Source organism: Rubrivirga litoralis (assembly GCF_031846415.1).
GTDB lineage: Bacteria > Bacteroidota > Rhodothermia > Rhodothermales > Rubricoccaceae > Rubrivirga > Rubrivirga litoralis.
The window spans coordinates 1-54,699 of record NZ_JAVRHT010000025.1; the positions used below are offsets into that span (position 1 = coordinate 1).

Sequence of the window (54,699 nt, forward strand, 5' to 3'; positions counted from 1 at the left end):
GGGCGGCGCCGGTGCCGTAACGTCCTGTGCGGGGGCGGTCCGCCTGGGCCGCCCCGCTTTGCCTCCCCCACCCCGCCCATGCCCGAGAACGCACCCGACCGCTCCGCCGCCCCGCCCGTCCGCTCCGCCGTGCTCCTCGGAGGCACCGGCCTCGTCGGGGGGCACGTGCTCCGGCTCCTCGCCCGCGACGGGCGGTGGGGCCGCGTCGTCACGCTCGGCCGGCGGCCGATGGAGCCGGCGTCGCACCGCCACGAGGACCACGTGGTCGACTTCGACCGGCTGGCCGATTCCGCCGACCTGTTCCGGTGCGACGACCTGTTCTGCTGCCTCGGCACGACCAAAAAGCAGGCCGGGTCGAAGGAGGCGTTCCGGCGCGTCGACCTGGAGATCCCGGCCGAGGCCGCCCGCCTCGCGCGCGCGGGCGGGGCGGCGCAGGGCCTGCTCGTGAGCGCGCTCGGCGCCGACGCCGACTCCCGGATCTTCTACAACCGCACGAAGGGAGAGGCCGAGGAGGCGTTCCGCGACGCTGGCTTCGAGGCGGTCCAGGTGGTCCGCCCGTCGCTGCTCACGGGCGACCGCGACGAGGTCCGCCCGGGCGAGCGCGCGGCCGAGGCCGTGCTCGGCGCGCTCCGCCCCGCCCTCGTCGGCCCGCTCCGGCGGCTCCGGCCGACGCCGGCCGTCGACGTGGCCCGGGCGCTCGTGGCCATCGCGGCGGCCGCCCCGCCCGGCGACCACGCCTACGGGCCGCGGACGATCGCGTGGTGGGCGCGGCACGTGTAGCGGCGGCCGGTCAGCGGGCGGGGCGGAGGTCGAGCACCCCGCCCGCACGAGCGTTTGCGGCTGGGGGCGGGGTGGTTGGAGTTGGGCGCTGGTGGTCGTTTGCTTACTCGCACCCACCCCGCCCCTCCGACTTCCGCTTGGTACCAGCGGCGAGGTGCACGTACCGGGATCGAAGCGCCAGGCGTTCAGTAGATTGAACGCCCCGACTGAGGATGCTATGACGATCGAGATCGACCGCGAGGACGACGGCCGCTGGCTGGCCGAAATCATGGAGCTGCCTGGTGCGATGGCATATGGCGACTCCCGCGAAGAAGCGGCAGCCCACGCGAAGGCGCTCGCACTTCGAGTCCTCGCTGACCGTCTCGACCACGGCGAGGACGTGCCTGACATTGCACCGCTGTTCGCAGTCGCGGCGTGAGCCAGTTTGGATCGGTCAAAGCGAGGAAGCTGCTACGCGCGCTGCTCAAGCTCGGGTGGAGCGTCAAGCGGGAGACCGGAGGCTCACACAAGGTGCTGGAGCGCGAGGGGTGGCCTGACTTCGTGTTCGCCTTCCACGACGGCGTGGAGGTCGGTCCAAAGATGCTGTCGCGCGTGGCGAAGCGGACCGGGCTGAAGCCGAACGACCTCTGAATCGAGGTGCGTGCACAGAAGACGGCTCGCCTGCGAAGGGCGACGACCGCTCGTGTTGGTTCAGAGCGCAGGACACGCCGCTGGTCGAATCCGCTGCCGACGCCGCGGGCGGGGCGGGCGCCTGCGGGGCGGGCGGGGTGGCGCTCTGGCAGGCGCTCAGCTCCGGCACGGCGCAGTCGCGGCTCGACCCGAGCGTCCAAGACGTCCACGCCGCCTGAAGCTCTACCACCCCGCCCCGCCCGGGCGGGGCGGTCAGAGGCCCGGCAGGCCCTCCGGCTCCACGAGCGTCGTCTCCACCGTCTCGCGCGCGAACGAGCCGAACACGCCCAGCCCGCCCTCCACGTTCGTCGTCACGTTGGGGATCTCGCCCGGCGACAGCGTCGAGCCCCCGCTCTGGACCGACCGCGTCTGCACGAAGTCCTGGAAGGCGGCGTCCAGCGAGACCAGCGTGAGCGACTGCGGGCCGAGGTAGCCGAACGCGAGGAAGGGAATCTGGACTAGGAGCGAGCCGTCGCCCAGCCGCGTGTAGCCGGCCTCGTTGATGACCGGCGACGTGCCGACGCGGACGTTCTCGTCGCCGGGGTCGTCCTCGCACAGCAGCGTCCCGGCCGGCTCCTCGACGCAGTCCAGGAACCGGCGGACGATGGGGACCGGCCGGAAGCGGCCGGGGAGGTTCCGGCTCCGGTACCGCGTCTCGCCGTCGACCGTCACCCGCTCGAACTCGTCCGGCGCGAGCGCCTGCGTCGAGCCCACAAAGGCGGCCTGCCGCTCGGGCGTCGACGACGCCGTGATCTGGACGGCCGGCCCCTGCCCGAGCCCGTACGGCACGACTGGGTCCGGCCCGCGCACGACGTCGAAGTCCGGGGGCACCGTCGTCTGCGCCGTCAGCCGCTCGCCGTCCGGGCCGACCACGTCGAGCCGGTACGTCCGCCGCTCCAGGACGGCCGCGTCGCTCTCGGGCAGGTACACGCCGGCCGGGCCGGGCGCGTAGGCGTAGACCGCCTCGTCCGCCCCGCCCGCGTCCAGGAGCGTGACCGTCACGCGCGCGCCCGCGACCGCCGCCGCCGCCGGGTCGTACGGCTCCAGCAGCGGGACCGTCCGCGACAGGCGGACCGGCGGGAGCGCCTCCTCGGCTCCCAAGAACGCCGAGACGACGAGGTCGGGCCGCTCGCCCTCGGCCGAGTCGCAGCCCCCGACGAGGAGCGCGAGCCCGACCAGGACCGACGCGGAGAGCGCGAGCAGGGCGGGGCGGGGCGGGATGGGCATGGCGGATGACGGGCTACGAGTACCGGGTGACGAGCAAAGACCAAAACGGGCGGGGCGGGGTGGGAAGGCGGCGGACTCGGGGCGTCCGTGCTCATCGCTCATCACCCGTCGCTCAAAAGTCCAGCGACAGCGAGACGTTGGGGAGGATCGGGAGTTGGCGCACCTGGCCGACCTCGACCGGGTTCTCGTCGAAGTCGTACGTCTCGAACCACAGGTTCCGCCGGTTGTACACGTTGACCAGCTGGAGCTGGAGCTCGTAGTCCGCGAACGCGACCGTGCCGCGCTTGGTGAACCCGACGTCGACGCGGTGGTAGGGCGGCAGCCGCGTGTTGTTGAGGGCCGGCGAGTCCAGCGCGTTCACGTCGCGGTCCTCGAACGGGAGCCCCGAGACGATGTAGCGCCGGGCCGGCACGGTGTAGGCCTGGCCCGTCGCGTAGGCCCCGGCGAGCGTGGCCCGCCAGCTCCGCCCGAGGTCGTAGTTGGCGACCAGCGTGACGTCGTGGAGCCGGTCGTACTTGGGCGGGAAAAAGTCGCTGAACGCCGGCTCCGCCGGGTAGCGCCGCCGCGTGACGCCGACCGTGTAGCCTACGAGGCCCGTCAGCCGCCCCAGCCCGCGCTCAAGGAGGACCTCGGCGCCGTAGGCGTAGCCCTTCCCCGACCGGAACAGGTCGGCGTAGTCCAGCCCCGACACGTCCTGGAGCTCGGGCCGCGTGTCGAACAGCTCGCGGAGCGTCCGGCCGTAGACTTCGACGTCGAGCCGCCACGCCGGGCCGAGCCGCGTCTTGAGGCCGAGCACGGCCTGCTCGCTCGCCTGCGGCCCCACGCCGGGGCCGGTCGTGAGCCAGGTGTCGAAGCCCGAGAACGCCTCGTTCGAGACCAGCGACAGGAACTGGTGGTACCGCCCCGCCGCCGCCTGGATCACCACGTTGTCGTCGAACGACCGCTCGACCTGGAGGTGCGGGGCGAAGCGGACGAACGTGGCCGCGACCGGCTCGGCGTCGTCCAGCCGGTCGTCGGCCCGGTTGCGGAAGGCGTCGGTGCGGAGGCCGCCGGTGACGGTCCACCCGTCGCCGAAGCGCGTGCGGCCCTGGACGTAGGCCGAGCCGAAGGTGGCCGGGTTCGAGAAGCTGGTGCCCACGTTCTCGTTGAACTCGCTCTCGAAGTCGAGCCCGAACCGCCCCGCCCGCGCGCCCACGCGGAGCTCGACGCGCTCCGACGGGAGCCACTCGCCGTCGACCTGCGCCGCGTACTCGGTGATCGTGTTGGGCTGGCGGAACGTGGTCTCGGCGACGGTCCCCACGGGGTAGCTGAAGTAGCGCGTGGCCGAGACCTGCGCGCTCGCGAAGGCCGTGCCCGAGAGCACGCGGTTGTAGGTGACCGAGCCCGTCCGGTTGCCGTAGTCCAGGTCGAACCGGGCGTCGTCGCCGAACGGCACCACGACCTGGTCGCGCCCGGCGTAGGCGGCGACCGAGAGCCGGTCGTTCGGGCTGAGGTCGACGCCCACCTTCCCGTTCACGTCGTAGAAGGAGAAACTCTCCGGGATGCCGTCCTCGTCCAGCTGGCTGCGGAGGAGGCCCAGGAGCGGCTCGAGCGTCGAGCGGCGAACGTTGAGCGAGTACGACGCGCGGCCGCCCGCGATCGGCCCCTCGATGCCGGCCCGGCTCGCGAGGAGCCCCAGCGTGAGCGTCCCCTTGCGTTCGTTCCGGTTGCCGTCGCGGTTGTAGATGTCGACCACGCTCCCCAGCCGCCCGCCGTACTGCGACGGGTACGCCCCTTTGTAGAGGCGGACGTCTTTGATGGCGTCGGTGTTGAACGTCGAGAAGAAGCCGAAAAAGTGCGTCGGGTTGTAGACCGTCGTGCCGTCGAGGAGCACGAGCGTCTGGTCCGGCGAGCCGCCGCGGATGTAGAGGGCCGAGGAGAAGTCGTTGGCCGCCTTCACGCCCGGGAGCAGCTGGATCGAGCGGAACAGGTCCGCCTCGAACACGGTCGGCAGTGCCTCGACGAGGTCGATGGACACGGTCTGGACGCCCGGCGGCCGCTCGTTTTCGAGCGTCTCGTCGGCCTCGACGACGACCTCGCCCGACGTCACGCCCTCGGGCGCCAGGTCGAAGTCGAGCCGCCCCGCCCCGCCCGGCTCCAGCGTGAGCGCTCGCCGCTCCGAGACGTAGCCGATGTAGCTGGCGACGACCGTGACCTCGCCCGGGGCCAGCCCGCCGAGCGAGTAGAAGCCCTCGGCGTTCGTGGCCGCCCCGCGCCCGGCCTCGACCACGCGGACCGTCGCCTGGAGCAGCGTCTCGCCCGTCTCGGCGTCGCGCACGAACCCGCTGACCGAGCCGGTCTGCGCCGCGGCGCTCGCCGCCAGGGCGAGCCCGAGCCCGGCGGCGAGGAGGACGGCGAGGGCGGGGCGGCGGACTCCCAGCGGGACCTGCGGCATCGGGCGGGGTGGGGTCGGGGCGCACGGGAACGCCGCCGCCCCGCCGTCGGTGTGTCGCGGGCGGGGCGGTAAGGTCCGCAGACGCGGCGATGCCAGAGGTTACGGCCCGACCCGCTCCAGCACGGCGCCGTCGGGGCACAGCGTCGACTCGCGGCCGACGAGCCGCCCCGGCCCGGCCTCCCGCCCCGCCCGGACGTAGCGCGTCGCCGCCCCGCCCTCGTTCCACCGGAGCACGAGCGCGCCGTCCTCGACGGCCCACGTGTGGACGCGCTCGGCGCGGACCGAGTCGGGCCGCTCGTAGCTCCACGCCACGCCCCCGTCGGCGTCGAGGCGGACGTAGGCGTCGACGATCTCGGGGTCCGCGCACGTCTCGCGCCACGTCGTCCCGACGAGGTCGGCGCGGTCCAGGCGCGCCGCGCCGGCGCACGCGGCGAGACCGAGCAGGAGGGCGAGGGCGGGGCGGGGCATGGCCTAGTCTACGATCCGAATCGTACGATGGCAGCGGGCGCAGAATGCACCACCCCGCCCGCGTCGTGGGCGGGGCGGCAGCGTCCGGGACCGCCTCGCCCTCGTCGTCGGCGTGGGCGGGGCGCTACGCCGCCTCGGCCTCCTCGACCGTCTCCATCGGGATCGCCCGGTCCGGCCGCTCGCCCGTCTCGATGTAGCGCGCAACCTCCAGCACGGCCCTTTCCTTCGTCTTCGCCTCCAGCATCAGGTCGTACGGGTCGTCCGCCCCGCCCACGCCGTCCATAAGACCGAGGAGGCGGTCGACGTCGTCCATGTCGAGAAAGTCGGCGTGGCCGGTCCGCGTGCCCGGCTTGTGCGACGAGAGGTGGAGCTTGGGGACGCGCCGGCCCCACGTGGCCATGGCGCGCTCCATGAGGTCCGGCAGTCCGTCGTTCCACGTCTCGCCTGACGGGTTGGCTGACGCCGTCCCCGTTCCGGGGTTGAGCAGGTGGTGGAACAGGTCCACGATGACCGGCAGCCCGGTCCGCTCGGCGAGCCCGACGGTCTCGGCCAGCGTGTAGGTCGTGTCGTCGTTCTCGATCGCGAGGCGCTCGCGGGCGTCGTCCGTCAGGCGGTCCAGGTTCTGCGCGAAGCGGTCCATCGCCGACTCCTTGTCGCCGTAGGCGCCGCCGACGTGGAGCGTCATGGTCCCCTTCGGGTCCATCCGCTTGAGGACCTGCGCCTGGAAGTCGAGCTCGCCGACCGAGTCGCGGACGACCTTCTCGCGCGGGCTGTTGAGGACCGTGTACTGGCCGGGGTGGCTCGTCACGCGGAGCTTTTCGGCCTTGACGAGCCGGCGGATGTCGCGGAACTGCCAGTCGAACGCCTCGGCCCAGTCGAACGGGAACTCTGGGAGCGGCCCGAACGGGATGAGGTCGGACGAGACGCGGAAGAATCGGATGCCGTGGTCCACGTTCCACCGGAGCGCCGCCAGCACGTCGTCGAGGTTCTGGACGACGACCGGGATGACGGCCTCGGTGCGGAGGTTGGCCAGCCGGACCGTCCGGCTCTTGGTCCCGAGCGTTTGGTTGATGCAGGCGTAGCCGAGGTGGCGGAGGCGCATGGGCGGGGCGGGGTGGCGGAAGACGAGCGGACGGCGCCCGGGGTGTGGAGCCTACGCGGCGCGGGCGGGGCGGTGCCGCTGGCGGAGCCACCGGGGCGGCCGCCGGGATTTACCTGAACCCTCACGGACAGCAAAACCTCCCGCCTGACCTGCCGTTGCCTCTCCCCCGCCCCGCCCGCCGCTACCCGTGATCAGCCTCCTCCTCGTCCTCGTCGCCGAGATCGCCCTGTGGGTCGCGTGGCACCTCGTCGCGCGCCGCCGCCGGAACGGCGGCTCGGGCGAGGGGCCGCCGCCGCCGCCCGCCCCGCGCCCCGAGACGCCGCGGTCGCCGCGGCGCGGCCGCCCCGCCCCGGCGCGCGGGCCGGTGGCCCGGCGCCGCACCGCCCGGCCGCCCGTGCGGACGACCTAAGGCGTGGGGGCCGGTTAGGTTGGGGCGGGGCGCCGACGCGAGCGCGCCCGCACAGACCGCCCGACCGATGCGCCGACGCTCCCCACGCCTCCTCGTCCTGATCGGGCTCGTAGCCCTTGCCACCCCGCCCCGCGCCCAGACCGCCTGGGTCAACGGGACTGTGACGGACGCCGAGACTGGCGCCCCGCTTCCGGGCGCCCACGTGTTCGTCTCCGGCACGTTGCAGGGCGACGCGACCGACGCCGGCGGCCGGTTCGTCTTCCGAGCCGACGCCCCAGGCTCGGTCCAGGTCACGGCCACCATGCTGGGCTACGGGACCGCGAGCACGACGCGCCTGATCCGGCCCGGTGACGTCGTCGGCCTCGCGTTTCGGCTCCCACCCGTGCCGCTCGCGCTCCGCGAGGTCGAGGTGGTCCGGTCGCGGGACGCCGCGTGGGAGCGGGCGCTCGCGCGGTTCCGGCCGGAGTTCCTCGGCGAGACGGCCAACGCCCCGCTCACCGAGATCACGAACCCCGAGGTCCTCGACCTCGACGCCGACGGCGACGACGGGCCGCTCCACGCGGTCGCCCGCGCTCCGCTCGTCGTCGAAAACCGGGCGCTGGGCTATAGGGTCACGTTCTACGACTTCGCCCTCGCCATCGAGGAAAACGGGCGGGCGTGGGACGGGACGCTCGCGTTCCGCGACCTGTGCGCCGAGCGGCTCTGCGGCCCGGCCGTCACGCAGGCGCGCGAGCGGGCCTACCGCGGCTCGCTCCCCCACTTCCTGGACGCCCTCATCGCTGGCATGGCGTCGGACGAGGGGTTCCTGAGCGAGCGCATGGACCGGCCGGGCCAGGCGACGCGAGCCCGGCTCTCGGTCCAGCCCGGCCGCCTGTCCATCCGCTCGGCGCGGGCACCGGGACCCGAGGCGCGCCAGGCCCGGGCGGGGTGGGAGGCAGAAATCGGCGGCGCCCTCCGCGTCCTCTACACGCGCGAGTTCGACCCGCGCGTCGATGCCGACGCCTACCAAGTTTCGTGGCTCACGGCGCCGGGCGGGGCGCTCCGCCTGGGGCCGAACGGTGCCCTCCTCGACGCGGCCGATGTCGTCCGCTACGGGTACTGGGACTGGGAGCGCGTGGCCGACCTCGTCCCGCTTGACTACCGCCCCGCCCCGCCCGCCGGCTACTGAGGGCGGGGCGGTCAGTCGGCGGACGCCCCGTGCGGCAGGCGCTCGGGCATCTCGGCGGCCACGTAGGCCAGGATCGCCGTCGCCGCGGTGGCGCGCGCGAGGTGGCCGGGGTCCAGCTTGTCGACGGTGTCGGCCGCCGTGTGGTGGACCCAGAAGTAGCGGCCGTTGTCGGTGCGGAGGCTGAGGCCCGGCACGCCGTCGCGCATCATCGGGCCGATGTCCGCCCCGCCCCCGCCCTCGACGATCCCGGCCGGGCCGGCGTCGGTGCCGTCGGCGAGGAGGGCGAGCACGAGCGGCTCGACGCGGGCGCGCAGCGTCTCCAGCCCGCCCGGCGCGCCGGTGTAGCCGAAGCCGACCGGCTCGTACACGCCGCTGTCGCTCTCGAGCGCGAGCTGGATGCCTGAGAGGTCGTCGCCCAGTGAGTCGCGGTAGGCCGTCGCGCCGCGGAGCCCGTTCTCCTCGTTCGTCCACAGGACGACGCGGACCGTCCGGCGCGGCCGGAGCCCCAGCCGCGCGAGCACCGCAACGGCCTCCCACGTCACGGCGCACCCGCCCATGTCGTCGACGGCGCCCTGGCCGACGTCCCACGAGTCGATGTGGCAGCCCAGGACTACCGTCTCGTCCGGCGCCTCGCGCCCGACGAGCTCGCCGATCACGTTGCGCGAGCGGGCGTCCGGCCGCGTTTCGGCGTTCATGGTCAGGCGGACGACCGGGCGGCCGCCCCGCCGGCCTGCGGTCCGCCCTTGCTGGAACCGCTCCTGGATGCGGCGGAGCGTCTCGGCCCCCTCGATCGTGAGCGCGGCGTGCGGGATGCGCGGGACGCCGTCCTCGTAGCGCATCGTGCCCGTGTGCGGCGTCGAGAGCGAGACCGGGCCGACGGACCGGACCAGGCTGGCGACGGCTCCCGCGCGGGCCGCCGCCACCGCCCCGCCCGTGCGGTACCCGACGGTCTCGCCGTAGGTCGTGAACGGGACGTCGAACAGGACGATGCGGCCCGCGGCCTCGTCCGCCCGCGCCTCCAGGTCCTCGAACGAGTCGACGACGAGCACCTCGGCCTCGACGCCGCCGGGCGGGGTGGCGACGCTCCCGCCCAGCCCGAGCATGGGCAGGTCGCGGTCGCCCGTGGGCAGGACGAGCGCGGCCGACTCGTCGCCGCGGACCCAGACGGGCACGTCGACCGGCTGCCCGCGGACGTTTTCGAGGCCGTCGGCGCGCATCGTCTCGATCGCCCAGTCGATCGTGGCCTCCAGCGCGGCCGACCCGCTCAGGCGGTGGCCGAAGGTGTCGCCCACGTACGCCGTGCGCTCCCACGCCGTACTGTCGGCGAGGGCGGCCTCGACGATCCGGTCGGCGGCCTCGGCGTAGGGCGCCGAGGGATCGCTCTGGGCTCCCGCGGCGAGTGGGGCGGCGAGGAAGAGAACGGCAAGGACGGTGCGCATGGGCGGGGTGGGGTGGCGGTCCGCCGAAGCTACGCGGGCGGCGCGTCGGCTTCGGCACGCGGGCTGCGATCCCGCCCCGCCCATCGTGCGTAGGCTCCCCCGCCCCGCCCCCGAACGACGAGGCTGAAGCCGGCTACAAGCTCTCCCTCCACCCCGCCCCATGCTCGACACGCTCCCCGACGCCGCCCGCGCGTGGCTCTTCCCCCTCGACCGCACCCTCGACGACGCCGAAGCCGACGCGCTCCGCGCCGACCTTGACGCGTGGCTCCCCACGTGGGCCAGCCACGGGCGCCCGGTGCAGGCCGAGGCCGCCGTCCTCGCAGGCCGCGTGCTCGCCGTCGGCGCCGTGATCTCGGAGGCGGACGTCAACGCCGGCGTCTCGGGGTGCGGGATCGACTCGATGGAGCGGGCAGTCGCCGAGGCGCTCGGGCGGGGCGGCGTCGGACTCGCCCCGCCCCTCGCCGTCCTCTACCGCGACGGCGACGGCGCCTGGGCGCAGGTCCCGCGCCCGGCGTTCCGCCGGCTCGTCCGCGAGGGCGGGGCGGGCGCGGACACGGCCGTCCTCGACGCGACGGCCGAGACGGTCGGGGCGCTCCGCGCGCACGGCGTCGAGCGGCCGGCGGCCGAGGCGTGGCACGGCCGGGCCTTCCGGCTCGCGGCGTAGTGGCCCGGCGGCGGCGGCGGCGCATCGGGACCGTCCGCGAGGTCGTCTACGGCACGCTCGCCGTCGCCGCCCTGCTCGCGATCGGGACCGTGGGCTACATGGCGATCGAAGGCTGGACGCCGATGGACGCGTTCTACATGACGTTCATCACGCTGACCACGATCGGGTTCGCCGAGGTCCAGCCGCTCGACTACGGGGGCAAGCTGTTCACGGTCGGGCTCGCGTTCGTGGGCATCGGTACGTTCGCGACGATCGCGTCCCGCGTCGTCACGATCCTCGTCACCAGCTCCACCTTCCGCCAGCGGGCCATGCAGCGCCGGATCGACCGCCTCCACGACCACTACGTCGTCGCCGGCTACGGGCGGCTGGGCCAGCGGATCGTCCGCGACTTGGTGTCCGGCGGCCGGAAGGTCGTCGTGGTCGAGCGGCTGGACGAGCGGGCTGAGGAGCTCCGCGAGGAGGGCTTCGACTACGTCCAGGGCGACGCCGTCGAGGAGGAGGCGCTCCGCGCGGCCGGCCTGGCCCGCGCGGCCGGGCTCGTCCTCGTGCTCCCCGAGGACGCGGCCAACGTGTTCGGCGCGCTGACGGCCCGCGAGATCGCCGGCCCCGACCTGTTCATCGTCGCGCGGACCAACGAGCAGACGTCGATCAACAAGCTGGTCCGGGCCGGGGCCGACAAGGTCATCTCGCCGCTCGAGATTGGGGCCGACCGGATCGCGCAGACCATCCTCCGCCCGCGCGTGGACCAGTTCATGGAGCAGGTGCTCGGCGTCGACGCGCTGAGCGTGGACCTCGAAGAGGTCGTCGTCCGCGAGGGCGGCCTCCTCGACGGCCGCTCGCTGGTCGACGTCGACTTCCGGCGCCGCTTCGACGCCATCGTCGTGGCCGTCCACCGGGCCGGCGGCGAGGAGTGGCGGTTCAACCCGGACGCCCGGCTCCCGCTCGCGGTCGGCGACACGCTCGTCGTGCTGGCCTCGCCGGAGCAGGTCGAGCACATCCGCTCGCAGGAGGGCCGAACGTCGATGGCGTAGGGCAGCGGGCAGAACGCGAGGGCGGGGCGGACGCCGTAGCGGCGTTGCATGCAACGCCGTCGGGCCGCGGCGCCCGGGCGGAGCGCAACCACCCCGCCCGTTCCACAGGCGGGGTGGTGCCGTAGAGGCGACCGGCGGTCGCCCGTGGGCGGGGCGGGGACGCTGGGCTGGGCGGATTCGTAGGGACACGACGCGTGGTGTCCGCATTCACCCGGCGATGCGCCACGGGCGGGGCGGTTACGAGCGGGGCGGGGCACGTCCAGGACCGCCCCGCCCCCGAGTCGCGCCCAAACCAAAGACCCCACCCCGCTCGTTGGCACGCTCTGTGAACCCCGGCCCGCGCAGGACCCGACCACCCCGCCCCGGGGTATCCTCGCCGTACCGTCCCCTCGCCCTCCCCGCCGACGCATGCGCCTCTCCCGCTACGCCCTGGCCCTGCCGGCCCTCCTCGGAGCCGCCCTCCTCGTCACGCCCGCCGCCGCCCAGAGCGCGGCCGACCGGGCCGCCGACGGAGCCATCTCGCAGGACTTCCAGGAGGACGAGCCCGTCACCTACTTTAGCCAGTCCTGGCTCATCGACACGATGAACCGGCGGACGAGCGAGTCCATCCGCGACGTCCCCCGCGTGCACTACGGGTACTACGTGGTGCCGGAGGACCAGAACCGGCTCGAGGCCCGGCTCGCGCTCTACAACAAGTTCGGCGGCGACCGCGACGTGATCAAGCCGCTCCTGTGGCTCCTCAACCGGAACGACCTCGAAAACCTGAGCCCCGGCGACACGCTCGTCGTGCCCAGCGAGTTCGGCCTCGACTTCCGGGCCTACTCGCCGTTCCCCCGCTACTACGCCGGCGCGGCCGACCTCGACAAGGTGGTCATCCTCGACAAGCAGATCCAGGCGTGGGGCGCGTACCACCGCGGCGAGCTGGCCCGGTGGGGCATCATCAACACGGGCGTCGAGAGCGCGCGGACGCCGTCGGGCCGGTTCAACGTGAACTGGAAGCAGGACTACCGGGTCTCGACGCTGAGCCCGGGTTTCGGGTCGTCGGCGCCGGACGCCGAGCTGTGGGAGATGTACTGGGTCATGAACCTCCACGAAGCCCGCGGCATCCACATGCACCAGTACGCGCTGCCGACCTCGGGGCCGGCGTCGCACGGCTGCATCCGCATGCTCGAGCCCGACGCGAAGTGGCTCTACGGGTGGACCGACACGTGGGAGGTCGAAAACCAGCGGGACCCGATCTCGTCGGTCGGCGCCGACATCGTAGACCAGGGGACGATGGTGCTCATCATCGGCGACGACATCTCGGAGCCGCCCCGCCCGTTCCTCCACCGCGACGCGTACCCCGTGATCCGCATGGTCGACCTCCCGCCCGACCCGTACGCGGTCCCGGCGGGGTCCCCGCAGCAGAAGGCGTTTGACCGCCTGGGCGGGCGGGTTTAGAACCGGACCGCCGTCTCCTACGGGGGCGGGGTGGCCGAGGCGGAATCGTCTCGCGGCCGCTCCGCCCCCGTTTTACGTCGGCGCAGCGGAGCGGCCGGCCGACACGGGCGGCGCCTGGACGGCGGGCGGGGCGGTCGTGGCACGGTCTCCTCAACGGGACGGGGCACACCGACCACCTCGCCCCGTGCGCCTCCTCCCCGCCCTCCTGCTCGGATTCGCCGTCCTCGCCCTGGCCGGTGCCGCCCCGCCCGCCGAGCGGATCGCGTTCGTCGAGCTCCGGTTTACCGAGGGCGGGGCGGAGGTGGTCTCGGCCGAGGCCGTTCCGGGCCGGCTCAAGGCGCGGCGGAGCGCGGCCGCCCCGCGCCCCGGCCACCTGTCCGTCGAAGTGGAGGCCGGCGACCGGGCCGTGTGGAGCGGGGCGGTGCCGGACCCGCTCGTCCGGCGGCGCGAGTTCGTGAACGCGGCGGGCGGGTTGGAGTCGCGCCTGGAGCGCGTCGAGGAGGCGGTCGTCACGGTGCGGATCCCGGCCGTCGCCGCGCGGCAGACGGTGTCGTTTGCCCGCGCGTCGGCGGCCGGTCGTCGGGTCGTCACGCGCGTCGAGGTGTCGCTGTGAAAGCGCTCCTCCCCGCCCTGCTCGCGGCGGCGCTCCTGGCGACGGCGGCGAGCGCCCAGCCGGCCCCGATCACGCTCGTCGAGAACGGGCCGCGCGCCGAGCGGATCAACGTCGCCGTGGTCGCCGAGGGCTACCGCGAGGCCGACCTCGACGCCTTCCAAGCGGCGGCGGGGCGGCTCATCGACGCCCTGTTTGCGACGGCGCCCTACGACCGCTACGCCGCGTTCTTCAACGCCTACGCCGTCCCCACGGTCTCGGCCGAGGCGGGCGCTGACCGCCCCGCCCGGAGTGAGGCGCGCGACACGTACCTGAGCGCGACGTTCGGGTGCGGCGGCGTCCACCGGAGCCTGTGCCTGGGCGGCGACGGCGAGCGCCGCCTGAACGCGCTCCTCCGCGACGCGCTGCCCGAGTACGACGTGGCGCTCGTGCTCGTCAACGACGCCGAGTACGGCGGGTCGGGCGGCCGTGTGGCCGTGGTCTCGGCGCACGCGGCGGCGGCCGAGATCGCTGTCCACGAGATGGGGCACACGCTCGCCGGGCTCGCCGACGAGTACGGGGGCGGGGCGGCGGCCGGCTTCGCGAGTCGGAACACGGCGACCGACGCCCACCCCGCCCACGTCCCGTGGAGCGCGTGGCTCGACGACGCGACGCCGCTCCCGACGCCCGACGACGCCGCGCACGGCCACGTCGTCGGCGCCTTCGAGGGCGCCGCCTACGCCGACCACGGGGCGTACCGGCCCGAGCGCCACTGCCGGATGCGCGCGCTCGGGCACGGGTTCTGCGCCGTCTGCAACGAGCACCACATCGGCGCCATCTACGACCGGGTCTCGCCCATCGCCGCCGCCTGGCCTGCCGAGTCCGACGTGACGGCCGGGGCGGGGCGGCTCGCGTTCCGCGTCGACGCGCTCGTCCCCGCCGGCCAGGCCCGCTACGAGTGGACGGTCGACGGCGTGACCGTCGGGACCAGCGCCGCGCTCGCGCTCGACGCTGGCGACCTCCCGCCGGGCGCGTCGCATGTCGAGGTCCGCGTGACTGACGCGACCGACGAGGTCCGCGACTCCACGCTCGTCCCGCTCCTCTCCGACGTGCGCGCGTGGACCGTCACGCGGCCCGCCGCGACGGCCGCCGAGAGCGGGGCGGGCGGGGCGGACACGGCCACGCGGCTGGGGCTGGCGGCGCCCAACCCGGTCCGCCACGCCGCGCGGCTCCCGTTCCGACTGGCCGAGGGCGGGGCGGTCCGGCTGTCGGTCTACGACGCGCTCGGCCGCGAGGTGGCCGTGCTCGTCGACGGCGAGCGGCCGGCCGGGCTCCACGAGGCGACGTGGTCCGCGGGCGCGCTCGCCGCCGGCGTCTACGTCGTCCGCCTGGAGGCGCCGGGCGCGACGGCCACGCAGGTCGTGACGGTCGCGCGGTAGGGGGAATAGGCGAGGGGCCTGGGCGGCTGCAAACCGCCCCGCCCCCTCCGGTGCGTCGGCGTCGTCCGAAAGGCGGACACCGTGCACGGTGTCCCTACGCGTGCGAAACGAATGCGGGGGGCGGGGTGGCGAACGACTGGCCGCCCCGCCCGCACACGCGCAGGGCGGTCAGATTCGCTTGAGGTTCTGGACGGTCCGCTCCGAGACGACGGCGCCGGTGTGGGCGGTCGAGGCCGGCTCGAACAGGACGACCTGGGCGGTCGGGAGCGCGACCGGCCGGTGCTCGGTCCCGCGGGGGACGACGAACAGCTCGCCCGGCCCCAGCTCCACCGCGTCGCGGTCGCGGAGCTCGATCCGCAGGCGGCCCGCGACGACCCAGAACAGCTCGTCCTCGTGCTCGTGGTCGTGCCAGAGGAACTCGCCCTCCAGCTTCGCCACCTTGACCTGCTGCCCGTTCAGCTCGGCGACGACGTGGGGCGTCCAGGTCTCGGAGAAGCGGCTGAACTTCTCTTTCAGGTTGACGACGGGCATGGGGGCGGGGTCGAGGGATGAGGAGGGACCGAGGGATGAGCAGACGGGGCGGGGCGGCGCGTGGCCCGACCGCCCCGCCCCGTCCTGTGCCGCATTGAGGCCGGAGTCTGGGCGGGGCGGCGAGAGAAAGGCCTCTGCCCATCCCTCTCATCCCTCCGTCCCGCGTCCCTCCCGCTACGTCTGGAGCACGCCGACGCGGAACGGCTCGATGTCCGGGTTGTGGTCGGCCATCTCGAGGCCGGTCGCGAGCCAGCCGCGCGTCTCGCGCGGGTCGATGAGCGCGTCGACCCAGAGGCGGGCCGCGGCGTAGACGGGCGACGTCTGCTCGGCGTAGCGGCGCTCGATCTCGGCGAGGCGCGCGGCGCGGTCGTCGTCGGACAGCTCGAGGCCCTGCTTCGAGAGCTTCCGCTCCTCGATGGACAGGAGGACTTTGGCGGCCTGCGCCCCGCCCATGACCGCGATCTGCGCCGTCGGCCAGGCGAGCATGAGGCGGGGGTCGTAGGCGCGCCCGTTGAGGGCGTAGTTGGCGGCCCCGTACGAGTTGCCCACGACGACCGTGAACGTGGGGACGACCGAGTTGGCGACGGCGTTGACCAGCTTGGCCCCGTCCTTGATGATCCCGCCCTGCTCGGCGCGCGTGCCGACCATGAAGCCGGTCGCGTCCTGGAAAAACACGAGCGGGATCCGCTTCTGGTTGCACTGCATCACGAACCGGGCCGCCTTGTCGGCCGCGTCGCCGTAGATGACGCCGCCGATCTGCATCTCGTTCGGCTTCCCCTTCGGCGACGTCGCACGGACGACCTGCCGCTGGCTCGCCACGATGCCCACGCTCCACCCGTCGACCCGGGCGTAGCCGCAGACGAGCGTCTGCCCGTAGCCGGCCTTGACCTCGGTCCAACTGTCGGCGTCGACGATCCGGGCGAGCACCTCGCGTGTGTCGTACGGCTGCTGGCGGCTCTCGGGGAACACGCCGAGCACCTCGTCGACGGGGTACGCGGGCGGGGCGGGGTCCTGGCGCGTGAAGCCAGCGCGCGGCATCGGCCCCAGCCCGCCGACGAGGTCGCGGATGGTCGCGAGCGCGGTCTCGTCGTCGGGCATCTTGTACTCGCAGACGCCCGAGATGTCAGTCTGCGTGGTCGCCCCGCCCAGCGTTTCCGAATCGGTCACCTCGCCGATGGCGGCCTGAACGAGGAACGGGCCGGCGAGGAACACGCTGCCCGTGCCGTCGACGATCAGGCTCTCGTCGGACATGATGGGGAGGTACGCCCCGCCCGCGACGCACGAGCCCATGATGGCCGCGATCTGGGGCACGCCGAGCGCGCTCAGCCGGGCGTTGTTGCGGAAGATGCGCCCGAAGTGGTCGCGGTCCGGGAAAATCTCGTCCTGCATCGGCAGGAACACGCCGGCCGAGTCGACGAGGTAGAGGATCGGGATCCGGTTTTCGAGGGCGATCTCCTGGGCGCGGAGGTTCTTCTTGGCCGTGATCGGAAACCACGCGCCGGCCTTCACGGTGGCGTCGTTGGCGACGATCATGCAGAGGCGGCCCGACACGCGGCCGAGCCCCATGACGGTGCCGCCGGCCGGGCACCCGCCCTCGTCCTCGTACATCCCGCGCCCGGCGAACAGGCCGATCTCGCGGAAGTCGTCGGCGTCGTCGAGGAGCGCGGCGACCCGCTCGCGGGCGGTCAGCTTGCCGCGCTTGTGCTCGCGGGCGACGGCCCGCTCGCCGCCGCCGCGGCGGACCTCGGCGGCCTGCTCCTCGAGCCCGGCCAGGAGCCGCTGGTGGGCCGCGACGCGGGCGTCATAGGCCTCGCGCTCGCGGCCGTCGTCGGGGACGGCCGTCCCCAGCGGGAAGGCGCGGGGCGGGGCGGCGGCATCGGGCGGGGCGGTCTCGGGCATCCGGGCGGGGTGGCGGTGGGGCCGGAATCTACCTGCTCGCCCTCGCGTCCCGCTCCGGCGGAGCCCGCCCCGCCCGCGAACAGAAAGCGGCGCGCCCTCCGAGAAGGCGCGCCGCTGGTCGGCCCGTCGGGCGGTCCCTACAGGAACGCCGACATCTTGCGCATGATGAGCTGCCGGTCCTCGCCCGTCTGCACGTGGATGAGGTTGACCATCTGGCTCAGGTTGCCCCGGGCCTTCTTCATCTCGTCCTCGTCGAGGTCGTCCCAGGTGGACATGATCTGCCCCTTCATGCGCTCCCAGTTGTCGATCATCCGCTGCTTGCCCATCGTGGTCGTGTGTCTGTGTCCCGCCCGGACGGTGAATGCGTGCCCCAAAGCTACGGGGCGGACTCGCCCCTGACAAACGGGCGGGCGGGGCGGTCTCGTGCCCGCCCCGCCCGCTACGCCACGCCCCAGGACTGGACGGCCCCGAGCAGCTTCCGCTTGGCGACCGGCAGGAGCGTCTCGTCGACCGGGAGGTCGAGGTCAGCGCGGAGCGCGAACGTGGCCGGGGCGGGGAGGTCGGGGTCGGCCTGGGCGAGCGCGGCCTTCCACGCCGCGGGCGGGGCGGCCGGGTCGAGGTCGACGGCCACGGCCGACGTTCGCAGCGCACGGTAGCGGCCGTCGGCGCCGGCCAACGACGAGACGCGGTAGCGCAGCGGGCGGACCGCCCCGCCCCCGGCGACCACGAGGTAGCCCTCGTCGCGGTACGCCGGCACCACGCCGACGGCGGCCAGCGCCGCGTGCTCGGCGGCGAACTCGTAGAGCGCCTGCCCCTCGCGTACGGCCCCGGCCACGCGCGGCTGCGCCCACCGCGCGAGGCTGAGCGCGAGCGGGGCGGGCGGGGCGGCATGGACCACGCGCCCGGCCTCCCAGTCCACGCCGACGGCGGGGCCGGAGCCCGAGCCCTCGACGCGGCCGGCGCCGTCGAGGAGCGTGCGGAGGTCGCGGTGGAGCCCGACGAGGCGGGCGAGGTCGGGGGCCACGCAGTTCCGGGCGAACGCACGCCGCGCCCGCTGGAGGGCGGCGAGCACGCGGTAGCGGGCGGCCTCGGCGTCGGCGGCCGCGGCGAACAGGTCGAGCGAGAGGTCGGGCATGTCCGGGGGGGGTGTTCGTTCGTTCATAGATTCTTCCAAAGATCGCGCCAAGCGCCAGGGCACTCCGCCGTGCCTCGGGTGGAGGAGAAGGAGGGTGAGGCGCACTTCTTGCCCGGGGGCGGGCCGTGCCCACCCCGCGCCCCGCCTGCTCGCCCCGTTCGCTCAGCCTGGGCGGGGCGGCGGAAGCAGGCACAGCAGGCGGGGCGGCCCCCTCTTCCCCACGCCCCGCCCGAACCCTCGGCTGCCCGGCGCGCGTTGCGATCTTCCCCACCTGTGCCCCACCCCGCCCGATCTATGGACAAGCTCGTCGTACACGGAGGCCGCCCGCTCACCGGCACCCTCCACGTCGGAGGCTCCAAGAACACCGCCCTGCCGCTCATGGCCGCCGCCGTCCTCGCTGACGGCGCGACGACGATCCACAACATCCCCGTGCTCCAGGACGTCGCCACGTTCGCGAACGTGATCCGCGTGACCGGCTGCACGGTCGACTGGAACCCGGACGACGACCCGAACACGCCGGAGTCGATCACGATCGACGCCTCGGGCATCCACCACTTCGAGGCGCCGTACGACCTCGTCAAGAAGATGCGGGCCTCGTTCTACATGCTCGGCGCGCTCCTCGGGCGGGGCGGCAAGGCGCGCGTGTCGCTCCCGGGCGGGTGCGCGTGGGGGCCGCGGCCGGTCGACCTCCACATCGAGGGGATGAAGGCGCTGGGCGCCGAGATCCGCGAGGAGGGCGGTTACGTGATCGCCGAGGCCCCGGGCGGGCGGCTCAAGGGCGGGCGCATGCGGTTCGAGCCCGTGAGCGTCGGGGCCACCATCAACGTGCTCCTGGCCGCGGTGACGGCCGAGGGCGAGACGGTCCTCGAGAACACGGCGGCCGAGCCGGACGTGGTCGTGTTCGGCCAGATGCTCCAGGCGATGGGCGCCCAGATCGACGGGTTGGGCACCGACACGATCACGGTCCAGGGCGTGGAGCGGATGAACCCGGTCGAGTTCACGAACTGCCCCGACCGGATCGAGCTAGGCACCTACATGATCGCGGCGGCCCTCGCCACCCCGCCCGGCGAGACGCTCACGATCACGGGCGCCCAGCCCGAGCACCTCGGCCCCGACTTTACCGAGCGGTTCCGCGAGACCGGCGTCCCGTTCGAGTTCGACGGCGACGTGGTCCGCGTGACGGGCGTCGAGACGGTCCGGCCCGTGTCGGTTGAGACGGCGCCCTACCCGGGCTTCGCGACCGACCTCCAGGCCCAGTGGACGGTCTTGATGGCGCAGGCCGACGGTCCGTCGACGGTCCGCGACACGGTCTACACCGACCGCTTCAAGCACGTCCCCGAGCTCCGCCGCCTGGGCGCCGACCTCCAGGTCAAGGGCGACACGGTTGAGGTCGCCGGCCGCAACGGGCGCCCGCTGAGCGGGGCCACGGTCATGAGCACGGACCTCCGCGCGAGCGTGTCGCTGGTCCTCGCCGGCATGGTCGCCGAGGGGACGACGAACGTGCTCCGGGTGTACCACCTCGACCGCGGCTACGAGCGGATCGAGCACAAGCTCCAGGGCGCCGGCGTCGACATCGCCCGCGAGCAGTACGACGAGGCCCACGCCGAGGGCGTCCCGGCCTAGCCGCCCCGCCCGCCGGTTTTTCCGCCCCGCCCGAAGCGTTCGGGCGGGGCGGCGCTGGTATCGAGCGGCACGCGGGCGGGGCGGCCCGCCCTACGCGCCCGCCGGACCGTCGCCGTAGTCGTCGATCGAGACGGCGACGCCGGGGCACGCGGCCAGCACGCGGCCGTCGTCGGTGACAAGCGGGGCGGCGAGCGCTTCGGCGAGGGCCACGAACTCGGCGTCGTAGCCGGTGAGCCCGCGCGCGAACGCGGCGTCGAGCACGGCGGCGGGGTCTACAGGAGTGTCCACTACGAGCGCGCGGCCGGCGCCCCACGCCTCGTGAGCCTCCGCGCGCGTGAGGCGACCGGCCCGGACGTGCATGACGAGCGCGTTGCGGAATTCGCTCGCCCAGAGCGGCGGCGCGGCCCAAAAAGGGTCGCGTTCGCGGACCCGCTCGGCGTCTTGTGCTCGGTCTCCCCCAGTCGTGGCGTAGACGACGAGGTTGGTGTCGGCGACGATCAAGGCCGCCCCTGCTCGATGGCCTCCTGGACCTCCTCCGCGGTCAGGGGCTTGAACCCTCGGGCGGCCAACCGTTCCCGGAGAGCCGTCGCCTGCTCCCACGCCTCGTCCTTCTCGGGCTGAGGAGCCCTCACCGCCTCCTCCAGCAGCCGGACCGCTTCGCGGTCGATGCTCCGGCGGTTTCGCTCCGCCCGCTCCTTTAGCCGGCGGTGGAGGTCGTCGGGGACGTTCTGGAGCGTGAGGGTCGCCATGAGTGCGGGGGCAGGACGGTCGCGGGCGTGGAACGTACGGCCCCGGTACGCGCTCCCGCCCCGCCCGAACGCTTCGGGCGGGGCGGCGCCAGTACAGAGCGGCACGGGGGCGGCCACCCCGCCCGCCGCGCCGCCGTCGGGGCTCTCCTGACGCGGGCGGAGCCCGGGGCGGGGCGGGGACCGCGGGCGGGCTGGCGCGTAGGCCGAAGGCCACCACCCCGCCCCGACGCAGACGCATGGACCGCAAGAAGGCAGTAGTCATCGGCTCCGGCATCGGCGGCCTCGCGTGCGCGATCCGGCTCCAGAGCCTCGGGTTCGACACGACGGTCGTCGAGAAGCTGGACGCCCCGGGCGGGCGGGCGTACGTCCGCCGCGCCCAGGGCTTCACGTTCGACATGGGGCCGACCGTCCTCACGGTCCCCCACTTTATCGAGGAGCTGTTCGCGCTCGAACGCGACCACGCGCGGCTGGGCGAGCCCGACTTCCCCGAGCACACGCTGGGCGACGGCGCGCGCGTGACCGAGGGCACGAGCGGCGGGCCGGCCACGAGCCGCTACGTCGAGCTCGTGCCCGTGACGCCGTTCTACCGGATCTACTTCGACGACGGCACCCATTTCGACTACGACGCCGACCCGGACAAGCTGCGGGCCGAGATCGAGAAGATCGCGCCCGAGGACCTCGACGGCTACGAGCGGTTCCACCGCGCGGCCAAGGCCATCTTCGACCGCGGGTTCCTGGAGCTGGGCTACACCTACTTCGGCAACGTCCGCTCCATGCTCGGCGTCACGGCCGACCTGTTCCGGCTGGACGCGGTGCGGCCGCTGTTCTCGTTCGTCAAGAAGTACTTCACGAGCGACAAGATGCGGCAGGTCTTCAGCTTCGAGCCGCTCCTCGTCGGCGGCAACCCGCAGAAGGTGCCGGCCATCTACGCCATGATCCACTTCGTCGAGCGGACGTGGGGGATCCACTTCGCGATGGGCGGGACGGGCGCGCTCGTCCAGGCGTTCGTCCAGAAGCTGGAGGAGTTGGGCGGGACGCTCCGTCTAGACAGCGAGGTCGAGCGGATCGACGTGGTGAGGGACGGCCGCCGGCGCCGCACGACGGGCGTGACGCTCGCGGGCGGCGAGCACATCGAGGCCGACCTCGTCGTCTCCAACGGCGACTACGCCCACACCTACCTCCACCTCGTCGACAAGGAGCACCGCCGGATCAACCGCGACGCGCTCGTCAAGCTGCGGAAGCAGTCGATGTCGCTCTTCGTGATCTACTTCGGCTACGAAAAGCGCGAGGGCGACCCCGACCTCCAGCACCACAACATCATCCTCGGCCCGCGCTACGAGGAGCTCCTGACCGACATCTTCGACCGCAAGGTGCTCGCCGACGACTTCAGCCAGTACCTCCACGTCCCCACGCTGACCGACCCGAGCCTGGCGCCCGAGGGCCACCACGCGGCCTACACCCTGATCCCGGTCCCCAACAACCAGAGCGGGCTGGACTGGGACGCCCTCGGCGACGGGTTCGCGGACAAGGTGCTGGGGTTCCTCGACGAGCGCGGCTACATCCCCGACCTCAAGGAGCGCATCGTGTACCAGAGCTACGTCACGCCCGACTACTTCGAGGGCACGCTGAACTCGTACGCGGGCAACGGCTTCGGCGTCGAGCCGGTCCTCATCCAGTCGGCCTTTTTCCGGCCGCACAACCGGAGCGAGGACGTCGAGAACCTCTACCTCGTCGGGCAGGGGACGCAGCCGGGCGGCGGGACGCCGTCGGTGATGATGTCGGCCAAGATGACGGCGCGCGAGGTGGCCCGCGACTTCGACGTGCCGGCCGAGATCGCGAACGGCGTACCCGCTGGGGTGGCGTAAGGCCACCGCCCCGCCCCCGTGTCCGCCCCGCCCTCAGGGGCGGGGTGGCGCCACAGCGACACCGCCCCCGGAACAACGAAGCTCCCTGGGCGCTACGCCACCCCGCCCGGGCGGGGCGGGCTCTGGGGGCGGGACGGGTTCCGAGGCCCAGCTCAGGAGAGGCCGCCGGTGGGGCTGGTGGAGCAACACGAAACGGCCCCTGCGGGCGTTGGTTGAAGAGGCTGCCGGACCCCGCCCGGGCGGCCTCTCCAAGAGCTCCTCCAACCCGCCTTATGTCTGTGTCCAAGCGCAAAGTCTCTGTCGCCCTCCTCGTGGCCGCGGCGTTCCTCGCCGGCGTCTTTTTCGTGACGTCGGTCTTCAACCTCGCCGGGTGGTCCGGCCTGTTCCAGGGCGCCGACGCGCAGGCCGTGCTCCCCGAGAGTGAGGCGATCGCCGTGGCCTCGGACCTCGGCGTCGCGTTCTCGACCGTGGCCGAGCACGTCAACCCGGCCGTCGTCCAGGTGCGCACGACGCGGACCATGGCGGACAACGGGCAAGGCCTCTCGCTCCCCGATATGTTCGGCGGCAGCCCGTTCGGGCGCGGCGGCCCGCGGGGCGGTGAGCAGAGCGGGATCGGGAGCGGCGCGTTCGTGAGCGCCGACGGCTACATCGTGACGAACAACCACGTGGTCGAGGGCGCCGACCTCCTCGAAGTCCTCCTCTTCGACGGCCGCGTGCTCGACGCCGAGGTCGTGGGAACGGACCCATTCTCGGACCTCGCCGTGCTCCGCGTCGAGGGCAGCGACTACCCCTACGTCCCCTTCGGCGACTCCGACGAGCTCCGCGTTGGGCAGTGGGTGCTGGCGTTCGGGAGCCCGCTCTCCGAGGAGCTCTCGAACACGGTCACGTCGGGGATCGTCTCCAGCCTCGGCCGCTTTGGCGGGGCGCCCGACCCGCGCGGCCGGCAGACGATCTCTAACTACATCCAGACCGACGCGGCCGTCAACCCGGGCAACTCGGGCGGCCCGCTCGTCAACCTCCGCGGCGAGATCGTCGGGATCAACTCGGCGATCGCCACGCGGACGGGCACGTTCAACGGCATCTCGTTCGCGATCCCCTCTGACATCGTTCGCTCGACGGTCGAGCAGCTGATCGATACGGGGACCGTCGAGCGCGGCTACCTCGGCATCTCGTTCCAGGCCGCGACGCCCGCGCTCCGCGAGGCGTACGACCTCGGGCCGGGCGCGGCCCGCGTCGGCGACATCTCGCCCGACGCCACGGGCCGCACGCCGGCCGCCGACGCCGGCATCCGCCCCGACGACATCATCACGGCCGTCGACGGCGTCGAGCTCCGCGACAGCGCCCAGATCGTCTCGCTGATCTCGAACAAGCGCCCCGGCGACACCGTCGAGGTCACGTACTACCGCGACGGAAAGCGGCGCGAGGCCGAGATCACGCTGGGCCGCCGGCCGGGCGACGACGCCGTCTCGCAGAACGGGCGCGGCCGGTCCGAGCAGCGCCCCATGAGCGGCTCGCGCGAACCGGCCTCGCTCGAAGCCTACGGGCTGACGCTCCGCGACCTCACGCCGCAGCAGGCCCGTCAGCTCGGCGGCGACGCGGCCGGCGTGCTCGTCGCCGACGTCGAGCGGGCGAGCTACGCCTACCGTGAGGCCGAAATCCGCCAGGGCCAGCTGATCGTTGAGGCGAACCGCGAGCCCGTCGCGTCCGTCGCCGACTTCCGCCAGGCCGTCGCCGACGTGGAGCCGGGCGGGTCGTTCCTCGTCCGCGTCCGCGTCGCGGACGGCCGGGGCAACTCGGCCGAGTACCTCACGGCGCTGACGAAGGAGGGCTAGCCGCCCCGCCCTCGTGCGTCTCCTGAGCGGGGCGGGCCTTCGGGCTCGCCCCGCTTTTTCTAGCGCGTGGGTTTGGCCCGCCCCGCCCGCGCCAGCGCAACGGATCGTTCTGCACGGAACGCGGGCGCGACGCCTGGGCGGGGTGGCGCCGCGAAGCTTGTGCTGTCGCTACACCAAGGGCCGCGCCTTGCGCGCGAGGCGTCCAGGGAGTTGGTTCCGGTTGGCCCGGCGCTGCGCGGTCCCCGGGGGCGGGGCGGGGTGTCGAGCCACTCCGTGCAACAGAAGTGCCGGACCAAACAGCCTCCAGAGGGTGAGTGTGTTGTGCCAGCTCTGGAGGATCGTGCCCTACCCGAGCCGCCCCGCCCGGACTCTCCATCATCCTTGGCTGCGCCGACCTGACAGTCATCCACGAGAGGCACTCCTCTGGAGGCGTCAGAGCACGGGCAGGAAGTCGGCGATCTGATACGGCCCCGCCGATGCGGGTGCCCCGCCCTAATTCTGCGACGGCGCCCGGCGGTAGTCGCCGCTCCGCCCGCCGGACTTGGCGAGCAGGTGGACGCCCGTGATCTCGATGTCCTTCGTCACCGACTTGCACATGTCGTAGACGGTGAGCGCGGCGACGGACACCGCCGTCAGCGCCTCCATCTCGACGCCCGTCGGCCCCTCCGTCTTGACGATGGCGCGCACGTCGACGGCGCCGGCCGCGTCGTCCAGGTCGAACTCGATCTCGACGTTCTGGAGCACGACATCGTGGCACAGCGGGAGCAGGCGGCTCGTCTGCTTTGCGCCTAGCACGCCGGCCACGTTCGCGACCGTGAGCACGTCGCCCTTGCGGATGCCGTTTTCGCGGACGAGCCGGAGCGCCTCGGCGCCGACCACCACGCGCCCGGCGGCGACGGCCGTCCGCGCGGTCGCGGTCTTGCTGCTGACGTCGACCATGCGGGCGCGGCCCTGGTCGTCAACGTGGCTGAGGGCGGAAGTCTCGGTCATGGGAGCGGTGGGGGGGACGCAGTCAAGATAGCGGGGCGACGAGAACGATGAGGCTCCGCCAGGCGTGTCCACCGCCGGCGTCCGCCCCGCCCACCGCGAGCAGGCAAGCCTCGCCTACTTACGGAAGATCTTCTGCCCGATGGCGATGGCCACGCCCACGGCGACCCCAGCCATGAGCAGGAGCACGTACCACGCCGTGGAGCCCATCTCGATGCCCATTACGACAAGAGAGCGTCTACGAAGCCTGCCTTGGCCTCGGCGTAGGCCGCCGGATTCCCTTCGTGCGCAAGGGCCAACTCGCGCTTGCGGTGGGCGTAGTGCTCCGCGAGCGCGGGGTCCGCGCGGAGCCGGTCGCGTAGGTCTAGGCGGCGCCTCCACACCGCCCCGCCCGCCTCAACGACGAGGAGCTCGTAGGTCTTGAACGCCCGCGTCCCCTTCCAGAACGTCCGCAGCGGTGCTCCAGCCTCCTCGTGGTAGCCCAGGGCTTCGAACGGCGCGGGCGGGGCGGCGGCCGAGTCGTCCACGCCCACGAGCAGGTCGATCGTGGGCCGGGCAGCCAACCCCGGCACCGCCGTGCTCCCGACGTGCTCGACCGCGTGGACGCCCTGGACGGACCGCACAGCACTCGCCTCGCGCTCGAAGTGGAGCGGCCACTCGGGGTCGTAGTTGGCGATAACGAGGCTCATGCTCGGGCGGGGCGGGTAGAGAGTACGCCACCCGGCGGGCGCCGTTCACCAGGGCGCACACCGCCCCGCCCAGCGACGAGGGCGGGGCGCGCGTCCTTCGCCGCCCCGCTCGTGTGCTCTAGCTCCCCGAAGGCCGCTCGGGGCGGGGTGGCTCAGTCGAAGTCCGCAACGAAGCCGATGTCGCTGTCCGCCCGCTCCTGGCGCGCCAGGAGGAACCGCTGGCCACCGGGGAAGACGGCGAGCCCCGAGTCTTCGGGCACGTCCTGGGCCGTGGCGACCGTCACGCGGCGCCCCGTCGCAGGGTCCAGGCGGACGACGGTCGCGGCTCGGTCGTAGCGCCGCTCCAGAACGTAGACGTAGGGGCCGGAGACGGTCCAGTTGGCCCAGTCGGCCGGCGAGAGGTTGGCCGGCAGGCGCCGAGCAGCGGCGTCCTGGGGGAGGCCGTCCGTGCCGGGCGGGAGCAGCCACAGGCCGCGCTTGTCGGGGCGGATGACGAGGAGGCCGCCGCCCGGCGCCTCGGCCGCCGCCACCCCGCCCCCGACCGTCACCGGCTCGGGGTCGCCGCCGGCCGCCGGCACGCGGTAGATCTGCCACGTGTCGCCGCGGTCGGACGCGAAGTACACCCACATCCCGTCGCGCGACCACGACGGCGCTACGTCGTCGGCCGAGTCCGTCGTGATCTGGCGGGCCTCGCCGTCGGGGAGCACGACGAACACGTCGGCGTTCCCCTGCGCCCGGGCCGAGACGGCTAGGCGCCGGCCGTCGGGGCTCCAGCGCGGCGAGCTCACGCGCGCGCCGCCAAAGTCGGTGAGCTGCCGGGCGCCCGAGCCGTCGGGGGCCGCCGACCACACCTCGTGGCTCCCGCTCCGCGTCGAGACGAACGCGGTCCGGGAGCCGTCCGGGGCCACAGCCGGCTGGAAGTCGTCGCGCGTCGAGCGGAGCAGGAGGCGGCCCCGGTCGTCGCCCGGGGCGAGTTGGATGATCTGGGACTGCACCCGCTGCTGGGCGAACGCGATGCCCCGCCCGCGGCGGGCGACGGACGGCCCGGCGATCTCGCCGCCGTCGGAGCCCAGCGCGATCCATCGCGGCGCACCGCCCTCGCGCGGGACCCGCCACAGGCCGGCCGCGCCGTCCCGGTTGGCGGCGTAGACGACCTCGCCGTCGGCCGTCCAGTCCAACCCCGTCACTCCTTTCTGCTCGCGGGCCAGCCGGCGGACCGGGCCGCCCTGGACCGAGACGACCGCCACGTCCTGGCGCCCGTCGAGCGCCGTGCGCACGAACGCGAGCCGCTGGCCGTCGGGCGAGAACGCCGGGGCGAGGTCGCCGGGGTACGTCGAGGCCGGCGACGTCAGCCGCTGCGGGCGCGAGCCGTCGAGCGGGAGGAGGTGGAGGCTGAACGCGCCCTGGCGCCCGCGCCGGGCCGAGAACGCGAGCGTCTGCCCGTCGGGGCTCCACACGAGGTCCTCGACGGCGAGCCCCTCGGGTTCGGCGAGCGTGCGGGCCGCCCCGCCCCCGGCGCCGACGACGTAGACGCCGCACTCGCCGCCGACCCCGCACCGGACGAACGCGACGCGCTGGCCGTCGGGGCTCCAGGCCGGGCTCCGCTCGTCGGCGGGGTGGTTCGTGAGCCGCGTCGGGGCCGCCCCGCCCCGAGCGTCCTGGACGTAGACGTCGAACGCGCCGGGCTCGCCGTCGGCCGCCTCGCCGTTCCACGCGAACGCCACGCGCGAGCCGTCGGGCGAGAGGGCCGGGTCGCGCTCGTCGCCGGGGTAGCTCGTGAGCGGCGTGGTCGCAAGCGGGCGGACGCCCGCGACGCCGGCCTGGTAGGCGAGGACCGCGCCCAGGGCCACGACCGCGACGGCGGCCAGCGCCCACAACACGACCGTCGGGCGCGTCCGCGTGGGGAGCTCGGGACGCCGGAGGTCGAGCCCGGGCGGGGCGGCGAGCGAGACCGCGCCCGGGGCGGCCTCGACGGCGACGCCGTCGACGGCCGTGGCCTCGACGTCGGTCTCGACCTGGGCGATCAGGCGGTAGCCCCGCTTCCGGATCGTCTCGACGTAGGACGGGCTCCGGGCCTTGTCGCCGAGCGCCTTGCGGAGCTCCGAGATGCACCGGGCCAGGACGTCGTCGGTCACGATCGTGCCGGTCCACACCTCGGCCATGAACTCGTCCTTCGTCACCGTCTCGCCCGGCACGGCTGCCATGCACGCGAGGACCTCCATGACCTTGGGCTCAACGCGGCGGACGGTCTCGCCACGGGTGAGCTGGTTCGCCATTGGCTCAGCCACCCAGTCCCCTACGCGGAAGGGAGCCGAGAGGATCGGGTGCGCAGGGGGACGGTCCGTCGTCTCCATGATCGAGGTCGCAGGGGTCCAGGGAAGGGTCGGTCGGCGAGACCTGGTGGGTCTCGGGCAGGGGAAACGAGGCGGCCTGCCCTGTCATGCCCAGCGCTGTCAGACAACGCAGGATAGCCGCAGTCCGCACAACGCGCCTAGAGCGGCGCGGACCTCTTTCCTGGGCTAGAACCTGTTTTTATGAGGCATCGGTTCCGATCCATCACCTAACCCTCACGCTCCTCGCACTCCGCCCCCATAGACTCCGCCCCGCCCTGCCCCATCTTGCAATCGCTCGCCCCGCTGCCCTCGTCTCTCTTCTCCCCTCCCCCAGGCAGCGCTGGCGACGTCTCTACTCCGAACAGACGCGCAACGGGTTTTGTGAGCCACCCCGCGCGCTCTGAGGCCGGCACATCCCCACCCTGCCGGCCGCCCGGGCCATCTCTGGCCCGCTCGCTGCCCGCCCCGACCCTCTGCGTCGGGGCGGGCAGCGTTGGGTTTACACGGCGCCTCGGGCGGGGCGGGCGACGGCGTGTCCTCGCTGAGCGCAGCGCCGGGCGCTCGCCGGCTTGTGCCCGCCCCGCCCGAGAGGGCGGAGTGGTCTCGGGGAGGGTCCCGCTCCTAGCTAGCAGGAGTATTTCTCGGGAGAGCACATCTGCGAACGTTCCTGTGCCGTCATCCCAGCGGAGGCCAGTGTACGACCGGCGTCGTCCACCTCTGCCGGCGTGCTGGACTCAGACCACCGGCAGCATCCCTCTTCGGGGAGTTCAGAGACGGTTTCTACAGACGAAATCGGCTTCCCCGCCCCCTCCAGAGGTCTCCCCACGAGGAGGGGCGGTCGTATCCGAGGGGGCAGCGTTCGGGCGGGGCGGTCGGAGGCGCGGCCCCCCACCCCGCCCACGGCCCGTCCTGCAAAGACGGCGCCACCTGTGGAACGCATGAGAGCGCGCGCGTTGGGGACCCGCTGGAGCGCAGGTGCCCCGCCCGGTTCTCCATCACGACAGCGTCAGGGAATCCCGACCTCACCCACATGGGGTCACGGCGGCAGCGGCGGACCTTGGCCGTCCCTGATCAACCACACCCCACCCATGACTACCCACCCCCTTTCGTTCTCCCGGACGACCGCCGTTACGGCGCTGTGCCTCCTGGCCCTGCTCTTCTCGGTCCCCGTGTTCGCGCAGGAGGTCCCCGCCGAGCCCGTCCCGGAAGAGACACTCCCCGAAGAGACGCTCCCCGAAGAGCCCGCTTATGAGGAAGAGGCCACGTATGAGGAGCCGGCCGCCGAGGCCACGGGCTCTGACGTCGCCGCGACGCTGGCCGCCGACGGCCGGTTTAGCGTCCTCCTCGACGCGCTGGCCCAGACGGGCCTCGACGCGGCCATCGCCGAGGGCGGCCCGTTCACGGTCTTCGCCCCGACCGACGACGCGTTCGCCACGCTCCCCGCGGGCACCCTTGAGGCGCTGTCCGACGACGACCTCCGCGCGGTGCTCCTGTACCACGTGGTCGAGGGCGAGGTCGGGCCGGACGCCGCCACGCTCGGCGAGCCCGTCGCCACGCTGGCCGGGCCGGCGCTCGAGTTCAGCGACGTCGACGGCAGCCTCGTCGTCAACGGCACGGCTGCGGCCGGCGAGGGCGTGACCGTCTCGAACGGGCGCGTCTACGCGCTCGGCACGGTCCTCCTGCCGCCCACGGCCGACATGGACAGCGACATGTAAGCCACGGAGGCTCGTCCCCCCCGCCCGCCCCGCCCCGCTCACGTGGGGCGGGGCGGTCTCGTTTAGTCGGCCTGGTAGACGGGCGCGCCGTCGAGGTACGTGGCGAGGACGCGGGCGTCGAGGATGGCCTCGGGCGGGGCGGTCATGATGTCCCGGGACAGGAGCACAAAGTCGGCTCGCTTGCCGGGTTCTATGCTGCCGACCTCGTCCTCCATGAAGGCGGCGTAGGCCGCGTCGAGGGTGAACCCGCGGAGGGCCTCGGCGCGCGTGAGCGTCTGGTTGCCGTACCACCCGCCGGCCGGCGCGTCGGCGGCGTCCTGGCGCGTGACGGCCGCGTGGAAGCCGAGGAGCGGGTCGACGCGCTCGACCGGGAAGTCGCTGCCGAGGGCGAGGCGCGCGCCCGAGTCGACCAGCCGGCGCCACGCGTAGGCGCCGCGCGCGCGGTCCCCGCCGACGCGCGTCTCGACCCACGGCATGTCGCTCGTGGCGTGCGTCGGCTGGACGCTCGCGATCACGCCGAGCGCGGCGAACCGCTCCAGGTCGTCGAGCGAGAGCACCTGGGCGTGCTCGATCCGGTGCCGCCCCGCCCCGCGGTCCACCCCGCCATCCGCCCCGCCCGTGGCGGCGAGGGCCGTTTCGTAGGCGTCGAGGACCTGACGGTTGGCGCGGTCCCCGATGGCGTGCGTGTTGACTTGGAGGCCGCACCGCATGGCGTCCTCGACCGTCTGGCGGAGCGCGGCGTCGGGGTGGAACAGGAGGCCCTGGTTGCCCGGCTCGTCCGAGTAGTCGGCCAGGAGCGCGGCGCCGCGGCTGCCGAGCGCGCCGTCGGCGTAGACCTTGAGCGAGCGGGCCACGAGGCGGCCGCCGTGCTCCAGGCCGTCCGGGTACCGCTCGCAGAAGGCGCCGAGCTCGTCCTCGGAGAGCATGGCGTAGTTGCGGATCGGGAAGCGGCCGGCGTCGATGGCCCGGCGGTACAGGTCGAGCGACTCGATGGGCACGCCGGCCTCGTGGACGCCCGTGAGCCCGTACTTCGTGGTCTCCTCCAGCGCGCGCCTCAGCGCCTCCTCGGACACCGCGGCGTCGGGGGCGGGGAGGGCGCGCGCGACGAGCGCCTCGGCGGCGTCGACGAACACGCCGGTCGGGCGGCCGGCCTCGTCCCGGACCACCGCCCCGCCCTCGGGGTCGGACGGGGCGGGCGCCTCGGGGTCGATGCCGGCGGCGCGGAGGGCGGCCGTGTTGGCCCACGAGGCGTGCCCGTCGATCCGCCCCAGCCAGACGGGCCGGTCGGGGAAGGCGGCGTCGAGGTCGGCCCGCGTGGGGAACGGCTCGCCCTCGCCCCAGTCGTTCTGGTCCCAGCCGCGGCCCGTCACCCAGGCGCCGTCGGGGAGGTCGGCGGCAAAGGCCTGGAGCCGCTCGACGACCTCGGCCCGCGACGTGGCGCCGACGAGGTCGGCCTGGAGGAGCGACGTGCCCAGCCCGAGCAGGTGGGCGTGCGCGTCGATGAGGCCGGGCACGACGGCCGCCCCGCCCAGGTCAAGGCGCGGCCAGTCGGGGTAGGCCGCCCGCACCTCGTCGTCCGACCCGACGGCCACGAACCGGCCGTCCTCGACGGCGAACGCCTCGGCCGTCGGCCGGTCGTCGTCGACGGTGTACACCACCCCGCCCGTGGCGACGTAGCGTGCGGGCGGGGCGGCCTCCTGGGCGGCGGCGAGCGCCGGGAGCAGGACGGCGAGGAGCAGGAGCAGGCGGGTCATGGGCGGGGCGGCAGCGGCGGGCGGGGTGGGCAAGATCGCAAGAGCGACGGCACGCAGGCGCCACCGTGCGGGGCGGGAGGTCGGACTGTGCGACGAGAGCAGGTAGAGCGACGAGAGCAGGTAGAGCGACGAGAGCAGGTAGAGGGACGAGAGCAGGTAGAGCGACGAGAGCAGGGAGAGCGACGAGAGCAGGTGCCCGCCCCGCCCGCACGGCGCGGCAAGGGCGGGGCGGGAGGCGGCCGGAACCTTTCGGAACCGCCCCGCCCCCTGCTCTACCTGCCCTACCTGCTCTACCTGCTCTACCTGCTCTACCTGCTCTACCTGCTCTACCTGCTCTACCTGCTACCCCCGCGGCGGCCGCTCAACCCACAGCGTCACCGGCCCGTCGTTGACGAGCGCCACCTCCATCTGAGCCCCGAAGACGCCGCGGCCGACCGCCCCGCCCAGGTGCCCCGATAGCGCGTCGCAGAACGCCTCGTAGAGCGGCTCCGCAATGTCGGGCGGGGCGGCGCGCGTGTAGCTCGGGCGCGTCCCCTTGCGGACGTCGCCGGCGAGCGTGAACTGGCTGACGACGAGTGCGCCGCCGCCCACGTCGACGAGCGAGCGGTTCATGCGGCCGTCGTCGTCGGGGAACACGCGGAGCCGGGCCGTCTTGTCGGCCAGCCAGTCGCCTTCGGCGGCCGTGTCGCCCACGACGACGCCGAGGAGCACGAGCAGGCCGCGGCCGACCTCGCCGACGACCTCCCCGCCCACGCGGACCGAGGCGGAGGACACGCGCTGAACGAGGGCAATCATGGGCGGGACTGGGGACTGGGGACTGGGGACTGGGGACTGGAAGGTGTCCGACCACCCCGCCCTCGTCAACCCTCCCTCTGGCTCTTGGCGGGGCGGTCTGGGGCGAACCCTCTGCCGGCGCCCGGTTGCCTACTCCCCCGAACGCAGCGAGCGCACGAACGCGTCGAGCGCGCGTCCGCGGTGGCTGATCCGGTTTTTCTCCTCGGCCGTCATCTCGGCGAACGTCCGGCCGTCGCCTTGGGCGGGGCGGAACAGCGAGTCGTAGCCGAACCCGGCCGTCCCGGACTCCTCGGTGGCGATGAGCCCCTCGCACACGCCGTCGAACGTGCGCACGCCGTCGGCGTCGGCGTAGGCGAGCACGGTGCGGAATCGGGCCGTGCGGCTCGGCGCGCCGGCGATGTCGGCGAGCAGCTTCCGGCGATTGTCCTCGTCGTCCGCGTCGTCGCCCGCGTAGCGCGCGCTGCGGACGCCCGGCGCCCCGTCCAGCGCGTCGACCTCCAGGCCCGTGTCGTCGGCCAGCGACGGCGAGCCGGTAAAGTCGAGTAGCGCGCGCGCCTTTTTCTCGGCGTTGCCCGCGAGCGTGTCGGCGTCCTCCTCGACCTCGGGCGCGCCCAAGTCGGCGGCCGAGACCAGGTCGATGTCGAGGTCGGCGAGCCGAGCGGCCAGCTCGGCAATCTTGCCGGGGTTGCGGGTGGCGAGGACGAGGCGCATGCGGGTTCGGGGTTCGGGGTTCGGGGTTCGGGGTTCGGCAAGATGGCCGTTCCACCCCGCCCACACCACGGGGCGAACCCGCCGGTCGGGGCGGGGCGGCCTGAGAGGGCGGGGCGGCTGCGCGGGGCTTCCCCTTGTATTCACGCCGTCCGACGGCCCCGTTCTTGGACTGCCCCGCCCCGCCCCCTAGATTCGGGGGCTTGACGTGGTGCGACCCCGCGCTCTCGGTCCGCCCCGCCCCTTCCCCCTCCACCAGACTGGTATTGCCTTGGCTATCGGCATCAAAGTTCGCGACAAGGAGTCCATCGACCGCGCCCTCCGCCGCTTTAAGCGGACCGTCAACCGCGCCCGCGTGCTGCGGACGTACCGCGAGAACATGGCCTTCACGAAGCCCTCCATCGTGAAGCGCGAGGAGCGCAAGGAGGCGGCCAAGAAGGCCCGTCGCGCGAACCGCCGCCGCTACTAGCCGAGGCCCAGCGGGGCTGCCGCCCCGCCCTCTGGGTCCGTACGCCCGTTCCTCCGCGTGGAGGGACGGGCGTTTCTGTGCGCGGGCGGGGTGGTCTACTCCCCTTCCGCCGAGGGCGGGGTGGGCAGCTCGTCGAGGTCGGCCATGTCCTTCGGCCGGCCGCTCGCCCGCTTGTTCCGGCGGAGGTCGCGCAGCCCGATCACCGGCACCTCCACCCCGCCCCAGTCGACGACTTCCCGCTGCGCCCAGCACTCGTCGAACGAGACGCCGGAGACGGACGTGAAGATCTCCGCACAGTTTGGAGGCACGCCGATCCGGATGATCTTGTCGTCGCCGAGGAGTGCGGTGGGGACGTCGAACCCACACGTCGATGTCGCCCGTGGCTCGGGGGTACCCGTAGTAGATGACCGCGTAGCCGCCGACGAGGAGGTACTCAACTCCGCTCGCGTTCAGCGAACTCAATAACTCGCTGAAGTCGGGCGGTAGCCGCGTCTCCATAGTTCACCTCGCGGAGGTACTGTGCCGTTTGCAGGCGGAACTCGGGCGTCTGCGCCCACCACCACGCGCGGTCGGCCTCCTCGGCCTCCTCGAACGAGGAGGCGACTGAGAAGGCCGAGCGGTCCATGCGGGGCGGGGCGGGGCGGTCAGGCATCGAGCCCGAGCGCCTCGCGCACGATCCGCTCCTGCTCGGCGGTGTGGACCTTGGCGCTGCCGGCGGCCGGCGAGGCGGCGGCGGCGCGGCCGGCGTAGACCACGCGGTGCGAGCAGTCGCCCGTGACGTCTTCCAGGAGCGCGTCGAGGCGGTGGCGCACGAACGACCACCCGCCCATGTTGGCCGGCTCCTCCTGGAGCCACACGACGGGCTTGCCCTCAAACCGGGCCAGCTCCTCGCGCACGGCGTCCTCGGGGAACGGGTAGAACTGCTCCAGCCGCGCGATGGCGACCGACGCGGGGTCGTCCAGCGCCTCGCGCGCCTTGAGCACGTCGTAGTACACCTTCCCCGAGCAGATCACGAGGCGGTCCGCCCCGGCGGTTTGCGCCCCGCCCTCTTGCGAGGGAATGAACGGGCGGTAGTGGCCGTCGGACAGCTCCTCCACCGACGTCACCGCCTGCGGGTGGCGCAGGAGCGACTTCGGCGTCATGACGATGAGCGGCTTCTTGGCGTCCCGCTTCACCTGGCGCCGGAGCGCGTGGAAGTAGTTGGACGGCGTCGAGTAGTTGGCGACGATGAGGTTGTCCTCGGCGCACGCCTGGAGGAACCGCTCGAGACGGCCCGACGAGTGCTCCGGCCCCTGCCCCTCGTACGCGTGCGGGAGCAGCATCACGAGCGACGAGGTCTGCCCCCACTTGGCCTCGGCCGCCGTCACGAACTGGTCGATCATGATCTGGGCGCCGTTCACGAAGTCGCCGAACTGGGCCTCCCAGAGCACCAAGGCTTCCGGCTCGGCGACCGAGTACCCGTACTCGAACCCGAGCGCGGCGTACTCGCTCAGGAGCGAGTCGTAGACCTGGAACTTAGCGGCCCCGTCGCCGAGCTGGTTGAGCGGGGTGTGGCGGTGGCCGTCCGTCTGGTCGTAGAGGATGGCGTGGCGCTGCGAGAACGTCCCGCGCCCCGAGTCCTGCCCGCTCAGGCGGACCGGCGTGTCCTCCAGCAGGAGCGTCCCGAACGCGAGCGCTTCGGCGAGCGCCCAGTCGATCTGGCCCTCCTCGAACTGCTTCTGCCGGCGGTCGACGACGAGGCGGCCCAGCTTTTTGTGGACCTCGAAGTCGTCGGGCAGGTCGACGAGCGCGCGGATGACGCGGTCGAGGGCGGGGCGGGGGGCCGCCGTCGCGACCGGCTCCTCGGGCTCGACCGGGACCGGCGGCGGGACTGGGTCGAGGTCCTTCCGCTGCTCGGCGAGCTCCTTCGTCTCCTCGAACGCCCCGTCCAGCTTCCCCTTGAAGTCGTCGAGGATGCCCTCGGCCTGCTCCGGGGTTAGCTCGCCGCGGCGGAGCAGGAGCTCGAGGTACAGCTTCCGCACGCTCCGGTGGCCGTTGATCTCGGCGTACATGAGCGGCTGCGTGTAGCTGGGCTCGTCGCCCTCGTTGTGGCCGTACTTCCGGTAGCACACGAGGTCGACCACGACGTCCTTGTTGAACACCTGGCGGTAGTCCAGCGCCAGGCGCGCCACGCGGACGGCGGCCTCGGGGTCATCGCCGTTGACGTGGAAGATGGGCGCCTGGATCATGCGCGCGATGTCGGTCGCGTAGACCGAGGAGCGCGAGTGCATGGGGAGCGTCGTGAACCCGATCTGGTTGTTGACGACGAGGTGGACCGTCCCGCCCGTCCGGTAGCCTTCGAGCTGCGACAGGTTGAGCGTTTCGGCGACCACGCCCTGCCCGGCGAACGCGGCGTCGCCGTGGATGAGGACGGGGAGCACGCGGTCGCGGAGCTGCTTTTCGCTCGCGTCCGGCGTGGCCTCGACGATCCGCTGCTGCTTGGCCCGCACCATCCCCTCGACGACCGGGTTGACGGCTTCGAGGTGCGACGGGTTGGAGGCCAGTGTGAGCTCGGTCGTCGCGCCGGACGGCGAGGTGTGCGTGCCGGTCTGACCGAGGTGGTACTTCACGTCGCCCGAGCCGTGGACGGCGTCGGGGTCGATCGTCCCCTCGAACTCGCCGAACACGCGGTCGTAGGGCTTGCCGAGGATGTTGGTGAGCACGTTGAGGCGGCCGCGGTGGGCCATCCCGATCACGACCTCCTCGGTCTCCTGGTCGGCCGCGTCCGAGAGGACGGCGTCGAGGAGCGGGACCATGGTCTCGGCGCCCTCCAGCGAGAACCGCTTGTGCCCGATGTACTTGGTGTGGATAAACTGTTCGAGGGCCTCGGCCTCGTTGAGCTTCTCGAAGATCCGCGTTTTCCGGGCCGGGTCGATGGGCTCGCGGAACTGCTGCGGCTCGATCCGCTCGATGAGCCACCGCTTCTCGGCCGGCGACGAGAGGTGCATGAACTCGCTCCCCACGTGGCCCGTGTAGGTGTCCCAGAGGATGTCGAGGATCTCGCGGAGCGTGGCCCGATCCTTCCCCGCGAGCCCACCGCCCACGCCGGCCATGCCGCCCGTCAAGAACTCGCGGTCGAGGTCCCAGACGGTGAGGCCGTAGCTGGCCGGGTCGAGCTCGGTGTGGTTGCGCGGCTCGTAGCCGAGCGGGTTGGTGTCGGCGAGGAGGTGGCCGCGGACGCGGTAGGCGCGGATGAGCTCGTAGACGCGGGCCTGCTTCTCGATCTTGGCTGCCTTGCCGGTCGCCCGGAGCCGCCCCGTCCCCAGCGACGGCGTCGAGTCGGCGGCGCCGCGGAACGGCGGGAGGTGGAGCCCGAGCGACTGGAATACGTCGTCGTAGAAGCCGTCCTCGCCCTGGAGCAGGCCGGCCACGACGTTCAGGAACTCGCCCGACTCGGCGCCCTGGATCACGCGGTGGTCGTAGGTTGAGGTCATCGTCATGACTTCGGAGAGCCCGAGCCGCGAGAGCTCCTCCGGCGCCATGCCGGCGTACTCAGGCGGGTAGCCGATGGCGCCGACGGCGACGATCACGCTCTGACCCGGCATGAGGCGCGGGACGCTCATGATGGTCCCGATGCCGCCCGGGTTGGTCAGCGTGGCCGTCGTGCCCTGGAAGTCCTCGACGGCCAGCTTGCTGCCGCGGGCGCGCTTGACGACGTCGTTGTAGGCGCCGAGGAACTCGGCGAACGACATCTGGGCGGCCTCCTTGATGTTGGGCACGAGGAGCTGCCGCTTCCCCCGCTTCTCGATGTCGATGGCGAGCCCGAGCGCGGTCGAAGCCGCCTCGATCCGCTCGGGCGCCCCGTCCTGCTCGCGGAACGCAGCCTTCATGCCGGGGACCGCCTCCATGCCGCGCAGGATGGCGTGGGCGATCAGGTGCGTGAACGAGACCTTCGCCCCGCCCGTCGCCCGCTGGTGGCGGTTGATGAGCCGCCGGTTCTCGGCCAGCAGGCGGACCGCGATCTCGCGCACGGACGTGGCCGTGGGGATCGTGAGGCTGGCCTCCATGTTCTCGACGATCCGGGCGCCCACGCCGCGGATCGGGGCGGCCTCGGCACCTTCGGGGAGCGGCACGGTGGGCGCCTGTAGACGGGCGGGGAGGCTCGCCGGGGCGCCGTCGCCGCCGGCGGCCCCATTGCCGGAGGGCGGGGCGGGGCGGGCGGGCGCGGGCGGGGCGGCGCTCGACGCGTCGGCGGCCGGGGCGCTCGCGGCGGCCTCGGGCGCGCCGTCGCCGGAGGTGTCCGCCCCGCCCGGCGCGCTGTACGCCGGCTTCGGGTCGAAGTCGGCGAAAAAGTCGCGCCAGCTCTCGCTGACCGACTCGGGGTTTTGGAGGTACTGGGCGTAGACGTCTTCGACGTAGCCGCTGTTGAAGCCGAACATGCTCGCGGGGCGTGGGAGGGCGGGGCGAACCCTACGCGCCGCGCCGGCCGGCGGATTCCCGAAGACGGCAGGAACCACCCCGCCCCGCCCACGCGCGCGCCGAGGGCGGGGCGGGGCGAGCTGTTCGGTGCAAGAGCGGGGTGGCCGTGTCCGACCACAAGCGCGCGCCCTACAGCCACCCCGCCCGTCGGTACCACGCGACCGTTTCGGCCAGGCCCTCGCCGAGCGGAACGCGCGGCACGTAGCCCACGGCGCGGCCCGCCTTCGCCGACGAGCACGTCCAGGCGTAGCGGGCCGCGACCGCCTTGTCGCGCGTGAGCGGCGGGAGCCGCCCGACGAGCCCGCCGACGCGCTCCGCGAGCGCACCCGCCCCGCCCACGAGCGCCGCGGGAACGGGCAGCCTCAGCGTCCGCCGACCGAGGGCGCCTTCGACGGCGCGCCGCACCTCGTCCCACGCGTAGGCCGGGCCGCCGACGAAGTACGTCTCGCCCGCCGCCACCGGCGCCTCCACGAGGTCGACCATGCCGCGCGCGAGGTCGCGGACGTGGACAAGCGAGAGGCGCGGCACGTCGCCCCGCCCGACGACGGGGAACAGGCCGCGCGAGGAGCCCTTGATCATCTCGTAAATGTCGGTTTCGCGCGGGCCGTAGACGGCCGGCGGCCGCACGACGGTCACGTCGAGGTCGCCGTAGCGCTCGCGGACGGCGGCCTCCATGCGCGCCTTGCTCCGGCCGTACATCGAGATCGGGCGGGGCGAGTCGGCCTCGGTCGCCGGGACCGGCGTGCCGTCGGGGCGGACAGCGTTCGGCCCCATGGCCTCCAGGCTGCTCGTGACGAGGACCCGCCCCGCCCTGGCGGCGTGTGGCGCCTCGGCCGCCACCCCGCCCCGCTCGCGGACAGCGTCGAGGAGGGCGAGCGTGCCATCCACATTCGCGCGGTCCAGCATGGCCTGGTCGCGGGCACGCGTGAGGCCGGCGACGTGGACCACGAGGTCGGCCCCGGCGACGCCGGCGCGCAAAGCGTCGGCGTCGCCCAGGTCGCCGCGGATGGTCTCGACATCGTACTCGGCCAGCCACTTCGGGTCGCTCCGCACGAGCGCGCGGACGGCGTAACCCCGCCCCAGCAGCTCCTCCACGACCCAGCTCCCGACGAACCCGGTGCCGCCGGTGACGAACGCGAGACGAGACGGCATGGACGGACGCAGAGGGCGGGGCGGGGTGGCGCCCTACGCCGTGGGCGGGGCGGAGGTCCGCGCCGCTCGCCGCCCGCCGCGGGCGGGGCGGTCAGGGTCCTCCCGATCCGGGGCGGGGCGGAAACGCCGGCGCGCGCCTCGCTTTAGAGCAACTACCTCTCCCACCCCGCCCGATGACGCTCGCCGCCCTCTTCGCCTTTATCTGGGGCGCTATGATCGGCCTGTTCATGGCCGTCTGGCACTTTATGGGCAAAACGTCGGGCAAGGCGCTCGGGATCGCCCACGGGCTGTTCACCGTGTCCGGCGTCGTCTTGCTCCTGGTCGGCCTCCTGACGCACGAGGCGAACACGGGGTGGTGGCTCTTGGTCGCGTTCCTGGTGACGGCGGCGGGCGGGGCGTACCTGTTCTCGCGGCAGATCCGCGGCGAGCCGTGGCCCGGCTTCGTGATCATCGCCCACGGCGGACTCGCGATCGCCTCAATCGTCCTGCTGGGCCTGTTCCTGGCGGGCGACGAGCCCCCCGTTCTTGAGGACCCGGACGGCGACGTGCCGGCCGCGTCGACGGAGAACCAGCCGGTCCCGGTCGACTCGCTCACGCAGTAGCGACGACCGACCGCCCCGCCCCGCTGGACCGGGCGGCGGCCGGGTCTCTCCCACCCCGCCCGAGCCGTTCCCCGCCCCGCTCAGGCCAGGCGCAGGCCGACCACGCTCTCGACGTGGTGCGTGTGCGGGAACATGTCGACCGGCTGGACGGCCTCGACGGTGTAGGCGGCGGCTTCCAGGAGGTAGTGGAGGTCGCGGGCCTGCGACGTCGGGTTGCAGCTCACGTAGACGATGCGCTCGGGCCGGAGGTGCGCGATCTGGCCGACCACCTTGGGGTGGAGCCCGGCGCGCGGCGGGTCCAGGACGAGGACGTCCGGGCGGCCGTGCGCCTCGACGAGGTCGGGCTTGAACAGCTCCAGCATGTCGCCGGCCACGAACGTAGCGTTCGTCACGCCGTTGGCCGCCGCGCTCGTGCGGGCGTTCTCGACCGCCTCCTCGACCAGCTCGACCCCGACCACCTTCTCGACGGCGTCCGCGAGCGAGAGCGAGATCGTGCCGGCCCCGCAGTACAGGTCGTAGACCGTGTCCGTCGGCTTCAGGTGCGCGAACTCGCGGGCGACGGCGTAGAGCCGCTCAGCCATGACCGTGTTCGTCTGGAAAAAGGCGTTCGAGGCGATCTCGTAGGTGTAGTCGCCGATCTTGTCGCGGACCGTGCCCGGCCCGAAGACGACGTGCGCCTCGCCGTACGACGTCTGCGCGACGCCCTCGTTGACCGTGTTGACGAGCGTCGTGACCTCGGGGAACTCGGCCTGGAGGAAGGCCGCGAACGCCGCCATCCGCTCCTCGTCGCGGCGGCTCGTGACCAGGTTCACCATGCGGTCGGCCGTGTGCGCCGGCGTGCGGAGGCCGAGGATGCGGAGAAAGCCCGTGTGCTCGCGGGCGTGCCACGGCTTCCACCCGTGCTCGTGGGCAAACGCGCGGACGCCGTTGACGAGCGCCGCGCTCCACTCGCTCTGGAGGTAGCACGCCTTGAGGTCGAGGACCTTGTCGAACCGGCCGGGCACGTGGAGGCCGAGCGCGAAGCGGGTGTCGAACGTCTCGCCGGAGGCCACCTCCCAGTCGGTCAGCCAGCGCTGGGCCGAGAACGAAAACTCCATCTTGTTCCGGTAGAAGTACGTCCCGCCCGAGCCGTCGCGGAGTTCGGCCCCGAGGGCGGGGCGGAGCTCGGCGGCGCCCAGGTCGATCCCCGCGTGGCGCAGCGCGCCGACGGCGGCCTCCCCCTTCATCTGGAGCTGGGCCGGGTACTCGACGTGCTGCCACTTGCACCCGCCGCAGGCGTCGAAGTACTCGCACCGCGGCTCGGTGCGGAGCGGGCTGGGCTCCAGGAGTTCGAGCACGCGCGCCTCGGCGAAGCTCTTTTTCCGCTTGATCACGCGCGCGCGGACGCGGTCGCCCGGGACGGCGCCGGCGACGAACACGACGAACCCGCCCCGCCCGGTGCCATCGGGGCCGGTCTCGCCGCCGAGGCGGGCGAGGCTCTTGCCGCGGTCGGCGAACTGCTCCAGCGTGAGCTCGACCTCGCGGCCGCGCTTGAGGGCGGAGGGGGCGGGCGGGGCGGGGGCGGACATGGGCACGGGGCGGGGAGCGGGCGCCGAAGATACCGGCCGGGCGGGGCGGCCCCGTGGAGCGCGCGGGGAGTCGGCGGCCGCCCCGCCCCGACCGAACGTCCCCGGCGGACGGTGCCGCCCCGCCCGGCGTCCTCCACGGCGGGCGCCGCGTCCGTCCCGCCCGTCGGCGCCGGGGGCGGGGCGGACGCGCCCGCGCGCCTGGGCGACCCGGCGCGCCCTTTGCGTAGTCCCACCCCGCCCGCCGCCGTCGGCCCGCGCCGCCCTGGCGCGCCCGCCTCCGCGCCCGTCCGGCCAGGACCCGTTACCCATCGTGCCGGTCCGCTTCGAATCTCCCGCATGGCTTCGTCCGAGACCGCCCCGTCCGCCCCGCGGCTCCTCCTCTACCAGGCGCTCCTGTTCGTGGGCGGGGCGGCGCTCGTGACCATTGGGGCGGCGTACGCGCTCGGCGAGGGCACCGTGGGGCCGGCGGCGGGGCGGCTCGCGCTCGGGCTCTCGGCCGTGGCGCTCGCCGGGATCATGGTCACGAGCATGTGGGCGCGGCGGAACATGCTGGTCCTGGTCTACGCGCTCTTCCTCGTCGTCTCGGTGTGGCAGATCGGTCTGAGCTACGTCGGCGGCCTCTCGCCGGCGACGGCGTTCGGGGTCGTGCTCACGTTCGTCGGCTGCGCGGCGGGGATGACGTCGACGCGCGGCGTCGTCGCGTTCTCGGCCGCGTTCCTGACCGCGGCGGCGGCCGTGGCGCTCGCCGTCGAGGACCCGCTCGTGCCGACGAATGCGTACCTCGCCACGCTCGTGTCGCTCGCCGTGCTCTCGGCGCTCGTCTCGCGGACGGTCCACCGGAGCCTCCGGCTCATGGACGAGGCGCGGCGCGAGGCGCTCGGGGCGGCCCGCGCCAAGTCGGAGTTCCTGGCGACCATGAGCCACGAGATCCGCACGCCCATGAACGGCGTCATCGGGATGACCGAGCTGCTCGCGGCCAGCGACCTCACGCGCGACCAGCGCGACTACGTCGAGACGGTGCAGGCGTCGGGCGAGGCCCTGCTCTCGATCATCAACGACGTCCTCGACCTGTCGAAGATCGAGGCCGACCGGGTCGATCTCGAAGAGGTGCCGGTCGGGGTCCGCCCGTTCTGCGACGAGGCCGTCGGGCTCGTGGCCCGGGCGGCGGCCGAGAAGGGCGTCGAGGTCGTGTGCCGGGTCCGCCCCGAGGTCCCGTGCGAGGTGCTCGTCGACCCCGTCCGGCTCCGGCAGGTCCTGCTCAACCTGCTCTCGAACGCCGTCAAGTTTACCGACGCCGGCTCGGTCGTCCTGGACGTCGCGTGCGCGGAGCGGCGGCGGGGCCGCGCGGCCCTCCACGTCCGCGTGGTCGACACCGGCGTCGGGCTGGCGCCCGGGAGCGCCGAGGCCATCTTCGACTCGTTCGCCCAGGCCGACGCCTCGACCACGCGGCGGTTCGGGGGAACGGGCCTCGGCCTGACCATCTCGAAGCGGCTCGTGGCCCTCATGGGCGGGGAGGTCTGGGCCGAGGGCGAGCCGGGCGAGGGGTCCACGTTCCACGTCACGCTGTCGCTCCCCGAGCTGAGCGGGCCGCCGCCCCGCCCCGCCCCGACGGGCCGGACGCTGCTCGTGGTCGAGGACCACGACGACGCGCGCCGGGCGGTCGCCGACCTCGCCGCCGGCGCCGGGCTCACGGTCCGCGCCGCGGCGTCGGCGGCCGAGGCGCTCGCCTGGGTAGACGGCGGGGGCCGCTACGACCTGGCCGCCGTCGACCTCACGCTGGGCGCGGGCGGGGCGGTCGGGCTCGCCGAGCGGCTCCGGCTCCACCCCGACCTGGCCGACCGCCCGCTCCTCCTGCTCGCGCCGCTCGGCGCGGCCGTCCCCACGGCCGGCCGGTTCGACGCCGTCCTGACGAAGCCGCTCCGCACGGCGGCGTTCGAGGCGGCCCTGACCGGCCTGGGCGGGGCGGACCCGGACACGTGCGACGCTCCGGCGGCGCCCTCGCCGCCGGCGTTCGGCGGCCTCCGCGTGCTGCTCGTCGAGGACCACGCGGTCAACCAGCGCGTGGCGCTCGGGCTGCTCCGCCAGGCGGGCGTCGAGGCCGACCTCGCCGAGGACGGGGGCGGGGCGGTCCGCGCGGTCACGGCGGCGGACGCGGGCGGGCGCGGCTACGACGTGGTGTTCATGGACGTCCAGATGCCGGGCATGGACGGGCTCGAGGCCACGCGCCGCGTCCGCGCCGCGCTGCCGCCCGAGCGCCAGCCGCGGATCGTCGCGCTGACGGCCAACGCGTTCTCGACCGACGCCGCCGCGTGCCGGGCGGCCGGGATGGACCGGGTGCTCGCCAAGCCCGTGCGCCCCGGCGCGCTCCGCGACGCGCTCCGCGAGACGGTCGCCGGGCGCTCCGCCCCGCCCGATGGTGCACGCCCCGCGCCGACGGATGCCCCGCCCGCGGAGCCGGACGCCGCCCCGCCCGAAGCCGCCCCGCCCGAAGCCGCCCCGCCCCCGACCAGCGGCTCTGAGGGCTCGCTATCGGCCGACGCCGTTCTCGACCACCTCCGACCGATCTGCGAGGGCGACGACGGGCTCGTCGGCGAGATCCTCGACGCCTACCTCCGCACCGACGTCTCGCTGCTCGCCGAGCTGTCGGGGTCGGCGGCTGAGGTCGTCTCGGCAGCCCACAAGCTGAAGGCGGCCGCCGGCACGCTCGGCGCCGACGCGCTCGCCGCGCAGGCCCACCGCCTCGAGGTCGAGGCCCGGACGGGGTCGGCCCCGCGTGACGGCGTGCGGGCGCTCGAGCGCGGCCTGCTCGCGTTCCGCGAGAACGTGGCCGAGGCCCGGGGCCGGCTCCACACCGCCCCGCCCGTCGTCTCGCGCTGAGGCCGCCGCGGGCGGGGCGGTAGGCGGGCAGGGCGGACACGGGGCACAGGGGCAAAGCGGTGCGCGGGCGGGGCGGCCAGAACGCCCCGCGCTGGGACGGCCCCGCCCCGCGGGGGTACACCGGCCGGATGCGTCACGCTGGCGCGTACAAATCGTGCCGCCGAACGGGCGGCGCGGGCGGGCGAGCGCGTGCCCTCAAGGGAATGGTGTAACCCTCCGATACGTTCTGTGCCCCTCACCCCCCGCCCCGCCCCATGCCCGCACGCCCGATCCTCCGCCACCGCGGTTTCGACGTCGTTGTCCAGTCCGTCCCCGAGGGCACCCGCTTCGCGTTCGCCGTCCTGCACCGGGGCCTCCAGCTCCACGCGTCGACGCCCGAGTTCCGGTCGGCCGTCTCGGCGGACCGCGCCGCGCGCCGGTTCGTCGACGACGCGCTCGGCGTGTTCGCGTTCGGAGAAGCCGCGGCCGCGGCCTAGGGCGACGCCGGACCGCCGCCTCCGCCGTGCCACCCCGCCCGGGCGGGGCGGAGCCCCTTTCTACGAAAAGGCGCCGGCGGCGGGGTAAGCGGGCGCGAGATCCCGCCGGGGCTAGGCGCCCCCGCCCCGCTCAGTCGTCCTCGTAGTAGAAGTCCTCGTTGTGCGTCGGGTAGTCCGGCCACACCTCCTCGATGCTCTCGTACGGAGCGCCGTCGTCCTCCATCTCCTCCAGGTTCTGGATCACCTCGGCGGGCGCCCCCGTGCGGTCGGCGTAGTCGATGAGCTCGTCCTTCGTCGCCGGCCAGGGGGCGTCTTCGAGGGTCGCGGCAAACTTGAGCGTCCAATACATGGTCTCGCGGGGATCGTCGGGAGGAGGGTCGTCTAGAGCGCCGGCGCACGATAGGACCCGCCGCGGGCAAATGCAACGCCCGCCCCCGTGCAGGTTCCGTGGGGACGGCCGCCCCGCCCGCTCCGCCGGCGCCTCCGGGCGCTCTCCCCGGCCCTTCGCCGCGGGCGGGGCGGTCCCTAGTCGAACGACGCCGTCGGCGCCCGCGCGGCGGCCAGGATCTGGCGGTACTCGGCCGGCGCCACGTCCGGGACGAACGTCGTCACCGGGTTGAGCGGCGTCCGCGCCGCGTCCAGCTGGCGGACCTCGTAGTGGAGGTGCGGCGACGTCGAGAGCCCGCTGTCGCCGCTGTAGGCGACGGTCTGGCCGCGGCGGACGCGCGCGCCCTCGCGGACGCCATCGGCCGCGCGCGACAGGTGGGCGTAGCGGGTAAGCTTGCCCGCGAGCGGGTGCTCGATCTCGACGACGGTCCCGTACCCGCCCCGCGTCCCCACGAAGCTGACGCGGCCGTCGCCGGCGGCGTAGAGCGGGGTGCCGACCGGGGCCGCGAAGTCGACGCCGGCGTGGAGCCGCGAGACGCGGAGGATCGGGTGGCGGCGCATCCCGAAGCCCGACGTCAGCCGCGCGTTCTTGAGCGGGAGGATCGCCGGCTGCTGGCGGAGCACGGCGTCGCGGCGGGCGGCCAAGCTGCGGAGCTCGTCGTACGACTCACTCTGGAGCGCGAGCTGGCGTTCGAGCCGGTCGAACGCCTCGGTCGTCTCCTCCAGGAGGTCGGCCGTGGGCTCTGAGAAGCGGGCAAACGCGTCGTCGCGTACGCGCCGCACCGGAACGACGGGCGCCGCGTTCTCCGGCTCTGTCTCGCCGACCGCCCCGCCCGCCGGAACCGGGTCCGCCTCCAGGACCGTGCGGTACAGCTCCCGGTCCGTCTCCGCGAGCACGTCGACGCGCGCGGCGAACGAGGTGAGCCGGGCGTTGGCCGCCGCGAGCTCGCCCCGGAGCACGCTGATCTCCTCGGCCTGCGTGGTCTCGGCCGGCGCCGCGGCCGCCCCGGTCGACGCCTCGCTCGCGACGCCCATCCCCACGACGCCGAGCACGAGGGCCGCGGCCGCGCCCACTTTTGCCCACCCCGCCCGCCGCCCCGCCCTGCGGCCCGCCTCGACGGCGACGAAGGCGCCCGCGTCGTGGTCGTAGTAGTAGTAGCGGTTGGAGGACATACGGGCGGGGTGGTGGACCCAGAGGTGGAGGCCCGGCGCAACAACCGGGCCGGGGGCCGCAGCCCTCCCGCCGTCGGCGGACCAATCGCTAAGGTAGGGGCGTGGGGCGCCCTTTCGCCACCCCGCCCCGGTCTCCCCCCGCCCGCCCCTTCCGCCCCGCCCTACGGCCGGACGAGCGCTCCGGCGCACCCGGCACGTTATTCCACGTCCTCCTCGAACCATTCGACGCCGCGGCGCCCGCCGGGCGCGGCGCCCGCGCCCTTCGCCTGGATCCGGTCGCGGAGCCGGGCCGCAAACGCCTCGGCCGGGTCGTACCCGTAGTGCCGGAGCAGGTGGTTCATCGCGATCACCTCGCAGATGACCGTCACGTTTTTGCCCGGCGTAATGGGGAGCTTCACGAGCGGGAGGTCCACGCCCAGGAGCGGCGTCATCTCCGTCACCATCCCGATTCGCGTGTACTCCTCGTCGTTGTCCCAGGGGTGCACACGCACGACGAGCTCGATCCGCTTCTGGTGGCGGACCGCGCGGACGCCGAACATGGCCCGGACGTCGATGATGCCCAGCCCGCGGATCTCCATAAAGTGGCCGGCGAGGTCGGTCCCCGACCCCATGAGCACGCCCTCCGACTTCCGCGACGCGATCACCACGTCGTCGGCCACGAGGCGGTGGCCGCGCTCGACGAGGTCGAGGGCCATCTCCGACTTCCCGATCCCGGCCGCGCCGGTCAGCAGCAGGCCGATCCCGTACACGTCGACGAGCGAGCCGTGGACCGTCAGCTGGAGCGCGAACTGATCCTCGAGAAACGCCCGCACCCGGTCCAGGAGCGGGACCGTCGGGAGCGCCGTCCGGTAGACCGGGACGTCGGCGTCGTCGGCGAGCGCGAGGAGGTCGTCCGGGAGCGCGTTGCCGGCGGCGAGGATTACGCACGGCGGGCCGAACGCGAGCAGCTGCCCGAACGCCTCGCGCGCGCCCTCCTCGCCCCGCCACGCGAGGTACCGGCACTCGGTGTTGCCGAGCACCTGGAGCCGCTGGTGCTCGAAGTGCTCGGCGTAACCGGCCAGCACGAGCCCGGGCCGGTGGACGTGCCGCTCGGTGACGACGTGGTCCGACGCGTCGACGCCGTTGGCCGACTCGATCTCGATCCCGACCCGGTCCCGGAGCCGCGCGACGAGGTCGCGGACCGTGATCGACTCTTTCCGAAACGGCTGGGGCTGACGCACGGGGTACGGGGTACGGGGTACGGGGTACGGGGTACGGGGTACGGGGTACGGGAAGATGGCGGCGTGGCGCCACGGGCGGGGCGGAAAACGACCGGAATATCGGCGGGCAGCGAAAATGCCCCACCCCGCCCGCGGTGCATGAGGGCGGGGCGGCCGTCGTAGCGGCGTTGCATGCAACGCCGTCAGGCCGCGGCGTCGGGCGGGGTGGCGACGGGCGGGGCGGCGGGTCGTTCGCCGGGCGGGGCGGCGTCATGCCGGACCGTCTCGCCCGCGTCACAACCACCTCGCCCTTTGGGTCCTAGCCCCTCTTGACTGCGCCGACGCTGCGCGGGGGCCAGGAGGGAAACTGCCGCCGCCTCTCGTTGACGGCGGCCTCGCCGGTCACCACCCCGCCCATGCCGACACGGGGCGGGGCGGAACAAAACGGGCACCACCCCGCCCGCGCGTCCCTTTTCCCTTTTCTACGGCACGTCGACGGCGTCGAGCACGCGGCGGACGACGGCGTCGGAGGCGACCTCCTCGGCCTCGGCCTCGTAGGTCACGGCCACGCGGTGGCGGAGCACGTCGAGCGCGAGCGCGCGGACGTCGTCGGGCGTGACGTAGGCCCGCCCCGCCAGGAACGCGTGCGCGCGGGCGGCCAGCGCGAGCGCGATCGACGCGCGCGGGCTCGCTCCGTAGGCCACCAGCCCCTCGACGTCGGGGAGCCCGTAGCGGGCCGGCTCGCGCGTGGCCAGCACGAGGTCGACCACGTACTCCTCGACGCGGGCGTCGACGTACACCCCGCCCACGACGCGCCGCGCGTCGAGGATCTGGTCCGGCGTCACGACCGGCGCCGCCGGCTCGAGCGGGGCGCCGCGCGACATCCGCCGCATGATCTCCAGTTCCTCGTCGCGCGTCGGGTAGCCCACGACCGTCTTCAGCATAAAGCGGTCGACCTGGGCCTCGGGCAGCGGGTACGTCCCCTCCTGCTCGACCGGGTTCTGCGTGGCCAGGACCAGGAACGGCCGCGGCAGCGGGTACGTGGTCTCCCCGATCGTGACCTGCCGCTCCTGCATGGCCTCCAGGAGCGCGCTCTGCACCTTGGCCGGCGCCCGGTTCACCTCGTCGGCCAGGACCACGTTGGCGAAGATCGGCCCCTTCTGGACGCGGAAGCTGGACTCGGCCTGGTTGTAGACGAGCGTCCCCACGAGGTCGGCCGGGAGGAGGTCGGGCGTAAACTGGACGCGCTGGAACCGGGCGTCGATGGCCTGCGCGAGCGTCGAGACGGTCAGCGTCTTGGCCAGCCCCGGCACGCCCTCCAGGAGCACGTGGCCTCCGGTGAGCAGCCCGATCACGAGCCGCTCGACCATCTGGGCCTGCCCGACGACCACGCGCCCGACGGCGTCGAGGAGCGGGCCGACAAACCGGCTGGCCTCGGCGACCTGCTCGGTCAGCGCGCCCAGGTCGGGCGCGTCCGCCTCGGGGGCGGGGCGGGGCGGGGCGACGGGGGACGGGTCGGTCATGGGTGCGGGAGGGGCGCGCGGGGGGGAACGCCGGGGCGGGCGCAGCCCTCCCCCTACTCGCCGAGGACGGCGCCGGTGCCCAGGTCGGCCCCGTTCAGAAAGTCGGCCACGCTCATCCGCCGCTTCCCCTGGCGCTGCACCTCTAGGACCTCGACGGCGCCCTCGCCGCACGCGACGACGAGGCGGCCGTCGGCCTCGACGACGGCGCCCGCGGCGCCCACCGCCCCGCCCTCGGCGTCGACGCGCGTGCGGAGCACCTTGAGCGTCTCGCGCTCGCCCGCGGGCGCCCACGCGGTCCACGCGCCGGGGTACGGCGAGAGCGCGCGGACGTGGTCGTGGACGGCGCGGGCGGGGCGGGACCAGTCGATGCGGGCGTCGTCGCGGAACAGCTTGGGCGCTGGGCTGGCGAGTGCGTCGTCCTGCGGCTCGGCGTGGGCCTCGCCGGCGGCGATCCGGCGGACGGTCTCGACGACGGCCTCGGCGCCCAGCGCCGCCAGCCGGTCGTGGACGTCGCCGGCCGTGTCGTCCGGCCCGACGGCGAGCCGGCGCCGCAGGATGACGTTGCCCGTGTCGACCGTCTTCTGGAGGAAGAACGTGGTCACGCCGGTCTCGGCCACGCCGTCCATGAGCGCCCGCTGGATCGGGGCGGCCCCGCGGTAGGCCGGAAGCAGCGACCCGTGGAGGTTGAACGCGCCGAGCGTTGCCGCCTCGTAGACCTCGGGCGGCAGGATGCGGAAGGCGACGACGGCCAGGATGTCCGGCCGCAGAGCGCGGAGCGCGTCGTGGAACGCCTCGTCCTGGAGCGACGCGGGCTGGAGTACGGGCAGCCCGTGCCGCTCGGCGGCCTTCTTCACTGCCGAAGCCCGCACGCTCTGCCCCCGCCCCGCCGGCTTGTCGGGGACGGTGACGACGGCGACCGGGGCGAGGTCGGCGGCGACGAGGGCGTCGAGAGAGGGCACCGCGAAGTCGGGGGTGCCCATGAACACGGTGCGCGGGGAGTCGGCCATCCCGGAAGCTAGCGGCGCGCCCAGGTGGCGCACCGCGGCACGGGCGGGACGCGGGCGGGGCGGGCGTCTCCACCCCGCCCCCGGCGGGCGTATACCGACGCGCACGGGAGCGGCCCCGTGTCAACGCCGCGCGTTGTTCAGGGCGGGGCGGGGACTGGCGCTGCATTGACACGCCCCTCTTCCAGGCTGCGCCCTCCCCACGGGGCAACCGCCTACTCACACTCCTCGAACCCCCTCCGATATGAAAACCTACAGCACCCCCGCCCTCGCCGACCTCGGCGACGTCCGCACGCTGACCGCGGCCGACCAGCAGTCGACGCAGACCGACCAGATCTTCAACAACGGCGAGTCCATCGGGACGAGCCAGGGATCGCTCGACGCGTGCGTCTCGCCGAGCCCGAACCCGCAGCCCGGCGACACCTGCACCTGAGGTCTCTAGACCGCTCAGGCAGGACTCGCGAGCCCCGTGCTTCGGCGCGGGGCTCGCTCTGTTGGTGCGACCACCGAGCGCAGCCCGCTCGTCTGCGACTGTCCCTCTGGCCCGACGAGCACGTCTATCATATAGAACGGCAACGCGTTGTAGCGACAGTGACGCAAGGACGTTCTATACCCTGAGGGTCGCTCTACGCCTGCTCTCGGTGCCCGCCCAGCCGTGGCACAGCGCGTGCACAGGCGTTTCTCCTACGATGCCTCGCGGCGGCGCCCTACAGCGGGCCGCTCCCAGGCGCCGTACGCTTCGATCCCACGTCCACCATCCCAGCACAGCCATGAAGACCTATACCCCCCCCCAACTCACCGACATCGGCGACGTCCGCACGCTGACCGCGGCGGACCAGACGTCGATGCAGACCGACTCGATCCTCGACTCCGGCAACCAGATCGGGGAGAGCACAGGCTCGCTCGACGCCTGCGTCTCGCCGGCCAAGCCGCCGCGCCCCGGCGACCTCTGCAAGTAGAGGCCCCGCCCGCGTAGTCCGAGTCCCGGCGCCCTCCGCCGGCCGAGCCCCGCGCCCTCGTGGCGCGGGGCTCGCGTGCTTTATGGCCCTCGCCCGCCCCGCCCGCAGCAAGACGGCCGTCTCTGGCGAGAGGCCGCGCTCGACGGCCAAGGACCACCCCGCCCGAAGGTGTAGGGCGGGGCGGCGGTCCCGGAACGTCGAGAGAGAGGTATTGAGGAGGTGGCCTTCAGGTGCGCTTCAGGTGATGAACCCGCGAGGCGCGCCCCTGGACGGGGCTGCTAGAGTGATTTTCGGCGCACCGCCCCCTCGTAGTGCCGCGCCCTACGCCGCCCGCCCCCCCCCGCCCCGCTAGGTTGGTCACTCCCCTCTCACCAACCCACCTCGCCATGAAGCCCTACACCTCCCCCGCCCTGATCGACCTCGGCCACGTCCGCATCCTGACGGCGGCCGACCAGACCTCGGCGCAGACCGACCAGATCTTTACCAACGGCCAGGTCGTCGGCACCTCCAACGGGTCGCTCGACATCTGCACCACGGCGGACGACCAGACCTGCACCTGAGCAGGCGGCCAGGCCGCCGAGCGGCCTGAGCACGACGCGAGCCCTACGTCCTTCGGGTCGTAGGGCTCGCTCTGCGTTGTGGGCTCCGCAGCCGCCCCGCCCACGCTCACCGCCCGCCCGTGCCTCGGGGGCGGGGCGGTCTACATCCGAGTTCGCTCGTCCCACGTGGGGATCGCGAGCCGGAAGTCGCCCGACCCCGTGGGGTCGGTGAAGATGAACTGGCGGCCCAGCTCGTAGTACCGCCACACCTGGTACGGCCGCGTGCCGTAGTTCGAGCCCCGCTCCTGGACCTCGTCGGGCTCCCCGAACTGGATGTAGACCTCGCCGAAGTCCGTGTTCCACCCGCTCACGCGGCCGCGCGAGTACCGCCGGTTGGCCGACGCCACGCGCCCGTAGTACTCCTCCATCCGCTCGTTGCGGAGCGTCCCCGGCGAGGGGTCGCGGCGGTCCCAGAAGGCGAGGAACCGCTTGTACCGCTCGGCCGGCGTCGCCGCCCGGCGGATCGCGGCGATCACGTCGGACCCGGCCACGTGGCGGAGCTGGTCGATGGCACGGTCGACGTCAGCGATCTGACCCTCGAGCCCGGTCCAGCGGACGGCGAACGGCTTGGCTGTCTCGGCGAGGAGGTCGCCGCGGAGCGTCTCGAGCCGGAGCGTCAGCGTGTAGTCGCCGACGTCGAGGCTGTCGGCGTCGATCTCGACGGCCGCCTCAGTCCGCCCCGCCCCGACCGCGAGCGCCGTCGTGACGGCGACGCCGTAGTCGGCGGCGCGGCGCGGTGCGAGGCCGAGGAGCGCCCCGAACGACGGGCGCTCGCGCGAGCCGCCCCGCTCGGTCACGACGGTCGTCACCTGGAGATCGCGACGGGCCGCGCTGTAGACCTCGAACGAGGCCCAGAACGAGCCCGCGTCGGTCGGGATCGTGGCCCCGACGACGGGCTCCGAGGCCGGCGTGCCGGGCGCGGCGCGGAGCAGGAGCAGGTCACTCACGGCGACGGCCCCGCGCGTGAGGGGCCGGACCGTGTGGACCTCCTCCGTCGTCGCCGTCCGCCCGCTGGCGCCGTCCTCGACCGTCACGCGGACGAGGTAGCGGCCCGGCGCGAGGCCAACAGGGAGAACCGCGCGGTCTTCGACGGCCGGGTTCTGCGTCGCCCCGTAGTTGGGCGCCGCCACCTCGCGGGCCGCCGTACGGCTGGCGACGGCGGCGCCGAGGTCGCCGTCGTCGCCGGCGCGGTACACCTGCGCCGTCACGGCGTAGCGGGCCTCGAAGGCGTCTCCGCGCGCGAGGAACTGGAGCGCCGTGTGGGGCACGGCCACGTAGACGTCGAGCCGCACCTGGTCCGCCGCCCCGCCCGAGGCCGGACCGCCGGCGCGGCGCGTGACGAGGTCGACGGCCGGGCCGCCCGTCTGGGCGGCGGCGACCGGAGGCAGGATGGCGACGAGGGCCGTCAGGACGGCGAGCGCGGCGAGGTAGCAGGCGCGCATAGGCTCAGGGCGAGCGCGGGGTCGAGGGGTGGAAACCGGCAGAAACCCGGATCCCTAAGGTCGGGCGGGGCGGGGGCGCAGACGCGGCGGACGCGGCGAACCGTCGCGCGTGCCGAGCGAACGGGCGGGGCGGGGCGGCGAGCCGGCGCAGCGGTCGAAACGGAGCGGCGGGCGCAGCATTCGGGGCGGAGCGGGAGGCGCTCTACCCGGCGCTCTGCGCGCCGTCGCCGAACAGGGCGTCGACGAAGGCCGAGCGGTCGAAGACCTGGAGGTCGTCGATCCCCTCGCCCACGCCGATGTATTTAACGGGGATCTGGAACTCGTTGGAAATGCCAATCACGATGCCCCCCTTGGCCGTCCCGTCGAGCTTCGTGAGGACCAGCCCGGTCACGTCCACGGACTCGGTAAAGGCCTCAGCCTGGCGGAGCGCGTTCTGGCCCGTCGACCCGTCGAGCACGAGGAGCACCTCGTGCGGAGCGCCGGCCACCTGACGGTCCATGACCCGGCGGACCTTGGCGAGCTCGTCCATGAGCCCGACCCGGTTGTGGAGCCGCCCCGCCGTGTCGATGAGGACCACGTCGGTGTCGCGGGACTTGGCCGCAGCCAGCGTGTCAAAGGCGACCGCCGCCGGGTCGGCACCCTGGTACTGCTTGATGATGGGGACGCCGGCCCGCCCCGCCCACACGTCGAGCTGCTCCGTCGCCGCAGCGCGGAACGTGTCGGCGGCGCCGAGGAGGACCGACTTGCCGGCCACCTTGTAGCGGTGGGCCATCTTGCCGATCGACGTCGTCTTGCCCACGCCGTTGACGCCGACGACCATGACCACGTGGGGCGTCGACGGGAGCGGGGCGTCAAAGTCGGCCGGGCGCTCGGGCGCGTTCTGGAGCAGGAGGTTCGCGATCTCGGCCCGGATGAGGCCCTGGAGCTCGGCCGTCGAGACGTACTTGTCCTCGGCCACGCGCGCCTCGATCCGCCGGATCACGTCGACCGTCGTCGTGACGCCCACGTCGGACGTCACGAGGACCTCTTCGAGGTCGTCGAGGACGTCGTCGTCGACCGTGTCCTTGCCGGCGACGGCGCGGCTGAGCTTGTCGAACAGGCCCGTCCGCGTTTTTTCGAGGCCGGCCTCGAGCGTCTCTTGCTCCTGCTCCTTCTGCTTTCTCTTGAACCCGAACAGGGCCATCGCGTCGGTCGGTGGTGCCCAAGCGGTACCGGCGGGGCGGGGCGGGAGATCCCCGGCGCGTGTGCGGAGAGAGCGGAGAGAGCAGGGAGAGCACGTGCCCGCCCCGCCCGTCCGGCGCAAGGGGCGGGGCGGGAGCCGCCGTGGAACTTTTCGT

General features: G+C 73.7%; 50 protein-coding genes. 21 read left to right on the top strand and 29 right to left on the bottom strand.

The window, feature by feature from the left end:
- The first annotated feature begins 78 nt into the window (after positions 1-78).
- The 3 genes from RM540_RS10975 to RM540_RS10985 all read left to right on the top strand — a co-directional run bounded on the left by RM540_RS10975 (position 79) and on the right by RM540_RS10985 (position 1,410).
- Positions 79-780 carry an NAD-dependent epimerase/dehydratase family protein gene (locus RM540_RS10975; RefSeq protein WP_311664013.1) on the top strand — a complete coding sequence of 234 codons (702 nt, stop codon included), beginning with the start codon at positions 79-81 and terminating at the stop codon, positions 778-780.
- A 217-nt stretch (positions 781-997) separates the two neighbouring features.
- Positions 998-1,198 carry a type II toxin-antitoxin system HicB family antitoxin gene (locus RM540_RS10980; RefSeq protein WP_311664015.1) on the top strand — a complete coding sequence of 67 codons (201 nt, stop codon included), beginning with the start codon at positions 998-1,000 and terminating at the stop codon, positions 1,196-1,198.
- On the top strand, positions 1,195-1,410 hold the full coding sequence (locus RM540_RS10985) for a type II toxin-antitoxin system HicA family toxin (protein WP_311664017.1): 216 nt from the start codon (positions 1,195-1,197) through the stop codon (positions 1,408-1,410). The genes RM540_RS10980 and RM540_RS10985 overlap by 4 nt, the downstream gene beginning before the upstream one ends.
- A gap of 252 nt (positions 1,411-1,662) precedes the next feature.
- Here the strand turns inward: RM540_RS10985 and RM540_RS10990 are convergent, their stop codons facing one another.
- The 4 genes from RM540_RS10990 to uvsE all read right to left on the bottom strand — a co-directional run bounded on the left by RM540_RS10990 (position 1,663) and on the right by uvsE (position 6,680).
- Positions 1,663-2,676, bottom strand: coding sequence for a DUF4249 family protein (locus RM540_RS10990; RefSeq protein ID WP_311664019.1), 1,014 nt, complete (start codon positions 2,674-2,676; stop codon positions 1,663-1,665).
- 112 nt (positions 2,677-2,788) lie between these two features.
- Positions 2,789-5,110 (bottom strand): TonB-dependent receptor, encoded by a 2,322-nt coding sequence (locus tag RM540_RS10995; RefSeq protein WP_311664021.1) that lies wholly within the window; start codon positions 5,108-5,110, stop codon positions 2,789-2,791.
- Positions 5,111-5,209: 99 nt separating this feature from the next.
- Positions 5,210-5,578, bottom strand: a complete 369-nt coding sequence (locus tag RM540_RS11000) for a hypothetical protein (RefSeq protein ID WP_311664023.1) — start codon at positions 5,576-5,578, stop codon at positions 5,210-5,212.
- Between the two features lie 124 nt (positions 5,579-5,702).
- The gene (gene uvsE / locus RM540_RS11005; RefSeq protein ID WP_311664025.1) at positions 5,703-6,680 is read right to left on the bottom strand and encodes a UV DNA damage repair endonuclease UvsE; all 978 of its coding nucleotides are present in this window, start codon (positions 6,678-6,680) and stop codon (positions 5,703-5,705) included.
- A 187-nt stretch (positions 6,681-6,867) separates the two neighbouring features.
- Here uvsE and RM540_RS11010 point away from each other — a divergent pair, with 187 nt between their 5' ends.
- Positions 6,868-7,089, top strand: coding sequence for a hypothetical protein (locus tag RM540_RS11010; RefSeq protein WP_311664027.1), 222 nt, complete (start codon positions 6,868-6,870; stop codon positions 7,087-7,089).
- Between the two features lie 67 nt (positions 7,090-7,156).
- Positions 7,157-8,257 (top strand): carboxypeptidase regulatory-like domain-containing protein, encoded by a 1,101-nt coding sequence (locus tag RM540_RS11015; protein WP_311664029.1) that lies wholly within the window; start codon positions 7,157-7,159, stop codon positions 8,255-8,257.
- An 11-nt stretch (positions 8,258-8,268) separates the two neighbouring features.
- On the opposite strand, the gene RM540_RS11020 is transcribed toward RM540_RS11015, so the two are convergent.
- A complete protein-coding gene (locus RM540_RS11020; RefSeq protein WP_311664031.1) occupies positions 8,269-9,696 on the bottom strand; it encodes a M20/M25/M40 family metallo-hydrolase in 1,428 nt (475 codons plus the stop codon).
- Positions 9,697-9,856: 160 nt separating this feature from the next.
- Between RM540_RS11020 and RM540_RS11025 the strand changes: the two genes are divergently transcribed.
- The 5 genes from RM540_RS11025 to RM540_RS11045 all read left to right on the top strand — a co-directional run bounded on the left by RM540_RS11025 (position 9,857) and on the right by RM540_RS11045 (position 14,859).
- Entirely contained in the window at positions 9,857-10,360 is a 504-nt protein-coding gene (locus RM540_RS11025; RefSeq protein ID WP_311664033.1) for a hypothetical protein, read from the top strand.
- Positions 10,360-11,391: a potassium channel family protein gene (locus RM540_RS11030; protein ID WP_311664035.1), complete on the top strand. Its 1,032-nt coding sequence runs from the start codon at positions 10,360-10,362 to the stop codon at positions 11,389-11,391. The genes RM540_RS11025 and RM540_RS11030 overlap by 1 nt, the downstream gene beginning before the upstream one ends.
- Before the next feature lie 408 nt (positions 11,392-11,799).
- Positions 11,800-12,831, top strand: a complete 1,032-nt coding sequence (locus tag RM540_RS11035; protein WP_311664037.1) for a L,D-transpeptidase — start codon at positions 11,800-11,802, stop codon at positions 12,829-12,831.
- A 184-nt stretch (positions 12,832-13,015) separates the two neighbouring features.
- Positions 13,016-13,444: a hypothetical protein gene (locus RM540_RS11040; RefSeq protein ID WP_311664038.1), complete on the top strand. Its 429-nt coding sequence runs from the start codon at positions 13,016-13,018 to the stop codon at positions 13,442-13,444.
- Positions 13,441-14,859, top strand: coding sequence for a M64 family metallopeptidase (locus RM540_RS11045; RefSeq protein ID WP_311664040.1), 1,419 nt, complete (start codon positions 13,441-13,443; stop codon positions 14,857-14,859). The genes RM540_RS11040 and RM540_RS11045 overlap by 4 nt, the downstream gene beginning before the upstream one ends.
- A gap of 168 nt (positions 14,860-15,027) precedes the next feature.
- Here the strand turns inward: RM540_RS11045 and RM540_RS11050 are convergent, their stop codons facing one another.
- The 4 genes from RM540_RS11050 to RM540_RS11065 form a co-directional block, all read right to left on the bottom strand.
- Positions 15,028-15,390 (bottom strand): cupin domain-containing protein, encoded by a 363-nt coding sequence (locus RM540_RS11050; protein WP_311664042.1) that lies wholly within the window; start codon positions 15,388-15,390, stop codon positions 15,028-15,030.
- 174 nt (positions 15,391-15,564) lie between these two features.
- The gene (locus RM540_RS11055) at positions 15,565-17,289 is read right to left on the bottom strand and encodes an acyl-CoA carboxylase subunit beta (RefSeq protein WP_311664044.1); all 1,725 of its coding nucleotides are present in this window, start codon (positions 17,287-17,289) and stop codon (positions 15,565-15,567) included.
- Positions 17,290-17,426: 137 nt separating this feature from the next.
- Positions 17,427-17,663, bottom strand: a complete 237-nt coding sequence (locus tag RM540_RS11060) for a general stress protein CsbD (protein WP_311664046.1) — start codon at positions 17,661-17,663, stop codon at positions 17,427-17,429.
- A 65-nt stretch (positions 17,664-17,728) separates the two neighbouring features.
- A complete protein-coding gene (locus RM540_RS11065; protein ID WP_311664048.1) occupies positions 17,729-18,424 on the bottom strand; it encodes a hypothetical protein in 696 nt (231 codons plus the stop codon).
- A gap of 294 nt (positions 18,425-18,718) precedes the next feature.
- On the opposite strand from RM540_RS11065, the gene murA reads away from it, so the two are divergent.
- Positions 18,719-20,047 carry a UDP-N-acetylglucosamine 1-carboxyvinyltransferase gene (murA, locus tag RM540_RS11070; protein ID WP_311664050.1) on the top strand — a complete coding sequence of 443 codons (1,329 nt, stop codon included), beginning with the start codon at positions 18,719-18,721 and terminating at the stop codon, positions 20,045-20,047.
- Between the two features lie 90 nt (positions 20,048-20,137).
- Here the strand turns inward: murA and RM540_RS11075 are convergent, their stop codons facing one another.
- A complete protein-coding gene (locus tag RM540_RS11075; protein WP_311664052.1) occupies positions 20,138-20,548 on the bottom strand; it encodes a type II toxin-antitoxin system VapC family toxin in 411 nt (136 codons plus the stop codon).
- Entirely contained in the window at positions 20,545-20,901 is a 357-nt protein-coding gene (locus RM540_RS11080; RefSeq protein ID WP_311664053.1) for a FitA-like ribbon-helix-helix domain-containing protein, read from the bottom strand. The genes RM540_RS11075 and RM540_RS11080 overlap by 4 nt, the downstream gene beginning before the upstream one ends.
- A gap of 131 nt (positions 20,902-21,032) precedes the next feature.
- On the opposite strand from RM540_RS11080, the gene crtI reads away from it, so the two are divergent.
- On the top strand, positions 21,033-22,661 hold the full coding sequence (gene crtI, locus RM540_RS11085; RefSeq protein ID WP_311664054.1) for a phytoene desaturase family protein: 1,629 nt from the start codon (positions 21,033-21,035) through the stop codon (positions 22,659-22,661).
- Between the two features lie 278 nt (positions 22,662-22,939).
- Positions 22,940-24,493: a trypsin-like peptidase domain-containing protein gene (locus tag RM540_RS11090; protein ID WP_311664055.1), complete on the top strand. Its 1,554-nt coding sequence runs from the start codon at positions 22,940-22,942 to the stop codon at positions 24,491-24,493.
- 492 nt (positions 24,494-24,985) lie between these two features.
- Here the strand turns inward: RM540_RS11090 and moaC are convergent, their stop codons facing one another.
- The 3 genes from moaC to RM540_RS11105 all read right to left on the bottom strand — a co-directional run bounded on the left by moaC (position 24,986) and on the right by RM540_RS11105 (position 28,523).
- A complete protein-coding gene (gene moaC / locus RM540_RS11095) occupies positions 24,986-25,483 on the bottom strand; it encodes a cyclic pyranopterin monophosphate synthase MoaC (protein ID WP_311664056.1) in 498 nt (165 codons plus the stop codon).
- A 218-nt stretch (positions 25,484-25,701) separates the two neighbouring features.
- Positions 25,702-26,169 carry a GrpB family protein gene (locus tag RM540_RS11100; RefSeq protein ID WP_311664058.1) on the bottom strand — a complete coding sequence of 156 codons (468 nt, stop codon included), beginning with the start codon at positions 26,167-26,169 and terminating at the stop codon, positions 25,702-25,704.
- Between the two features lie 152 nt (positions 26,170-26,321).
- Entirely contained in the window at positions 26,322-28,523 is a 2,202-nt protein-coding gene (locus RM540_RS11105) for a winged helix-turn-helix domain-containing protein (protein ID WP_311664059.1), read from the bottom strand.
- Positions 28,524-29,590: 1,067 nt separating this feature from the next.
- Between RM540_RS11105 and RM540_RS11110 the strand changes: the two genes are divergently transcribed.
- The gene (locus RM540_RS11110; RefSeq protein ID WP_311664060.1) at positions 29,591-30,217 is read left to right on the top strand and encodes a fasciclin domain-containing protein; all 627 of its coding nucleotides are present in this window, start codon (positions 29,591-29,593) and stop codon (positions 30,215-30,217) included.
- A 62-nt stretch (positions 30,218-30,279) separates the two neighbouring features.
- Here RM540_RS11110 and RM540_RS11115 read toward each other — a convergent pair whose 3' ends face one another.
- The 3 genes from RM540_RS11115 to rdgB all read right to left on the bottom strand — a co-directional run bounded on the left by RM540_RS11115 (position 30,280) and on the right by rdgB (position 33,477).
- The gene (locus tag RM540_RS11115; protein ID WP_311664061.1) at positions 30,280-31,971 is read right to left on the bottom strand and encodes an amidohydrolase; all 1,692 of its coding nucleotides are present in this window, start codon (positions 31,969-31,971) and stop codon (positions 30,280-30,282) included.
- Positions 31,972-32,313: 342 nt separating this feature from the next.
- Positions 32,314-32,766 carry a D-aminoacyl-tRNA deacylase gene (gene dtd, locus RM540_RS11120; RefSeq protein ID WP_311664062.1) on the bottom strand — a complete coding sequence of 151 codons (453 nt, stop codon included), beginning with the start codon at positions 32,764-32,766 and terminating at the stop codon, positions 32,314-32,316.
- A 129-nt stretch (positions 32,767-32,895) separates the two neighbouring features.
- Positions 32,896-33,477 (bottom strand): RdgB/HAM1 family non-canonical purine NTP pyrophosphatase, encoded by a 582-nt coding sequence (rdgB, locus tag RM540_RS11125; RefSeq protein WP_311664063.1) that lies wholly within the window; start codon positions 33,475-33,477, stop codon positions 32,896-32,898.
- A 268-nt stretch (positions 33,478-33,745) separates the two neighbouring features.
- On the opposite strand from rdgB, the gene rpsU reads away from it, so the two are divergent.
- A complete protein-coding gene (rpsU, locus tag RM540_RS11130) occupies positions 33,746-33,943 on the top strand; it encodes a 30S ribosomal protein S21 (RefSeq protein WP_311664065.1) in 198 nt (65 codons plus the stop codon).
- A 95-nt stretch (positions 33,944-34,038) separates the two neighbouring features.
- On the opposite strand, the gene RM540_RS11135 is transcribed toward rpsU, so the two are convergent.
- The 4 genes from RM540_RS11135 to RM540_RS11150 form a co-directional block, all read right to left on the bottom strand.
- On the bottom strand, positions 34,039-34,251 hold the full coding sequence (locus RM540_RS11135; protein ID WP_311664066.1) for a hypothetical protein: 213 nt from the start codon (positions 34,249-34,251) through the stop codon (positions 34,039-34,041).
- 125 nt (positions 34,252-34,376) lie between these two features.
- Positions 34,377-34,595 carry a hypothetical protein gene (locus RM540_RS11140; RefSeq protein ID WP_311664068.1) on the bottom strand — a complete coding sequence of 73 codons (219 nt, stop codon included), beginning with the start codon at positions 34,593-34,595 and terminating at the stop codon, positions 34,377-34,379.
- Positions 34,588-38,361, bottom strand: coding sequence for a multifunctional oxoglutarate decarboxylase/oxoglutarate dehydrogenase thiamine pyrophosphate-binding subunit/dihydrolipoyllysine-residue succinyltransferase subunit (locus RM540_RS11145; protein ID WP_311664070.1), 3,774 nt, complete (start codon positions 38,359-38,361; stop codon positions 34,588-34,590). The genes RM540_RS11140 and RM540_RS11145 overlap by 8 nt, the downstream gene beginning before the upstream one ends.
- 169 nt (positions 38,362-38,530) lie before the next feature.
- Positions 38,531-39,553 carry an NAD-dependent epimerase/dehydratase family protein gene (locus RM540_RS11150; RefSeq protein ID WP_311664072.1) on the bottom strand — a complete coding sequence of 341 codons (1,023 nt, stop codon included), beginning with the start codon at positions 39,551-39,553 and terminating at the stop codon, positions 38,531-38,533.
- A 173-nt stretch (positions 39,554-39,726) separates the two neighbouring features.
- On the opposite strand from RM540_RS11150, the gene RM540_RS11155 reads away from it, so the two are divergent.
- Positions 39,727-40,155: a hypothetical protein gene (locus RM540_RS11155; RefSeq protein ID WP_311664074.1), complete on the top strand. Its 429-nt coding sequence runs from the start codon at positions 39,727-39,729 to the stop codon at positions 40,153-40,155.
- An 80-nt stretch (positions 40,156-40,235) separates the two neighbouring features.
- On the opposite strand, the gene rlmD is transcribed toward RM540_RS11155, so the two are convergent.
- Positions 40,236-41,723: a 23S rRNA (uracil(1939)-C(5))-methyltransferase RlmD gene (gene rlmD / locus RM540_RS11160; RefSeq protein WP_311664075.1), complete on the bottom strand. Its 1,488-nt coding sequence runs from the start codon at positions 41,721-41,723 to the stop codon at positions 40,236-40,238.
- 336 nt (positions 41,724-42,059) lie between these two features.
- On the opposite strand from rlmD, the gene RM540_RS11165 reads away from it, so the two are divergent.
- Both RM540_RS11165 and RM540_RS11170 read left to right on the top strand, forming a co-directional pair.
- The gene (locus RM540_RS11165; protein WP_311664076.1) at positions 42,060-44,600 is read left to right on the top strand and encodes a response regulator; all 2,541 of its coding nucleotides are present in this window, start codon (positions 42,060-42,062) and stop codon (positions 44,598-44,600) included.
- 254 nt (positions 44,601-44,854) lie between these two features.
- Complete coding sequence (locus RM540_RS11170) at positions 44,855-45,076, top strand: hypothetical protein (RefSeq protein WP_311664077.1); 222 nt, start codon at positions 44,855-44,857, stop codon at positions 45,074-45,076.
- 130 nt (positions 45,077-45,206) lie between these two features.
- Here the strand turns inward: RM540_RS11170 and RM540_RS11175 are convergent, their stop codons facing one another.
- From RM540_RS11175 to fmt, 5 genes are all read right to left on the bottom strand, one after another.
- Positions 45,207-45,425, bottom strand: a complete 219-nt coding sequence (locus RM540_RS11175; protein ID WP_311664078.1) for a DUF2795 domain-containing protein — start codon at positions 45,423-45,425, stop codon at positions 45,207-45,209.
- Between the two features lie 176 nt (positions 45,426-45,601).
- On the bottom strand, positions 45,602-46,636 hold the full coding sequence (locus RM540_RS11180) for a M23 family metallopeptidase (RefSeq protein WP_311664080.1): 1,035 nt from the start codon (positions 46,634-46,636) through the stop codon (positions 45,602-45,604).
- 197 nt (positions 46,637-46,833) lie between these two features.
- Positions 46,834-47,856, bottom strand: a complete 1,023-nt coding sequence (gene hprK / locus RM540_RS11185) for an HPr(Ser) kinase/phosphatase (RefSeq protein WP_311664082.1) — start codon at positions 47,854-47,856, stop codon at positions 46,834-46,836.
- A gap of 461 nt (positions 47,857-48,317) precedes the next feature.
- Positions 48,318-49,358, bottom strand: coding sequence for an AAA family ATPase (locus RM540_RS11190; protein ID WP_311664084.1), 1,041 nt, complete (start codon positions 49,356-49,358; stop codon positions 48,318-48,320).
- Positions 49,359-49,411: 53 nt separating this feature from the next.
- A complete protein-coding gene (fmt, locus tag RM540_RS11195; protein ID WP_311664086.1) occupies positions 49,412-50,365 on the bottom strand; it encodes a methionyl-tRNA formyltransferase in 954 nt (317 codons plus the stop codon).
- A 241-nt stretch (positions 50,366-50,606) separates the two neighbouring features.
- Here fmt and RM540_RS11200 point away from each other — a divergent pair, with 241 nt between their 5' ends.
- The 3 genes from RM540_RS11200 to RM540_RS11210 all read left to right on the top strand — a co-directional run bounded on the left by RM540_RS11200 (position 50,607) and on the right by RM540_RS11210 (position 51,881).
- A complete protein-coding gene (locus RM540_RS11200) occupies positions 50,607-50,795 on the top strand; it encodes a lasso RiPP family leader peptide-containing protein (protein ID WP_311664087.1) in 189 nt (62 codons plus the stop codon).
- 337 nt (positions 50,796-51,132) lie between these two features.
- Positions 51,133-51,321 (top strand): lasso RiPP family leader peptide-containing protein, encoded by a 189-nt coding sequence (locus RM540_RS11205; RefSeq protein WP_311664089.1) that lies wholly within the window; start codon positions 51,133-51,135, stop codon positions 51,319-51,321.
- Between the two features lie 386 nt (positions 51,322-51,707).
- Entirely contained in the window at positions 51,708-51,881 is a 174-nt protein-coding gene (locus RM540_RS11210) for a hypothetical protein (RefSeq protein WP_311664091.1), read from the top strand.
- 140 nt (positions 51,882-52,021) lie between these two features.
- On the opposite strand, the gene RM540_RS11215 is transcribed toward RM540_RS11210, so the two are convergent.
- Positions 52,022-53,362 carry a GWxTD domain-containing protein gene (locus RM540_RS11215; RefSeq protein ID WP_311664093.1) on the bottom strand — a complete coding sequence of 447 codons (1,341 nt, stop codon included), beginning with the start codon at positions 53,360-53,362 and terminating at the stop codon, positions 52,022-52,024.
- A gap of 202 nt (positions 53,363-53,564) precedes the next feature.
- Positions 53,565-54,545: a signal recognition particle-docking protein FtsY gene (gene ftsY, locus RM540_RS11220; protein WP_311664095.1), complete on the bottom strand. Its 981-nt coding sequence runs from the start codon at positions 54,543-54,545 to the stop codon at positions 53,565-53,567.
- Positions 54,546-54,699: the final 154 nt, after the last annotated feature.

Excerpts from the sequence above, each read along its gene's own strand:
- RM540_RS10975 (WP_311664013.1), top strand. The coding sequence starts at position 79 with ATGCCCGAGAACGCACCCGACCGCTCCGCCGCCCCGCCCGTCCGCTCC.
- RM540_RS10980 (WP_311664015.1), top strand. The coding sequence starts at position 998 with ATGACGATCGAGATCGACCGCGAGGACGACGGCCGCTGGCTGGCCGAA.
- RM540_RS10990 (WP_311664019.1), bottom strand. The coding sequence starts at position 2,676 with ATGCCCATCCCGCCCCGCCCCGCCCTGCTCGCGCTCTCCGCGTCGGTC.
- RM540_RS10995 (WP_311664021.1), bottom strand. The coding sequence starts at position 5,110 with ATGCCGCAGGTCCCGCTGGGAGTCCGCCGCCCCGCCCTCGCCGTCCTC.
- RM540_RS11000 (WP_311664023.1), bottom strand. The coding sequence starts at position 5,578 with ATGCCCCGCCCCGCCCTCGCCCTCCTGCTCGGTCTCGCCGCGTGCGCC.
- uvsE (WP_311664025.1), bottom strand. The coding sequence starts at position 6,680 with ATGCGCCTCCGCCACCTCGGCTACGCCTGCATCAACCAAACGCTCGGG.
- RM540_RS11015 (WP_311664029.1), top strand. The coding sequence starts at position 7,157 with ATGCGCCGACGCTCCCCACGCCTCCTCGTCCTGATCGGGCTCGTAGCC.
- RM540_RS11020 (WP_311664031.1), bottom strand. The coding sequence starts at position 9,696 with ATGCGCACCGTCCTTGCCGTTCTCTTCCTCGCCGCCCCACTCGCCGCG.
- RM540_RS11025 (WP_311664033.1), top strand. The coding sequence starts at position 9,857 with ATGCTCGACACGCTCCCCGACGCCGCCCGCGCGTGGCTCTTCCCCCTC.
- RM540_RS11035 (WP_311664037.1), top strand. The coding sequence starts at position 11,800 with ATGCGCCTCTCCCGCTACGCCCTGGCCCTGCCGGCCCTCCTCGGAGCC.
- RM540_RS11050 (WP_311664042.1), bottom strand. The coding sequence starts at position 15,390 with ATGCCCGTCGTCAACCTGAAAGAGAAGTTCAGCCGCTTCTCCGAGACC.
- RM540_RS11055 (WP_311664044.1), bottom strand. The coding sequence starts at position 17,289 with ATGCCCGAGACCGCCCCGCCCGATGCCGCCGCCCCGCCCCGCGCCTTC.
- RM540_RS11065 (WP_311664048.1), bottom strand. The coding sequence starts at position 18,424 with ATGCCCGACCTCTCGCTCGACCTGTTCGCCGCGGCCGCCGACGCCGAG.
- murA (WP_311664050.1), top strand. The coding sequence starts at position 18,719 with ATGGACAAGCTCGTCGTACACGGAGGCCGCCCGCTCACCGGCACCCTC.
- crtI (WP_311664054.1), top strand. The coding sequence starts at position 21,033 with ATGGACCGCAAGAAGGCAGTAGTCATCGGCTCCGGCATCGGCGGCCTC.
- moaC (WP_311664056.1), bottom strand. The coding sequence starts at position 25,483 with ATGACCGAGACTTCCGCCCTCAGCCACGTTGACGACCAGGGCCGCGCC.
- RM540_RS11100 (WP_311664058.1), bottom strand. The coding sequence starts at position 26,169 with ATGAGCCTCGTTATCGCCAACTACGACCCCGAGTGGCCGCTCCACTTC.
- RM540_RS11105 (WP_311664059.1), bottom strand. The coding sequence starts at position 28,523 with ATGGAGACGACGGACCGTCCCCCTGCGCACCCGATCCTCTCGGCTCCC.
- RM540_RS11110 (WP_311664060.1), top strand. The coding sequence starts at position 29,591 with ATGACTACCCACCCCCTTTCGTTCTCCCGGACGACCGCCGTTACGGCG.
- RM540_RS11115 (WP_311664061.1), bottom strand. The coding sequence starts at position 31,971 with ATGACCCGCCTGCTCCTGCTCCTCGCCGTCCTGCTCCCGGCGCTCGCC.
- dtd (WP_311664062.1), bottom strand. The coding sequence starts at position 32,766 with ATGATTGCCCTCGTTCAGCGCGTGTCCTCCGCCTCGGTCCGCGTGGGC.
- rdgB (WP_311664063.1), bottom strand. The coding sequence starts at position 33,477 with ATGCGCCTCGTCCTCGCCACCCGCAACCCCGGCAAGATTGCCGAGCTG.
- RM540_RS11140 (WP_311664068.1), bottom strand. The coding sequence starts at position 34,595 with ATGCCTGACCGCCCCGCCCCGCCCCGCATGGACCGCTCGGCCTTCTCA.
- RM540_RS11145 (WP_311664070.1), bottom strand. The coding sequence starts at position 38,361 with ATGTTCGGCTTCAACAGCGGCTACGTCGAAGACGTCTACGCCCAGTAC.
- RM540_RS11150 (WP_311664072.1), bottom strand. The coding sequence starts at position 39,553 with ATGCCGTCTCGTCTCGCGTTCGTCACCGGCGGCACCGGGTTCGTCGGG.
- RM540_RS11155 (WP_311664074.1), top strand. The coding sequence starts at position 39,727 with ATGACGCTCGCCGCCCTCTTCGCCTTTATCTGGGGCGCTATGATCGGC.
- rlmD (WP_311664075.1), bottom strand. The coding sequence starts at position 41,723 with ATGTCCGCCCCCGCCCCGCCCGCCCCCTCCGCCCTCAAGCGCGGCCGC.
- RM540_RS11165 (WP_311664076.1), top strand. The coding sequence starts at position 42,060 with ATGGCTTCGTCCGAGACCGCCCCGTCCGCCCCGCGGCTCCTCCTCTAC.
- RM540_RS11170 (WP_311664077.1), top strand. The coding sequence starts at position 44,855 with ATGCCCGCACGCCCGATCCTCCGCCACCGCGGTTTCGACGTCGTTGTC.
- RM540_RS11175 (WP_311664078.1), bottom strand. The coding sequence starts at position 45,425 with ATGTATTGGACGCTCAAGTTTGCCGCGACCCTCGAAGACGCCCCCTGG.
- RM540_RS11180 (WP_311664080.1), bottom strand. The coding sequence starts at position 46,636 with ATGTCCTCCAACCGCTACTACTACTACGACCACGACGCGGGCGCCTTC.
- RM540_RS11190 (WP_311664084.1), bottom strand. The coding sequence starts at position 49,358 with ATGACCGACCCGTCCCCCGTCGCCCCGCCCCGCCCCGCCCCCGAGGCG.
- fmt (WP_311664086.1), bottom strand. The coding sequence starts at position 50,365 with ATGGCCGACTCCCCGCGCACCGTGTTCATGGGCACCCCCGACTTCGCG.
- RM540_RS11200 (WP_311664087.1), top strand. The coding sequence starts at position 50,607 with ATGAAAACCTACAGCACCCCCGCCCTCGCCGACCTCGGCGACGTCCGC.
- RM540_RS11205 (WP_311664089.1), top strand. The coding sequence starts at position 51,133 with ATGAAGACCTATACCCCCCCCCAACTCACCGACATCGGCGACGTCCGC.
- RM540_RS11210 (WP_311664091.1), top strand. The coding sequence starts at position 51,708 with ATGAAGCCCTACACCTCCCCCGCCCTGATCGACCTCGGCCACGTCCGC.
- RM540_RS11215 (WP_311664093.1), bottom strand. The coding sequence starts at position 53,362 with ATGCGCGCCTGCTACCTCGCCGCGCTCGCCGTCCTGACGGCCCTCGTC.
- ftsY (WP_311664095.1), bottom strand. The coding sequence starts at position 54,545 with ATGGCCCTGTTCGGGTTCAAGAGAAAGCAGAAGGAGCAGGAGCAAGAG.